Raw genomic sequence first — 56,707 nt, 5'->3', positions numbered from 1 at the left:
CGAGGACGTGCATCCCCTTCTCAAAGGCCAGGTACTCCGCGGCGGTGAGGGCCATACGGGGTGTGGCGATACGCTCGACGGCGGGGTCGTTGGCCAGGTTGGTGAAGAGAACGGTCCTGTCGATGGCGCCGGTACGGCGGAACTCCTGGATAAAGAAGTCCGACTCCTCAAAGGTAATGCCGATGGCGGCGAAAACCACGGCAAAGTTGGAGGCGTCGTCCCCCAGCACTTTGGCCTGACGGGCGATCTGGGCGGCCAGGGCCGCATGGGGCAGGCCGGAGCCGGAGAAGATGGGCAGCTTTTGTCCGCGGACCAGGGTGTTCAGCCCGTCGATGGTGGAGATACCCGTCTGGATAAACTCGTTGGGGTAGTCGCGGGCGGCGGGGTTCATGGCCAGGCCGTTGATGTCCCGGTGCTCCTCGGCCAGGATCTCCGGGCCGCCGTCGATGGGATGGCCCATGCCGTTGAAGACGCGCCCCAGCATGTCGCCAGAGACGGCCAGCTCCAGGGGGTGGCCCAGGAAGCGGATTTTGGAGTCCTTCAGGTTGATGCCGGCGGAGGCCTCGAAGAGCTGCACCACGGCGTTGTCGCCGTTGACCTCCAGCACCTTGCAGCGCCGGACGCTGCCGTCGGGCAGCTCGATTTCGCCCAGCTCGTCGTAGGTGACGCCGCTGACCTTCCGGACCATCATCAGGGGGCCGTTGACCTCCTGAATCGTCTTGTATTCACGGATCATGCGTCAGCCTCCCCTTTCTCGGCCAGAGTCTCGATCTCAGCCTCCATGCTCTTGGCGATGTCGGCGTAGACCTCCAGATACTCCTCGGCGCGGACGCTCTTGGCGCGGCCGATGCGCTCCCGGCTGGGAATCTCGAAGAGCTCCTGTACGCTGGCGCCCCGCTCGATGGCGGCGCGGCAGAGCTTGTCGTAGCTGAGAATGAGGTCCATCAGCTGGAGCTGTCGGTTATAGGAGGAGTAGCTGTCGATATCCACAAAGGCGTTCTGCTGGAGGAAGTCCTCGCGGATCATTTTGGCGGTCTCCAGGGTGAGCTGATCCGTGGGGCTGAGGGAGTCCTTGCCCACCAGCTGGACGATCTCGTTCAGGCTGGATTCCTCCTGTAGGATGCTCATGGCCTTGTCCCGGTCCACCAGGAAGCTCTTACCCAGGTTCTCGTCAAACCAGGGCTTGAGGGAGTCGAGATAGAGGGAGTAGGAGTTGAGCCAGTTGATGGCGGGGAAGTGGCGGCGGTAGGCCAGGGATGCGTCCAGCGCCCAGAAGACCTTGACAATGCGCATGGTGGCCTGGCTGACCGGCTCGGAGAGGTCGCCGCCCGGAGGGGAGACCGCCCCTACGGCGGTGAGGGAGCCCCGGCGGTCGCCGCCGGAGCAGAGGCACTCCACGCTGCCGGCCCGCTCGTAGAACTGGGCCAGACGGGAGGAGAGGTACGCGGGGTAGCCCTCCTCGCCGGGCATCTCCTCCAGACGGCCGGACATCTCACGCAGGGCCTCGGCCCAGCGGGAGGTGGAGTCGGCGATGACGGCCACATCGTAGCCCATGTCGCGGAAGTACTCGGCAATGGTGATGCCGGTGTAGATGGACGCCTCACGGGCGGCCACGGGCATGTCGGAGGTGTTGGCGATGAGGACGGTCCGCTTCATCAGGCTCTCGCCGGTGCGGGGGTCCTTCAGCTCGGGGAACTCCCGGAGCACGTCGGTCATCTCGTTGCCGCGCTCGCCGCAGCCGATGTAGACCACGATATCCACGTCCGACCACTTTGCGAGCTGGTGCTGGACCACCGTCTTGCCCGATCCGAAGGGGCCGGGAACGGCGGCGGTGCCGCCCTTGGCGATGGGGAACATGGTATCGATGACACGCTGGCCGGAGCAGAGGGGGGCCGTGGGGGGATACTTGTGCTTATAGGGCCGGCCTACACGGACGGGCCACTTCTGAGTCATGGTCAGCTCATGGCTGTCGCCGTTTCCGTCCTTCAGGACGGCCACGGTCTCCAGCACGTTGAAGCTGCCGGCCTCAATCTTTTCGATGGTGCCGCTCAGGCCCACGGGGACCATGATCTTGTGGAGCACCACGGGGGTCTCCTGGACGGTGCCGATCACGTCGCCGGTCTCCACCGTGTCCCCCGCCTTGACGGTGGGTACGAACTCCCACTTCTTCTCGTGGTTGAGGGCGGGGACCTGCATACCGCGCTGGATGGTGGCGCCGGCGATGCGCATGATCTCCTCCAGGGGGCGCTGAATTCCGTCGTAGATGTTCTCAATCAGGCCCGGCCCCAGCTCCACGGAGAGGGGGGAACCGGTGGTGGTCACCTCTGCGCCGGGCCCCAGGCCGGAGGTCTCCTCATAGACCTGGATGGACGCCGAGTCGCCGTTCATGGTTAGGATCTCGCCGATGAGCTTCTGCTCGCCCACGCGGACCACGTCGGCCATGTTGGCGTCGGCCAGGCCGGTGGCGACCACCAGCGGGCCGGAGACCTTTACGATCTTTCCGCTCAAAGTTTCAACCTTCTTTCAGGTAAATTCGCTCCATAAGCGTTCTTACCGCTTCAACCCCTTCGGAGTGCGGAGGGGGTTATCCGGGAGAACTGGTTCACCCGGAAGGCGCGGGCGCAATTCCCACATCCTGCGCAGAAAATGCCCGTGCCTTAAGGGGGCGTATCGGGCCCCAGGCCCGTTATTCACGGAGGATTTCATCCCCCATAATCGCTAGAGAATGTCCGCGCCCACGGCGCGTTCCACGGATTTGGTCACGTTCGCCATGCCGATGCCCAGGCTGCCCGCCTTGCCGGGGATAAGGATGACCGCGGGGGTCAGCTCGTCCTTATACCGGGCCACCTCGGCCTCCATCTGGGCGGCGTACTGCTCGGTGAGGTAGACCACGGCATAGTCCTCCTTGGCCAGGCGGTGCAGAACGGTCTTGGCCTCCTCCGCCGTCTCGGCGGGGAACACCGAGAGGCCCAGGGCCTTGAAGCCCAGGACGCTCTCCCGGTCGCCCAGGACCGCGATCTTCCAGTTAGACATATGATTCACGCAGCCTTTCCCGGATGGTGTCCGCGTCCAGACCGGCCAGCCGCCCGGAGATCAGCACCCGGACATTGGTCAGCTCGTTCTCCTTGGCGGCCAGATAGCCGATGAGGGGGGCCTCGCCGAAGGCCACATACTTGGCCCCTGCCAGATAGGTATTCACCGCGTCGTCGCAGAGCTTCTCAAACCGGGTGAGGGAGCCGCCCCGGGATGCGGCCGCACCGGCCTCCGCCGCCTCCTTCAGGGAGGAGGTGGAGAACATATCCTCCACCGATCCGCCGGAGGACACGGCGTTCATAATGCGGTTCACGTCCACATTGCCCCCGGCAAAGAGGACGCTCTTGAGGAAGTCGGCGCCTTTCCCCATGCGCAGGGTGCGCACCACGCTGCGCAGATTGGCGGCGTCGATGCTGGCGCGGACATAGCCCTCCAGGAATGCGCTGCCCGACTTGCGGGCCAGGTCCGCCATGTCGGCGAAGTAGGCCCGGTCCAGCACGAAGTCGGCCAGCTGCGGATCCCCTGTGGTACCCAGCACGTCCCGGGCCTCCAGTACGGCGCTCTGAAGGATGCCGGGCATCCCCCTCATATCGCTGGCGCGGACCTTCTCGCTCAGCTCGGCCACGCTGACCCTGCCCGCCTCCACCAGCAGGCGCTCCGGATCGGTCCCGGTGGCCTCGGCCTTGAGGAGGGTCTTGGCGTTGTGGTAGTCGTATTTAACCTTGAAGACGTCCAGGATGTTCTTGTCCGGCGCGGAGGAGGAGAGATCTGCGAAAACCCGCTCCCGCTCAACGGCCAGCGCTTCATCCAACTCGTCCAGACCCACGCGGGGCATCTCCGGCCAGCCGCACTCGGCGAGTACCTTCACCGCGTCCTCCACGGTGCGGGCCTCCAGCATCCGGTCCAGGCGGTCACGGGTCAGGAGGTTGCGCTCCATGGACTTGATGCGGGTGGACAGGAAGAGATATTGGGTATCATTTATTTGTGGCAAAACGGTTCCCCCTTTGAAAGGAGTGAAAAAGGAAAAGTGAAAAGTGAAAAAGCCAATTGGTCCCTGCCAAATACAGCTCTGCGCTGCCAGCAAACCATTCACCGGCACAAGCGGCTGCGGGTGTTCCCGCTTTCCGCCTCTTCATTTCTCATTTTTCACTTTTCATTTAGTCAAAAAGTGCCTTGGCGACCTCCCCGGACATGGCCTCCCGCTGGAGGCGGACCAAGGTCTCGAAGGTGCAGTTGACCTCCACGTCGCCATCGGAGAGGATGACGCCGCCCCTGATGGGCCGGGTCTCCTCGGCCAGCGTGAGCATCCCGGTGCCAGCCAGGATGGCGGAGGCGCCGGTGACCACTCTGTCCAGAATCGCGCCCGCCTTGGTGTCGGCCAGCTCATCGGGCAGCTTGGGGGCCACCTGCTTTGCCAGCATCTCGTTGGCCCTGGTCACCACGGCCTTGCCCACCCGGGAGCGGTCCTTCCGGGAGAAGATGACCTGCTCCTTGCCGGACTGGGCGGCCTTCACCGTCAGGGCGGCCAGCAGGTCGATATACTCCTCGTCGGGCAGGGTGCACAGCTTCTGCAGGGCCAGCTCAAAGGCCCGGTCCAGCATCTCCTGCTTGGCGGCGAGGGCCAGCTTGCGCGCCTCCAGCTGGGCGACGCTGCCCAGGCGCTCCACCCGCTCGGCGGCGGCCTTTTCGCCCCGGGCGACGAGATCCGCGCGCTCACGGCCGGCCTGGGCCTGGTAGCGCTGGGTGATGCCCTCCGCCTCGGCCCTGGCGGCGTTCAGGACGGCGTCAATCTCGCGCTGGGCGTCGCCCTCAATGCGCTCGGTAATTTTTTCGATTCCGTTCATATGTGTATCCTCAGGTCGCGGAGAAGAAGAAGATCATCAGGAAGGAGGCCAGCAGGCAGAGGATGGCGTAGAACTCGACCATCAGGGCCATCAGGATGCCCTTGGAGAACTCCTCGGGCCGCTTGGCCACGATGCCGATGCCGGCGGCGGCGCAGCGGCCCTGGGCGACGGCGGTCACGTAGCCGCCGATTGCCATGGGCAGGCACGCGCCGAACACGGCGATGCCGGAGCCGATGTCCAGGGTGGGAACGCCGTTTAAGAGACCCATGTTGAAGATGGCCCAGAACCAGATGACCAGGCCGTAGAGGCCCTGGGTGCCGGGGAGCAGCTGGAGAATCAGGGTCTTGGAGAATTTGCCGGGGTCCTCGGAGACCACGCCCGCGGCGGCCTCACCCGCGATGCCGACGCCCTTGCCGGACCCGGCACAGGCCATGCCGACCGCCAGGGTGGCGCCGATGAACGCGATACCGGTACCAATCAGATTTTCAAGCATTTCAATTTTCCTCCTCGATGATATCTACATATTTGGTCTTATAGGACAGAGGCTGGAACGGCGCGCCGCCCTCCTCGTAGAATTTGCCGAAGAACTCCAGGTAGTGCAGACGGGCCGCGTGGACGAAGGTGCCGATGACGTTGACGCCCACGTTAAACACATGCCCGATGATAAAGACCACGATGAACATGATGATGCCCATGACGGACAGTCCGCCCAGGGTGCCCAGGGTGTTCATGACGCTGGCGATGACCGAGGTTGCCAGCATCAGGGCCATGAGGCGCGAGTAGGACAGGATGTCGGAGAGCCAGCTCGTCACGTCGTAGAGGCTCGCCACGCCGCCCATGAGCTTCCCGAGGATGCCCCGCTTGGTGTGGCCCTGGGTGAGCACCAGGATGAGGCAGCCGATGAGGATGGTCCACCAGGGAAGCCCCGCCACCACCAGGCCGATGCTTGCGAAGAAGGCCCACCAGGGTACCACGTCCAGCAGCGCGTCCACGCTCGTTCCGTCCCGGAAGCCCATGTAGATATGGATGCACTGACCGAACAGCAAATGCACCACGCCGATGACGATGGCCAGAATCAGCGCGTTCATGGGCGAGTTAATGGGGTTGACGACGATGCCGTTGTTAAAGATCTGGAGCCAGCGGGGCAGCTCCGTGGGCGGGATGCCCAGCATCATCTCGGCAAACTTGGGAATTACGTCTCCGAAGAAGCCGCCTGTAAACACGCCGCAGATGGCGGTGGCGATACCCATGTACTGCCCCAGGCGGAACATATAGCCCATGGTGTACTTCGGATGGTACTTCCTGGTGATATAAAAGCACAGCGCCCAGATGATGATGCCGTAGGCCACGTCCGCAAACATAAAACCAAAGAAGAAGAGGAAGGTGAAGAAAATCAGCGGGTTGGGATCGATCCCCCGGTAGGCCGGCATGGAGTACATCTCGGTCACCATGTTGATGGGGTTCATCCAGTGGGGATTCTCCAGCAGGACCGGCGGCTCCTCCTCTTCCAGAGGCTCCGCAGTCTCCCAGGCACAGGCGTAGTTCATCATCTCCGCCTCAGCCTTGGGGAGGCCCGGCTCGGTGATCCACCCCTCCAGGAAGACGATAGTGCCGTTGGTGAGCAGCTTCTCCCGGGCGGCCTGCTTGGCCAGCTCCGCCACCAGCCGGTCGGCGCAGATCTGCAGATCCTGCCGAACGCCGCCCATGGCGGTAATTTCGGCGGCCACATGCTCCCGCTCCTTGGCGTTCTCGGCAAGCTCGGCGTCAATGCGGGTGATGTTCTCCGCGGCGGTGCCGCCGAACTCCTTAAAGCTCACCGTGGAGAAGGACCAGGGCTTCACCGTCTCGGCCACGGTCTCGGCCTCGTCCCGGTGGCAGACCAGAAGCAGATAGTGCAGCTCCTTGTCCACGCTGGCCTCGAAAAGCTCGGCGGAGGGCGCAGCCTGTAAAAGCGCCGCCCGGACCTCGGCGAGGTCCACCCCGGCGGGGCAGGTGTGGAAGGAGATCTGGGCGTGCTCGGTGGACTTGGTGTCCAGAGGCAGGTCCAGGGAGGCCCAGGGGACCAGAGCCGCGCGCTGGGCGGAGATGCGGTTGCCCTGGGTGTAAATCTGTGAGATGCGCTGGGTGCGCTGGTTGATTTCCGCCGCGCTGTTCAGGGCGGTCTCCAGTGCCTTGCCGTTGAGAAACTCGGACTCCTTGATGGCCTTGCGCGTGACGAAGAGCTTATCCAGCAGCTTCTTCTTCGTCTCCGGCGCGTATTTGCGCAGGGCCTCCAGGGCCGCGTTCACGGCGTTGGCGCTGGCCTTCACATCGCCCAGTGCGGAGGTATCCCGGTGGAGCAGGGCCATCCACTCGGGGTCGGAGAGGGCGCCCTCCGGCTCGGTCACCTCCACGCAGCCCACATGGAGCAGCCGCGCGAGCAGTTCGTCCCGCTCTTCCGCCAGGGCGATCACCCGCAGCCGCTTCATCTTGACGATGGCCATTAGATGTTCACAACCCTTCTGACGATAAGTGCCGCGGCCTCCTCCAGGCGCGCTTCCGCCGACCGGCGCAGTGCGTCGCAGGATGCTGCCGCCTGAGCCAGAACCGCTTCATTGTGCCCGGCAGCGCGCTGCTCGGCATCCTTCATAAAGCCCTTGACCAGCTCCTCGGCCTCGCGCCGGGCCGATTCCACCAGCTCACGGCCGGCCTTGTCCGCGTCCGTCACCAGCTTTTTCGCCGTTGCCGCAGCCTCCGCCTTGCGCGTCTGGGTGTCCTGCTCGGTCTCAGTCACTTTTTTGATCGCTTCGAGAGACATTTCTTCACCGCCTTCCGCATCTGTCTTCTATCGAGAAAAAATGATTGCTTTGCGCCTCTATGAGGAATTCTTTACTACATTAGCCCATGATCTACCATTATAGCTTAGCACCAAAACATCCTCAAGGCAACTGGAATAGGTGTAGCAAAATAGACAAACATCTGAAAAAAATTTTGTTAAAATAAAAATTTTTCAGCGTCATGGAGCCCCCGGTCCTTCGGCCCGGTGAGACTGACCGGCCCGTCCGGCCCCGGCGCACCGGGAGACATTAGGTTAACAATACCACAATTACATTACAATCGCAACTTACAATCATGGATTTTTGTATAAAATGCTTCCATTTCCGATACTTTTTCCATTTCAATTCCCGCCCCCTCACCGTTCGGGCGCGGACCGCCCGGCCTTATCCTCCGGGCCGGGAACGCCGCAAGCTCCTTTCCATTGGCAATTTGCAACTTTGTTAAGTGATTAACGAATAAAAGTATATCGCCCCAAGGCTTTCCGCGTCAAGAGCAAATTGTCATAAATATCCGGCGCAGCGCCCCGGATTTTCAGTCCGCGGCAAAATTTCCGCCGCCCGCGGCGTCCTGCGGATTATCTTTCTATTTTATATCAATTGGTGAAAATTATAATTCATATTTTTCGTTGTATGCGCCTTTATTCAATTAAAAACCGGGCGCACCGCAGGCGGGTTCCGCCTGCGGTGCGCCCGGACTGATAAACGGCAGATCAGCCGGCCAGGTATTGGACCATCTCTTTTGCCGCCCAGGTGCCGCTGGCCATGGCCAGGCCCAGGGCGGCGCCCTCGTTGGAGTAATAGGGCGCGGTGTACATGCTGCCCGCATCCACGCCGGCCACATAAAGGCCGGGAATAGCCTCGTTCCCCGCTGTGAGTGCCCGCAGACGGCTGTCCACTTTCACGCCGCCCAAGGTGCCCCACGCGCTGGGCTCGTACTCAAAGACATAGAACGGGCCCTCGCTGACGCTGGTGAGGAAGGTGGGATCCTTGTAGAACCGGGTGTCCTCCCCCGCCTCACACATGGCGTTGTACTCCGCCACGGTCTGGGGCAGGTTTTCAAGACCGAAGTACGCGGCGGCCTCCTCGATGGTATCCGCCTTGCAGGCCCATCCCTGGTCAATGGCCTCCTGGAGCTGGGCCTCGTTCTGGTCCAGCAGGGCGGCGGCCAGGGTCATCTTGCCCACATACCAGTTCTCAGGGCTGCCCAGGTAGCTGTAGATGCCCTCCTCACGGCAGGCGTCAAAGTACGCCTGATCGATGACGGAGTAGTACAGCCCCTCCCGCAGGGTGGCCTCGCCGCCCTCGGACAGGGCCATGGTGGCGATGACCTCCTCGTTGAAGAAGCGCTCGCCCTCCCGGTTGACCATCAGGCCGCCGTAGACCGCGTATTTAAAGTTCTGATTGGCGGAAAAGCTCCAGCCGCCGCCCTTCTGGTTGGCGCCGGCAAACTCGTTGGCAATGATGGACCAGTTCCTGTCCAGCACGCCGCCGGCCTCCACCACCATGTTGATGCCAGCACCGTCGGACAGGGTGTTGCCCAGGGGGTTGATTTTCACCTCGCCAAAGTGCTCGGCCATCATTGCCTCATTGCCCAGATAGCCGCCGGTGCAGATCAAAACCGCCTTGGCGCGCACCTCCACCGGGGTGCCGTCAGACCGCTCTGCCAGGACGCCCGCGGCGGCGCCGTTCTCCATGATGACGCTCTTGCCTGCGGTCTCCAGCAGGAACTGTCCGCCCAGGGACTCCACCTTCTCCTTCACCGGCTGGAAGCGGTCGTCTCCCCGCTCCTCAAAGCCGTGGCGGGCGCGGAAACCCGCACCGTAGTTGTCGGGCCGCAGGTACATGCCCACGCCGGCCTCCACCATGGAGTTGATGGTCTCGCCTGAGACGGAGAGCACATTGCGCAGGAGGCCCGCGTTGGCGAGGGAGTGGCTGTAGTCATACATGTAGCGGAAGAGGGTCTCCACGGTGACGGTCTGGTCCTCCTCCGCCTGGACCACGGTCTCGCAGGCGCTGGGCCCGCCGGCCTGGGCGGCGTTGGACACGCCGATGGTCGCGCCCTTCTCCAGCACCAATACCTTCAGTCCGGCCTGGGACGCCTCCAGCGCGGCGTTCATGCCCGCCGCGCCCGCGCCCACGATGACCGCGTCGGCCTCATAGCTCACAGTCTCCTTCTCCCCGCCGGCGGCGGGCGTCTTGAGGGCGGCGGCGTCCCCGCCGGCCTTCGCCACGCACGACTCCACGGCGGCGAGAATGGCATCCCGGGTAACGGTCGCGCCGGCCACCGCATCCACGGCCAGCGTCTGGCCGTCTACAACGGCCTTGGGCACCCGCTCCAGGGCGGGCTCGGCAATGCCCTCGGTCTCCTGGTGAGCGGTAACGGTGACGCTCTCAATGGCGGCCTCGGTAAAGACCACCTCGACGGTCACATCGCCGTTTTTACCGGCTGCGGAGGCGGTGTAGGTCCCGGCCCGATACGCCCCCGCGGGAGAGGCGCCGGGCGCCGTGCTCTCACTGGGTTGCACACTGGGGGAGGGGCTCGGCGCACCCTCATTGGTACACGCGGCAAGACTGAGCGCCATTGCCCCGGCCAGCAGGAGGCTGGCCCATCTCTTTCGGTTCATCATTCCAACTCCTTATTTCTCTTCGGACTTTGTGAAGTCCTTAACGAAAAGGAGTATAAAGCCGGGTGTTACACCCAAGTCAAGAGCAAATTTCTAAAACAGAGGCCTTTTTCGCCCTAATGCAGGTTTTCAACCCATTTCCCATCCGCCACAGGCAGATAGACGGCCCGGTGGGCGGTCCGCATACCGCCCTCCATGGTGGTGACGGGCACCCGGCAGACCACGTCCTCCTCCACGGCAAGGCCCTCAGCCGCCAGCCAGGTTATGACGCTTTGGAAGCCCTCCCGGCTCACCTTGACGGCTGCGTCATGATTCTCCATCAGGCGGACGCAGCGCCTGGGCGGAAGATAGCGCAGCTCCTCCACCGGCCAACCCTCCGCCCGGTCCTCCCGCAGGGCCAGGCCCCACTGGAAGTGGAACGGGCCGTCCCCCCGGAGCGCGCCGGCCCGGAGCACCAGCAGCCGCTCGCTCCAGGGCAGCTCGTCCAGGAGCCTGCGGGCCAGCAGCTTCTGTTCCCCGGTCTGGCGGAACTCTTCGCTGGAGGACTGGGCCAGAAAGTAGTAGCCCGGCCGGACGCAGACCAGGGGTTCCCGCTCCGGCGCGCTGAATTCCGCCAGAAAGGCGGCGTACTCCTCCACCGCCGGGATGAGCCGGTCCAGACGGGCCCGCTCCTCCTCCAGAGCCGCCCGCCGCCCCTCCAGCGCACGGGCAAGCGCCGAATGGTCCATGGTGCGCAGCGCGTCCGCCGTCTGCCGGACGGAGAAGCCCATATTCCGCAGTGTCAGGCAGCTCACCAGCTGGCCGCCGTCATAAATATTGTAGTAGCGGTACTGGGACCCGGGGTCCCGCCGGGGTGCGATAAGACCGTACTCCTCATAGAGCTTCAGAAGGTCCGGAGAGACCCCCATCTCCTTTGCCAGACCGCTCACCTTATACTGCTTCAAATTCTCCGCCCCCTTTGTCAAAAGCTTATCATGCCAACGGAGCAAAAACAAGGGCGCGGAAATGCTCCGCGCCCCTGCTGCATATTCCGTTATTCCGGCAGGACGGCCCAGCTGTATGCCACATCCCCGGCCGGGGGCGCGTCCAGAATCACGATCAGGTTCTCCTCCGGGTGCTCAAGCCCCGCTGCCTCCAGCTTGTCATAGTATCCCGCGATATCGGCCCCCTCCAGGTCCACGTAGATGCGCTCGGCGTATCGGCACAGGGCGTCCAGGGTCTGGCCGGTGAGGGGATTGACCCCGTCGTCCAGCGTGGTCTTGTCGGTGACAATGCCCAGGCGGAAAGGCGGATAATCCCGTTTTGGCGTATTGTCCAGCGTCTGGCGCAGGTCGCTGTAAAAACCGGTAATGGTATCCGTCAACGTGGCGGGATCGTAACGGTCCCCCTCCACAAGCAGATTCAGATTCCCCTCGGACGGGAATGCCGCGTTGTCCAGAATCAGGTCGGTGAATTGCAGCTTTCCAATCAGCTCCGCGCACAGGTCGATGACGTACTGCCTCGCCGCCTCCACCTGGGGGCTCATCCAGCGGATATCGCCGGGACCGCGCCAGTTGCCGATATTGGTCCGCAGGGCCAGGCTGTTGCGGTTGTAGGGCGCGGTGTTGTCACGGAAGCAGGAGAGATAGGCCGCGTTATAGAGCACGCCGCCGTTGATGTCGTTGGCCATGACGATGCCGTCCTGCCGCCCCGCGTCCGCGCCCGAGGCTTTGATCTCCCTGGCCAGGGGGACGTCGGAGATATAGCCCAGATTTCCGTCGTACCCTTTCATGTTAAAGATGAGCTGGGTGGCCGAGCCGAACCCCGGATAGGTTTCCTCCACCGCTGTATCGCCGGCCAGATACCTGTCGAAAAGGCCCTTCACGTTGTCGTCGTGGAGCGCGTCGCCCGGCAGGGAGATCATGCGTGTGTACTCCGGTTCCGGCTCCGGCGTGGGGGAGGGTGTGACGATGACGGGAGGCCTGGACTCCACAATCACCGGTGTGGACTGGGAGGGGGAGGGCTGCTGCTCCTGGAAGAAGGGAATTTCAAACCGGATGCCGTCGGCGGAGACCACCATATATTGCTGCAGGAAGAAGAACGCGGCCACCAGAAGCACCAGGACAATCAGGAGCACGGCGATGACAATTTTCAGGAATGTACGGAACTTGGATTTGCCCCGATAGGAACCGTATCCGTTGTTTCTTCTCATGTGATGGTTCCCATCCTTTCCTCACTGCCGCCGAGCCGCCCCATTATGAGCATTGACCGCCCGCCCCCGGCGGGCTATTAATCATACTACCCCATTATTGGGTTATCATAACACAGCCCAGGAAAAAAATCACAACAAATTTACAACAAAAGGTTACACCCTTCGGGGCGCGGTTATTCCCCGCCCTCCTGGCCCCGCTTCACCAGGGCCTCATCCAGCTTCTCCAGCGCGGAGAAGACCAGCTCCCGGTCCCCCGGCTCCATGGAGTCCATCAGGCTGGAGAAATAGCCGGAGACGTTGGTCTCCGCCTTTCGGCGCAGCTCCTTATACTTGTCGGTGGCGGTCACGTAGATGACCCGGCGGTCCGCCTCGCTCCGCTCCCGGCGGGCCAGGTCCAGCTTCTCCAGCCGGTCCACAATGCCCGACACCGTGGAGTTGGCGCTGCCCGTCCGCTCGGCCAGGGCGGAGATGGGCAGGGGGCCGTCCTCGCCCAGGACGGTAAGGACCAGGGCCTGGGGGAAGGTGAGGTTCAGCCGCCCGAAGTGGCTGCGGAACTGCTGGGACATATGCTGCGTCACCCGCAGATAGCACATCAGAATATCGCTGGATTGTTTCATAGGTATCCGCTCCTTTCAAAGGGCGGCGGGGGGCCGTCCATTGCTTCGTTTCGTGTACGAAGCAAGCATATCCCACCCCGGAGCGTCTGTCAATCAATGGCGAAAAACATTCATGGATTGTTTACACAACTGAAATAATTGAACCCGTCTCAGCCACAGACCGGACCTCCGGCGCTCCATCCCCATGAAAAAACGGGCGGGCATAATGCCCGCCCGTTCAGCCGCCCGGTTCCCGTCAGCCCTGCGCGGGGGTCATGAGCCGGTCCAGAATGACGGCCAGCTCGGCCCGCGTGGCGTAGCCCAGAGGGCTGAGGGTATTCTGACTGGTGCCGGTGATAAGCCCGGCGCCCACTGCGTGCTTCATGCCGTCCACCGCCCACTTGGAAACCTTGTCCCCGTCGGGGTAGAGGCTGAGTACCCCCTCGGCCAGCGCGCCCCCTTTATAGTAGGTATAGCGGCTGAGGAAGAGGGCGAGCTGTTCCCGGGTCACCTGATCGCCGGCGCCAAGGCGTCCGTCGTCGTAGCCGTCGGCGATGCGGACCTCCTTCGCCCAGCGGGCGGCCTTGTCGCACCAGGAGCCCTCCTTCACGTCGGGGAAGCCCTCAATGCCGGAAGGCTCGGGACTGCCCTCCATCCGCCACAGGACGGTGAGAACGGTGGCCCGGATCACGTAGGCGTCGGGGGCGAATGTCGTGGCGGTGGTGCCCGTCATGATTCCCTTTTCCGCCACGGCCTGCACCTGCTTCTCGTACCAGGCTCCGCTCCTCACGTCGGTAAATTCCACGGCGGAGGCGCCGGCGGCCAGGCTCAGGGTCAGTCCGCATGCGCAGACCAGAGTGAGTAATTTTCGCTTCATCCGTTCCATACACCTGCTTTACGTTTGAGTCCCAAACAGTGTATCGCAGGTTTTTTACGAATCTGTGAACAAACTGAAATTTCAGCAAATTGTAAGATGTTCTGCACGCTTTCAGCGCAAAACCCAGTGGAGCATGAGCAGCAGCCCGAAGCCGGGCGCGCCCAGCACGCCCATGACCAGGGCGTTCACAAGGTTGACTCCCAGGTGGACGCCCACGTAGCCCCCCACCTTGCTCAGCAGAAAGAGCACCGCCAGGCCCACCGCGGTCCGGGCCGCCAGCCGCCCCAGCCACTCCAGCGGCCTGCGCAGCGCGGCCAGGGCGATGACCAGAATCAGTCCGCCCACAATCCAGGGTAAAATTTGAATGACGCTCTCCAAGGACCCCGCACCTCCGCAAAAAATTTGCCAGGGCCTTGGCGTGGGATTATCTGCGTAAAGGTGTTCCGTCAATCTCCTTGACCCGCCGGAGCAGATAAGAGTACCGGGACTGGAGGGCGTTGATCTCGAAGACATAGGACTCGATGAGGTCCGGGTCGTGGGCGCTGTTGAAGCAGGAGTACGCCTGGGCAATCAGCGTACGGGTGCGGGAGAGGCCCTCCATGAGCGCGGTGCGCTCCTCCTCCTCGGGTGTGGCGCGCTTCTTGCGGAAAGCAAAGGTCCTGGCGGCTTCGGCCATGGGACCGCCCCCTTTCAAAAATAGTGTATTTTCATTTTGGACAAATATGACAAGCGCTATACCTCGTTTTTCCTGGCGTATTTTCGCCCTCGTATCACATACTATGCTCGGACAAGACATAGCATCCCTCCTTTCTTTTTAAGCCGGTGCCCGGCAAAGGCATGGCTCGCCCGAAGGGCAAGCCGGTCATACTTGCCCTTCGGCGAAAGGCGAAAAGACAAGGGGCCGCATTGGGAACTGTTTTTTTAGAGAGAACAAACCCCCCAAAGCATTCCACCGTCTTGTCCAAACCAGACCGACCGCGCGAGGATTGATTTCAAACCGGCGCACCGTTCGGCTGGAGCGGGGCTGCACTCAGAGATGAGGCGGCCCCGTTTTTTTATTTCTATAAGGCTTTTCGCCGCCAGGAGGGCGGCCGCTCTTTCCCAGCCGTTTTCTTGACACAAGCGCCAAATTTGGGATACAATAGTAAACTGAAAGATAATGTCCTGCGCATTTATATTTTTATGAAGTACAGCGAGGAGACGCCCATGGCCAAATCGACAAAATCCTACGGCAACGAATCCATCTCCGCCCTGAAGGGCGCGGACCGGGTCCGCAAGCGCCCGGCGGTTATTTTCGGCTCCGACGGGCTGGAGGGCTGCCAGCACGCGGTGTTTGAAATTCTCTCCAACGCCATTGACGAGGCCCGTGAGGGCCACGGCGACCTCATCACCGTCACCCGCTACGAGGACAAGTCCATCGAGGTGGAGGACTTCGGCCGGGGCTGCCCCGTGGACTGGAACGAGGCGGAGCAGAAGTTCAACTGGGAGCTGGTCTTCTGCGAGCTCTACGCCGGCGGCAAGTATAACAACAACGACGGCGACAACTACGAGTACTCCCTGGGGCTCAACGGCCTGGGTTCCTGCGCCACCCAGTACGCCAGCGCGTATTTCGACGCGGTGATCCGCCGGGACGGCTATAAGTACACCCTCCACTTCGAGCGGGGCGAGAACGTGGGCGGCCTCCAGAAGGAGCCCACCGACCGTGGCAGAAAGACCGGCTCCACCTTCCGCTGGAAGCCCGACCTGGACGTGTTCACCGATATCGACATCCCCGTGGACTTCTACCTGGACGTGATGAAGCGCCAGGCCGTGGTCAACGCCGGGGTCACCTTCCGCTTCCGCAACCAGGTGGGCGGCAAATTTGAAACCACCGACTTCAAGTATGAAAACGGCATCGTGGACTATGTGAAGGAGCTCGCCGGCGAGACCTCCCTCACCCAAAGCGTCTTCTGGCAGACCGAGCGCCGGGGCCGGGACCGCGCGGACAAGCCGGAGTATAAGGTGAAGCTCAGCGTCTCCTTCTGCTTCTCCAACACGGTACAGGTCATCGAGCACTACCACAACTCCTCCTGGCTGGAGCACGGCGGCAGCCCGGAGAAGGCCATGCGCTCCGCCTTCGTCTCCGCCATCGACGGCTACCTCAAGGCCCAGGGGAAATACCAGAAGAACGAGAGCAAGCTCACCTGGGTCGACGTGCAGGACTGCCTGGTGCTGGTGAGCAACAACTTCTCCACCCAGACCTCCTATGAGAACCAGACCAAAAAGGCCATCAACAACAAGTTCGTCCAGGAGGCCATGACCGAGTTCCTCAAGGCCCAGATGGAGGTCTACTTCATCGAAAACCCCTTCGACGCGGGAAAGATCGCCGAGCAGGTGCTCATCAACAAGCGGTCCCGCGAGTCCGCCGAGAAGGCCCGGCTCAATATCAAAAAGAAACTCACCGGCAGCATGGATATCTCCAACCGGGTGCAGAAGTTTGTGGACTGCCGCACCAGGGACACCGAGCGCCGGGAGCTCTACATCGTGGAGGGCGACTCCGCCATGGGCGCCGTCAAGCTCAGCCGGGACGCGGAGTTTCAGGGCATCATGCCCGTCCGCGGCAAGATTCTCAACTGCCTCAAGGCAGACTACGGAAAGATTTTCAAGAGCGAGATCATCACCGATCTTCTCAAGGTCCTGGGCTGCGGCGTGGAGGTTCACGACAAGCATGCCAAGGATATGGCGGAGTTCGACCTGATGAGCCTGAGATGGAACAAGGTGGTTATCTGCACTGATGCCGATTACGACGGCTACCAGATCCGCACCCTGATCCTCACCATGCTCTACCGCCTGGTGCCCACCCTGATCCAGCGGGGGTACGTCTATATCGCAGAGACGCCCCTCTACGAGATTAACTACAAGGAAAAGACCTGGTTCGCCTACACCGACAAGGAGAAGAACGATATCGTGGCCGAGCTCGGCGCCGACAAGAAGATCTCCGTCCAGCGCTCCAAGGGGCTGGGCGAGAACGAGCCGGACATGATGTGGCTGACCACCATGAACCCCGAGACCCGGCGGCTTATCAAGGTCATGCCCGAGGATGTGGAGCGCACCGCCCGGGTGTTCGACCTTCTCCTGGGCGACAACCTCCAGGGCCGCAAGGACCACATTGCGGAAAACGGGTATAAGTATCTGGAGCTGGCCGATATTTCTTGACGGGGCGATGGGCGAGGAGCCTCGTCAAGGCGCAGGAAGCTGCGCCCGCCCGATAAAGCTTACGGGATTCCCGGCTGTTCTTCCGCCGCCGCCTGCGCCGCCCCGTAGGCCCACACACCGCCATTCAAAATAAGGAGGTCCCTATGAGACGATTTCTCTCCGCCGCCCTGGCGCTGGTGCTGGCGTTTTCCCTGTCCCTGCCCGCCCTGGCCTGGGGGGAGCCGTCGGTCAAGTACGCCTCCTTTGACCAGTACCTGGACTTTTACCGCGCCCAGGATGACCCGGAGACCCAGTCCCTGGTCCGCTTCCTGGTCGCCTACCTGGACGCCCATCCGGACGAGGTCGCGTCCTTCGACCCCCACGCTTATTTTGAGGCCAATATCGCCAGCGGCGCCGGAATGAACATCGCCAATTGGTTTTTCGATCAACTTCCGGACTATACCGAGGACCACTTCCGCGCCGAGATGACGGACGCCTGGCTCACCGGGCTCTACCGCGACGAGCTGAACGCCCTGACGGATACCGACCCGCCCATGTGGCGGCTCTGCCTCTCCCCCTCCGCCGTCGCGGGGGAGGAGATCTCCCTGGAGCGCTGCCTCGCCTACACCGCCATGACGGAGGAGCAGTACGCCGCCATGGCCAAGTGGTGCGCCCGGTTTCAATTTGAGCGCCCCGGCGAGTGGGCCGCCTTTGACCCGGACGCCTATTACCTCTCCAACTCCCAGAACGCCGAGGTCCCCGATAAAATGGCCTGGAGCGGGGAGCAGGGTTTTGAGGACTACACGCGGTACGGCTGGATGCGAGCGATGTATCTCGCCTGGGAGAAAGACCGCGCCGCGCGGGAGATGGCCCGGCGGTACCCGGAGGACTACGCCGCCTTCGACCCGGACGCGTGGTTTTCCGCCCGTGCAGGAGAGCTGACCCGATTTCAGGGCGGCGGCAAGGAGGACTACATGGAGGCCCGGGGTCTCACCACCGGGGAGGAATTCCGCCTTGCCATGTTCGCCGACTGGCTGACGCTGAGCGTCAGTCAGCCCATGGATGTCACCGTCACCGTCAACGGCGTGCCCATCCTCGCCTGGCTCGATTTTAGCCCCGCATACCCCTATGCAGAGCAAGGGCGAATTATGGTCTCCACTCCGGCCCTGGCGGAATCCCTGGGCTTCTCTGTGGAGCGGGACGAGGAGAACCGCGTCCTCATCTGCACCAAGGGGGACTGCTCAGTCACCTTTACCGACGGCGAGAGCGCCTATCTCGTAACCAGGGATGGAAAGGCCGAAGTCCTCGCCCTGGACGTTCCGACCAAGTCCCACGGCCCCGGCGCGCCCTGCTACGTCCCCCTCCGCGCCCTGGTGGAGGCCCTGGGCTGCGACGTGGAGTGGAAGGGCCCCTTCCGCACCGCCGCCGTTACCACCCCACGGGAGGAACGCTGAGATGAAAAAGACGGACTTCCCCATATTTATTCTGGCTGGAGCCATCCTTATCTCCGCAGCCCTTGTGACCGCCGGACTCTTCCGTGGCGGCGGCCGGCCGGGCGCTGACGCCTCTGGCTCGCCGGCCGCCACAATAGACGCGGCCGAGGCCTACCGGCTGGAAAAGCTGAACGAGGTAAACGACATGGTGCTGGAACGGAAGGCGGTCCCGGAGGACTATCTGCGCTACCTGCCCGAGGACCTGCGAGATCCGGTGAAGCAGTACAACGCCGACACCATGGGAATGAAACTGTCCTACGAGCAGAGGGGGAGCAGCATCGCCGAGGGGCTCCTCTACGAGCACAGGGAGGACCCGGGGGATTATGAGCGGGGAGAGCTGTTCTACTCCATGGCGGACCGGATCTCCACTCTGTCCCTCTACGGCAATGTGAACCAGCTCTGCAACCTTGACCCCGTCCTCACCTACACCCTGGCCAAGGAGGGGGGCGGCTCCTGGGGAATGTGGGCCTACTACATTGAGCATGGCAATTACGACACGGAGACCAAGCAGCGCCGTGCGGAGTACCTGGACGGCGTGTACGCTCTGCTGGACCAATTTGACGCATACCGCGCCTCACTCACCTCAAATCCCGATAAGGACTGATACCGATGGCTAAGAAAAAAGCCCCCGAGGAGGGGGCCAAGCACAAGAACAATCCCAACGTCATCGGCCTGCGGGCCGAGGTGCTGGAGCAGCCCATCACCGAGACGCTGGAAGTCAACTATATGCCCTACGCCATGAGCGTGATCGTCTCCCGGGCCATTCCGGAGATTGACGGTTTCAAGCCCTCCCACCGGAAGCTGCTGTACACCATGTACAAGATGGGGCTTCTCACCGGCGCCCGCACCAAGAGCGCCAACATCGTGGGCCAGACCATGAAGCTCAACCCCCACGGCGACGCCGCCATATACGATACCATGGTCCGCCTCTCCCGGGGCTATGGGGCGCTGCTGCATCCCCTGGTGGACTCCAAGGGCAACTTCGGCAAGGTCTACTCCCGGGACATGGCCTGGGCCGCCAGCCGATATACCGAGGCCAGGCTGGATAATATCTGCTCCGAGTTCTTCCGGGACATCGACCAGGACACTGTGGACTTTGCGGACAACTACGACGGCTCCATGAAGGAGCCCACCCTCCTGCCCACCACCTTCCCCAACGTGCTGGTCTCCTCCAACATGGGCATCGCCGTGGGCATGGCCTCCAACATCTGCGGCTTCAACCTGGGGGAAGTCTGCGACGCCACCATCGAATTCCTCAAAAACCCGGAGTGCGACCTGCTGGGCATCCTCAAGGCGCCCGACTTCCCCACCGGGGGAGAACTGCTCTACGACGGTGGCGAGCTCTCCAACATCTACCGCACGGGCCGCGGCTCCTTCAAGGTCCGCTCCAAGTGGCGCTATCTCAAGGCGGAAAACCTCATTGAGATCTACGAGATCCCCTACTCCACCACGGTGGAGGCCATTATGGACAAGGTGGCCGAGCTCATCAAGTCGGGCAAAATCAAGGAGATCGCCGACATGCGGGACGAGACCGACCTGACCGGCCTCAAGCTCGCAATCGACCTCAAGCGGGGCACCGACCCGGATAAACTGATGCAGAAGCTCTTCCGCTCCACGCCCATGATGGATTCCTTCGGCTGCAATTTCAACATCCTCATCGCCGGCATGCCCAGGGTCATGGGCGTACGGGAGATTCTGGATGAGTGGACCGCCTGGCGGATGGATTCGGTCCGCCGCCGGACCTACTTCGTGATGAAGAAGAAGCAGGATAAGCTGCACCTGCTGAAGGGCCTGAAGAAAATCCTGCTGGACATCGACCGTGCCATTAAGATTATCCGTGAAACCGAGGAGGACTCAGAGGTCATCCCCAACCTGATGATTGGCTTCGGGATTGACGACATTCAGGCCGAGTACGTGGCCGATATCAAGCTGCGCAACATCAACAAGGAGTATATCCTCAGGCGCATTGAGGAAACCTCTGACTTGGAGGCGGAGATCGCCGACCTCCAGGACATTGTCAATAACCCGGGGCGCGTCAAGAAGCTCATCATCGCCGAGCTGCAGAACGTAAAGAAAAAATTTGCCGTCCCCCGGCGCACCGATATTATCTACGAGCACCAGATGGCCGCCGAGCCCGACCCGGAGGAGGAGATCCCGGACTACCCGGCCACCGCCTTCCTGTCCCGGGAGGGATATTTTAAAAAGATCACCGCCGCCTCCCTGCGGATGAACAGCGAGCAGAAGTATAAGGAGGGGGACGGCCCCTTTCTCCAGTGGGAGTGCACCAACCGGGACGAGCTGCTGGTCTTCACCGACGCCCAGCAGTGCTACAAGACCCGCCTGAGCGACTTTGATGACGCCAAGGCCAGTGTGCTGGGCGACTATCTGCCCACCAAGCTGGGCTTCGACGAGGGGGAGGGCTTCGTCTGGGCCTGCATCCCCGGCGACTACTCGGGGAATCTGCTCTTCTTCTTCAAGAACGGCAAGGCCGCCCGGGTGGAGCTGGCCGCCTACCAGACCCAAACCCGGCGGAAGAAGCTTACGGGGGCCTACTCGGATAAATCCCCCCTTGCCGCGGCGTTCCTTCTGCGGGAGGACCTGGAGCTGGCCGTGATTTCCACCGAGGGCCGCTGCATGGTCTTCCATACCGCCGCCCTAGCCCCCAAGGCCACCCGCTCCACCCAGGGTGTGAACGTGATGACCCTCAAGCCCAAATACTCTGTGGAGACCGTCAAGCCCCTCGGCGATACCCCCATCGTCAACATCTCCCGCTACCGCGCCCGCTCGCTGCCCATCGCCGGGGCCCTCCTCAGGGAGGAGGACCGGGGGGAGGAGCAGATGACGCTGCTGTAAAGAAAAGAGAAAATGGAAACGCAGCGGCCCCTGCCCTGCCCGTCCGCGGCGCAGCTTTTTGGATACAGCCCAATTTCTTTTTTCTCTCTTCACTTTACTTTTATCGAGGTGCCTATGAAGCCAAAATCCAAAGCGCTTAATTTAGTCTGGTCCTACTTCATCATCACCGTGGCGTCGGCCATCTATGCCCTGGGCTTCAACTGGTGCTACAAGCCCAACGACATCGCCTTCGGCGGCATCACCGGCGTGGGGCAGATTATCAACGCCATTCTGCCCTGGGCCCCCATCGGCACCATCGTCATCATTCTCAATATCCCCCTCTTCATCCTGGGGTGGAAGCTGCTGGGGGGCCATCTGCTGGTGTCCTCCCTCTTCGCCATGGCGGTCTCGTCGGTATTTATCGACGTCATCGACTATTTCTGGACCTTCCCGCCCATGGAGCCCCTGCTGGCATGTATTTTCGGCGGCCTCCTCATGGGCGTGTCCCTGGGCTTCGTGTTCCTCCGGGGGGCAACCACCGGCGGCACGGATCTCATCGCCCGGCTTCTCAAGCTCAAGCTGTCGTGGCTGCCCATGGGCAAGCTGCTCATGGCCATTGACCTCATCGTCATCGTTGCGGTGGCCCTGGCCTTTCAGAACCTCTACAGCGCGCTCTATGGCCTGGTGGCCCTCTATATCTCCACCATCGTCATGGACGGCGTGCTCTACGGTCTTGACAACGCCAAGGTGGCCTATATCATCAGCGACGAGTACAAGCGCATTGCCGACGCCATCGTCCACGATCTGGACCGTGGCGTCACCATCCTCCACGGTGAGGGCGCCTACTCCGGCGCGGAGAAGAAGGTCCTCATGTGCGCCTTCAAGCAGCGGCAAATCGTCACCATCAAGCACATGGTCAAGGAGATAGACCCCGACGCCTTCATCATCGTCTGCGAGGCCCACGAGGTCCTGGGCGACGGGTTCCGGGAGTATAAGCAAAATGACATTTAAGAGAACAGGGGGAAGGAATACTGCAGGCCGGATTTCTGCTGTTTTCGAGCGCTCCGCTTCTTCGGGGCATCAATCTTTTTTTGACCGGCCGGCAAGCGCATGGTAAAAATTTATTAAGCCAATTCTCTGTTTCTCTCCATATTTTTGACCTAAGAAGGGAGTTTTCGTTATGGCCGACATCAAGAAACTGCGCGGAAATCTGGAAATGCGGGGCTTTGCCACCTCCTGCTTCGCCACGGCGGAGGAGGCCGCCAGGTACCTGGACGGCAGGCTGGACGGTACGTCCATCGGCATAGGAGGCTCCATAACGGCCCAGCAGCTGGGACTGGACCAGCTGCTGCCCTCGCACAACAGCGTGTACTGGCACTGGCTGGGCGGCTCCTCCGGTCAGGCCGCGGCGGCCGACGTTTACATAAGCTCTGTCAACGGTATTGCCGAGACCGGCGAGCTGGTCAACATTGACGGCACCGGCAACCGCGTAGCCTCCACCATCTACGGCCATAAGTCCCTCTATCTTATCGTGGGCGTAAACAAAATTGCCCCCACCTTTGAGAAGGCCCTCTGGCGGGCCCGGAACATCGCCGCGCCCAAGAACGCCCAGCGCCTGGGCCGAAAGACCCCCTGCGCCGCCAAGGGCGACCGCTGCTACGACTGCGAGAGCCCCGACCGCATCTGCCGCGCCCTCACCGTCCTCTGGGCCAGGCCAACGGCCATCGAGTACGCCGAGGTGGTCATCGTGGAGCAGGAGCTGGGACTGTAAGAGAAGGCAAAACCACGAAGGAATCTTGTTTTCTGTTTTTTGTCCGCAGGCCGATTTGCTTTTTTATTTCTGACTGGTAAGGGGGGGCGCCGTTGAAACGCAAAATACTGTGCCTCATGCTGACGGGGCTTCTGGCACTGAGCGGCTGCACCTCCCTGCTCAACCACGATTATGTGGACGTCCAGCCCCACGCCGACCGCCCGGTCACCGAGGAGGACTCCTCCATCGTCCGGGTGGAGACCTATAAGCAGCTCATGGACGGCATCTACTCCTTTGTCCAGGACGGGCAGACCCGCGGGGTCATTCACATCGCCAATTACAAGGGACGCACCAACAGCACGCTGGAGGCCGACCTGGCCGCAGCCTGTGACGAGGTAAAGTACGAAGACGCCCTGGGGGCCTACTGCGTGGACTATATCCGCTACGAGACGTCCTACATTGTGTCCTACTACGAGGCGGATATCTACATCAGCTACCGCCGCACCCGGGACCAGGTCAAGAGCATCAAAACGGTCACCGGCAGCAGCGCCATTCGTGAGGAGCTGCAGGGCACCCTGTCCTCCTTCGGCTCCGAGGCGGTCCTCCAGGTGAGCTACTTCAACGAGGATGAGAGCTACATCCGGGGACTGATCCATCAGGCCTATTACGATACCCCCATGGCGGCTATGGGGATGCCTGAAATCGACATTTCCATCTACCCCAACTCCGACACCGTGCAGTACGGCGCGGGCTATCCCCGCATTGTGGAGATTCTCCTCACCTATCCCGAGGACCAGGAGACCCTGCGGAAGAAGAGCGTGGCCCTGGCCGACCACGCGGAGTCCCTGGCGCCCCAACTGGCCGCCCTGCACGGCGAGGAGGCCGCCCGGGAAGCCTTTGACCAGCTGCGCGCGCAGACGCTCTACATCCCCTCCGGCGGCGCAAAGTCACCGGAACGGCTGAATACCACCTACGCCGCAGCCGTCGAGGGCAGGGCGGACAGCGAGGGTATGGCTCTGGCCTTCCAGCTCTACTGTCAGCTGGCGGGCGTGGAGTGCACCGTGGTGTCCGGCGCGGTGGACGGCGCCGCCCACTTCTGGAACATCATCGCCCTTCCCGGCGGGGAGTACCGCCATGTGGACGCCACCCGTGAGGACGGCTTCGCCCTCCACGACGCGGATCTGGCGGCTCTGGCCTACGCCTGGGACCGAAAGGAATATCCCGCCTGCGGCAACCAGCCCATCCCCGATGGGGAGCAGGCCCCGGAGGACACCGCCGCGGCAAACCCGGACGGCAGCGGCCTCACCGTCCCCAGCGAGGACAGCGGCGACTTTAGCCCCGACGAACTCCCTGCGGACTCGCCCGTCCAGTCCGCCTCCCCCCAGCCCTCCGCAACTTTTTATGTCGGGAATAAAAATGCCCCTTGACAGATGGTCGTTTATTGCTTATAATATCATCTGTCGCTGCGGGTGTAGCTCATCTGGTAGAGCGCCACCTTGCCAAGGTGGAGGTAGCGAGTTCGAGCCTCGTCACCCGCTCCATAAAAATAAGACCAGCCTGTGGGCTGGTCTTATTTTTATGGAATCCTGCGGATACTTATACTGCATTCCCGAACCGAACTCGGGCGGCACACTCCGCCCGCCGACGTCGGGCACAAGTCAGGGACAGCCTTTCGGCTGTCCCTTTTCGCTGCCGGGAGCCGTTGCAACGGCACGACCTGGGACGCTTCAAGCGTCGCCCCTACTCCCTATGTTCCAGCTCTCCCAGGGTCTGCACGGCGGCATCCACAAACTTCTGGGATTTTGCCGAAAGCGCGCGCCGCTTACCAATCAGCGCCCGCTCCGCCTCGGTCAGATCCAGCGGCGTGACGGCCATGGGTTCGCCGTTCAGAAGGGTCCAGAGCGACACCCCAAGCGCGTCGGCAATCTTCTGCAGGTTTTCGATGCTGATTTTATTCACGCCGCGCATATAGGTACTGATTGTGCTTTTGGAGAGGCCGGTCAGCTCGGCCAGCTTCTTTTGTTCAATGCCGTTCCAGTCCATTACTTCCTGGATTTTTTCTATCATTGTCACACGGCCCACCTTCTTTTTGAAGTATTATATCGAACTGAAGAGAAGCTTCTTTTTCAGGACATCAAAAATAGTTTTAAATCAACAAACTATGGTTTGACATTTGCTGTAAATTGTATTAATATGGCATTACAGCAAAATATTAATTGAAAAGGGGAATATTATATGAAATCTACGGGCATCGTAAGAAAAGTAGACGAACTGGGCCGCATTGTCCTGCCGATTGAGCTGCGCCGCACGTTGGACATTGCCGAAAAGGACAATTTGGAGATTTACGTGGACGGCTCCTCCATTATTCTGAAGAAGTACCAGCCGTCCTGCATCTTCTGTGACGATGCGAGGGACGTCATTAACTTCAGGGGCAAGAATATCTGCCCCGCATGTCTGGCCGCCCTGTCCGAAATAAAATAGGCGGACTGCCCGCGGGCGCCTCCCCGTACTTCCTGCCCGGCTTGAATTGCACCCCCATTCGGTAAGAGCGCGCCGCAGCCAGCTGCGGCGCGCTCTTGTCACATCTGCTCCAGAATGCCCCGCAGGAGCCAGGTGTGCTCGGCCTCGTCACCCGCCAACTCCAAAAAGAGCTCCCGCAGGCAGGGGTCGACGGTCTGGGCCGCCGCCGCGCGGTAGGCCGCCTCGCCCCGCTGCTCCGCCGCGAAGCGGGCGCGGAGCACGCCCATCCAGGTCCCCGCCGGAGCCGTGGGCTGCCGGTCGGGCCAGAACTGCACGCCGGATATGAGGAAATAGGCGGTGGAGAGCCGCTTGGCGTGCCGCCGCTCATCCTCACCCATGGCACGCAGGGTCCGCCCGGCGTTGCCCGGCGCCCGCCGGGAGAGGCCCTGGTAGAGCCGCCAGTCCGCCACCTCGTCGGCGATAAATTCCTGAAGCATCTCCCCGTGTACCGCCGACGCACACCCCAGGCAGGGCACGTCGTTCTCCGCCGCGGGCATCTCCGCCGCAGCCGCCTCCATCCGCCGCGCCGGTGCTGCGGGCAGCATTGCGGCCGGCGCACAGACCGCGGGCGACGCCGGAGCCATCCTGGCAGGGGGTGCGCAAACCTCCCCCGCGGCCGCTGCCCGCGCCGGTGCGGGCGGGGTCAGCACCTCTTCCTCCAGGGTTTCGTCTGAGTAGAGCGTGAAGGGACAGTCGGGCCGGTCCTCGGGCATCACCCGGCGCCAAACCCGCTCAAACGCCTCCCGGTCCATCACCTTCTGGCCCGGCCCGGCGCAGGGCAATCTATCCTGTTCCATAGGTCTGCCTCCTATTATTTCAAAGATTCCAGCCCATACTATGATGAAACGTGAAAAAATGTCCGTACCCCTCCGTTTCTTCTCGACGGAAACACTTGTTTTCCTAGTTAAATAGTGGTATAACTAATAAGAAGCGCGGAGCGCCTGTGAGCAGGCGGATAAGGCGGAGCGCAGACAAAAAAACAGGGCGGGTCGTCTCCCGCAAGACCCGGCGGCATTTTTTGCGGAGCTGCGGATTATCCGCCGTCGCGGAGGGCGTGCAGCGTGACAACGAAGCGCGGAGCGCCTGTGAGCAGGCGGATAAGGCGGAGCGCAGACAAAAAAACAGGGCGGGTCGTCTCCCGCAAGACCCGGCGGCATTTTTTGCGGAGCTGCGGATTATCCGCCGTCGCGGAGGGCGTGCAGCGTGACAGCGAAGCGCGGAGCGCCCGTGAGCGGCCCGATATGGGCGTCGGGCCCAGCTTTCCCGCAGAAGAACCATACAAAAGGAGCAGCTGCGATGTTAAAAATCAAAGACCTGGTTTTTCAGGTGTCCGACGAGGACCGGACCCTCGGCATCCTCCAGGGCATTACCCTGACCATACCGGACAACAAGTTTGTGGTTATCACCGGCCCCAACGGCGGCGGCAAGACCACCCTGGCCAAGGCCATCATGGGCATTGTCCAGCCCACCGGCGGCCAGATCCTCTGGAACGGGACCGATGTCACCGGCATGAGCGTGACGGAGCGGGCCCGGCTGGGCATCAGCTATGGCTTCCAGCAGCCCCCCCGCTTCAAGGGCCTGCGGGTACGGGATCTGCTGGCGCTGGCCTCCGGCCGGGAGGATCTGACCCACGACGAGGGCTGCCAGTATCTGACCAAGGTGGGCCTGTGCGCCAACGACTATATTGAGCGCGAGGTGGACGCCTCCCTCTCCGGCGGCGAGGTCAAACGCATTGAGATCGCCACCATCCTTGCCCGGAAATCCGGCCTGATGATCTTTGACGAGCCCGAGGCCGGCATTGACCTGTGGTCCTTCGCCAAGCTCACCGAGACCTTCCGCGCCATCCACGACGCCCGGAACGCCACCCTGGTGGTCATCTCCCACCAGGAGCGAATCATCGATCTGGCGGACGAGATCGTCATGGTCTCCGGCGGCAAAATCACAAAGCAGGGGCCCAAGGACGAGATTTTCCCTCAAATCCTGGCCAACACCATCGCCGGGTGCAGTTATATGAGCGAGGGGGCGGCGCAGTAATGGAAAAGATAGATCTGAAGCTCCTCAAGGAGATTGCCGAGCTGGAGGGCACGCCTCAGGGCGCCTACAATATCCGCAAGAACGGCGGCGCGGGCGGGCGGGCCTGTACGGAGCACATCGTCATCGACACCAAGACGGACAAGCCCGGCATCGACATCCGCATCGCCCCCGGCACACAGCACGAGAGCGTCCATATCCCGGTAATCATCACCGAGACCGGCCTCACAGAGCTGGTTTACAACGATTTTTTCATCGGTGAGGACTGCGATGTGGACATCATCGCCGGCTGCGGCATCCACAACACCGGCTGCGAAACCAGCCAGCACGACGGCGTCCACACCTTCTATGTGGGTAAAAACTCCAGGGTCCGCTATGTGGAGCGGCATTACGGCGAGGGTGAGGGCTCCGGCGCGCGGATCATGAATCCCCAGACCATCGTCTACCTGGAGGAGGGCGCCTCCATCAACATGGAGACCACCCAGATCCGGGGCATCGATTCCACCAAGCGTGAGACCAAGGTGGTGGCCGGGGCGGGGGCCGAGGTGGTCATCACCGAGAAGCTCCTCACCCACGGCGCTCAGACCGCCGAGAGCGACATGGAGATCATCCTCCAGGGTGAGGACTCCAGCGGGCGGGTCATCTCCCGCAGTGTGGCCCAGGACACCTCCCAGCAGGTCTTCTACCCCAGGATGACCGGCGAGGCCCGCTGCTTCGGCCATGTCCAGTGCGACTCCATCATCATGGGCAACGCCAAAATCAAGTCCATCCCCGCCATCATCGCCGACAGCATGGAGGCCCAGCTCATCCACGAGGCCGCCATCGGACGCATCGCCGGGGACCAGATTACCAAGCTCATGACCCTGGGGCTGACCGAGGAAGAGGCTGAGGAGAAGATTCTTGAGGGGTTCTTGCAGTAAAATCTGTCTTTCGTAAAAAGAAGTAAAAATAGAGCGGAACCGGGTAACGGTTCCGCTCCATTTTTGTCCCAAGCTCTTCACCAGTCCGGATATCTCGCACCGCCGCGGAAGAGAGCCGCTTATGAAAAAGAGAGGCCGGAGCGATCGCTCCGGCCTCTCTTTTCAGTTTGCTTGTTACTCCTCGTCCCAGTCGGCGTAGTCGTCGTACTCGGAGGAGCGGCAGCAGCAGGCCCTTTTCTCGGCCAGCTTTTCCCGGGCGCAGCCGAAGAACGCCACAATCTTATCCCAATAGGCGATCACGCAGCAGGCCGCGGCAGCGGCAGCCAGGGAAAAAGCAACGATTTTCAGCACAAAACGGGCAACTTTCATCTCTGTCGCCTCCTATCATGAAAATGATAGTTATAGTGTACACGTTTTCTGTGCAAATTACAATCACCCCGGCAAACTTTTTCCCTTGTATTTTAGGCCGAAATAGAATAAAATATAGGAACGAATGAGAAGAAGTTCCCGTCTTTGGACGGATAAATCCCCCATAGAAAGGAAGGGTCCCTATGAAGCTGCAGACCGAAAAGGGCGAGATCCGCATCAGCAGCGATGTGTTTACCAACATCACCGGCGCAGCGGCCACCAACTGCTACGGCGTAAAGGGTATGGCCGTGCGCTCCAAGACCGACGGACTGGTCCACCTCCTGCGCCGCGAGTCTATGGCCAAGGGCGTGAAGGTCACCCATAACGACGACTCCACCGTCTCCATTGAGCTCCACATCATTGTGGACAACGGCGTGAATCTGACCGCCATCTCCCGCTCCATTATGGAGCGGGTCAAGTACGACGTAAGCCGCACCACCGGCGTGGAGGTCCGCAACGTGGACGTCTGCATTGATTCTATGGTCATTGGTTAAACCATCCAGAAAGGAACATCGACATGAGAGAGACCATTGACGGGGCGTCGTTCCAGCGGATGGTAATCCACGCGGCTGCCTCCATCAATATACAGAAGCAGCACATCAACGAGCTGAACGTCTTCCCCGTGCCCGACGGCGACACCGGCACCAATATGGGCCTCACCATTTCCACCGCCGCCGCCGAGATGAAAAAAGCCCCTCTGAACACCGTGGGCGAGGCAGCCGGCAAGACCGCTTCCGCCCTTCTCCGCGGCGCCCGGGGCAATTCCGGCGTCATTCTGTCCCTGCTGTTTCGCGGCTTTGCCAAGGCCGTGAAGGAGAAGGACACCATCGACGGCAGAGACCTGGCCGTGGCCCTGGACTTCGGCGTGGCCGCCGCCTACAAGGCGGTTATGAAGCCCGCCGAGGGCACCATCCTCACCGTCTCCCGTCTGGCCGCGGCCCAGGCCGCCGCCACCGCCCGGGAGAACAACAACGCCGAGGCGGTCCTGGAGGCCGCCATCCGGGAGGGCCGCGTGGCCCTGGACGACACCATCAACCAGAATCCCGTCCTCAAAAAGGCGGGCGTGGTGGATGCGGGCGGCAAGGGCTTTCTGGTGATTCTCCAGGGTATGCTGGACGAGCTGCGGGGTGAGCCCATCCCCGAGGGCGGCGACGAGGCCGCCGCGGCCCCCAAGGATCGGGCCGACTTTGAGCGCTTCTCCACCGAGGAAATTCAGTTTGGCTACTGCACCGAATTTATCTGCTCCAGGGACAACAAGAAGAAGGACCCGGAGGCTCTGCGCGGCTTCCTCAGCGCTTTGGGCGACAGCCTGGTGCTGGTGGACGACGACGAGATCATCAAGGTCCACGTCCACACCAACAACCCCGGCCGTGTTCTGGAGGAGGCCATCACCTACGGCGCCCTCCAGACCGTAAAGATCGAAAACATGCGCAACCAGCACAGCGAAATCCTGGAGGAGGCCCACGAGGCCCACCAGGAAGAGGCTGAGCGCAAAGTTGCCGCCCCGGAGAAGAAGTACGGCTTTGTATCCGTCTGCGCCGGTGACGGCCTGGCCGAGGTCTTCCGGGATCTGGGCGTGGACGGCGTGATTTCCGGCGGCCAGACCATGAACCCCTCCACCGAGGACATCCTGCGGGAGATCGACAGGACCCCCGCCGAGATCGTCTTCGTCCTGCCCAACAACAAAAACATCATCATGGCCGCGCAGCAGTGCGTGCCCCTGGCCGAGGGCAAAAAGGTCATCGTTCTGCCCAGCAAGACGGTTCCCCAGGGCATCTCCGCCATGCTCAGCGTGGACCCGGACGCAGGCGAGGAGGAGAACGTCTCCGCCATGACCGAGGCCCTGGGCCGTGTTTCCACCTCTGAGATTACCTACGCCGCCCGGGACTCCGATTTCGACGGCTTTGCCATCACCCAGGGGGACTACCTGGCCCTGGCCGAGCACCAGCTTTTCGGCACTGACCGGGATATCCATGTCCTGCTGGAGCGGCTGGCCCAGGCCGCTCCTCAGCAGGAGGCCGAGTTTATCACCATCTTTTACGGCGAGGACGTGCAGGAGGCCGAGGCCCAGAAGACCCTGGAGCTGTTCAGGACGGCCTGCCCCAAGGCGGAAATTACCCTTTTAGCAGGCGGCCAGCCGGTCTACTACTATATGATTTCCGCGGAATAATTTCTCCGCATAAAAGGGCGGCCTTTGGCCGCCCTTTTTCTCTATATTGGGGTGGGGATAGTAAGTAATTTTATAGCCGCTGAGCTTCCCCCATTCTTTCCCGACTTTAAACACAGAGGTGCAAAACCATGTACGACTTTACAACCTTCAAGCCCCGCAGGGGCATCGGCGCGGAGAAATGGTCCACATTTGAGCGGCAGGCTGTGGATAACCCCGACCTGGCCCCCTATTCCATCGCGGATATGGAGTTTCCCGCGGCTCCGGAGATCACCGCCGCGCTGAAGGAGGCCGCCGACTTCGGCATATACGGCTATACTGTGGCGGACAGCTCCTACAGAGACGCGGTGTGCGCCTGGATGGACCGCCGCCACGGCTGGGCGGTGGAGCCGACCTGGATATTCCAGACCTACGGCGTGGTCCCGGCCATGAACCTTGCCCTTCACGCCCTCACAGCGCCCGGTGACGCGGTGATCATCCAGCCCCCCGTCTACCCGCCCTTCCGGGCCGTTGTGACCTCTACGGGCCGCCGGGTGCTGGAGAATCCGCTCCGGGTGAAAGACGGCCGCTACGAGATGGATTTGGAGGGGCTTGAGGCGTTGGCCCGCCGGAGCGAGGCCAAGGTGTTCTTCCTCTGCTCCCCCCACAATCCGGTGGGCCGGGTGTGGACCCGGCGGGAGCTCCAGGCGGCGGCCGATATCTGTGCCGCCAACGGCGTCACCGTCTTCTCCGACGAGATCCACGCCGACTTTGTCCACCCCGGCAGCGTACATATCCCTTTCGCGGCCCTGGACGGCCCCGCCGCCCGGGAGTGCATCGTGGGAACCTCCGCCAGCAAGAGCTTCAATCTGGCCGGACTGGTGACCGCCAACATCATCGTATCCGACCCGGACCTCCGCGCCAGGCTAACGGGCAAGGTGGTGGGCTATACAGGGGAGTACACCAACTACTTCGGCCTGGCGGCTACCCGGGCCGCCTATGAGCAGGGGGAGCCCTGGCTGGAGGCGCTTCTGGAGGTCATCCGGGGCAATTATGATTACTGTAAAAATTTTATGGCCGAAAAATTCCCCTCCGTAACCGTCTATCCCCTGGAGGGCACCTATCTCCTATGGGCGGACTTCAACAGTCTGGGGCTGGAACCGGCGGAGCTGGAGCGCTTCATGGTGGAGCACCAGCTCTACCTGGACGAGGGGTATCTCTTCGGCACGGGCGGCGCGGGCTTCGAGCGCATCAACCTGGCCTGCCCCCGGCAGTGCCTTACTGCGGCTATGGAGCGGCTGGACGCCGCGGCAGCGGAATTTGGATTTAAGAGGTGAGCTGAGGAGATGAAGCGGGAACAGCTCTACAGGCTCGGCTTCTACCTGGGGGGCATCGTAACCCTGGCGGTGGGCAACGTCCTCAGCACCAAGGCGCTGCTGGGCGTCTCCCCCATTATCTCCCCGGCCTACGCTATTTCGTCCATCTGGAAGATCGACTTCGGACTCGCCACCTTCGGGGTATACCTGGTTTTCCTGGCCGTGGAGCTGCTCCTGCTGGGCAGGCGGCGGACCTGGACGGTGCTCCTGCAGATTCCCTTCTCTCTGGTGTTCAGCCTTCTGCTCAACGTCTTTATCGCCGGGTATGACGCCCTCGCCGCTCCGCTGGGGCTGGACGCCCCCACCCTGTGGCAGAAAATCCTTCTGCTGACAGGCTCTGTGGTCCTCACCGGGGTAGGCGCGGCCATGATTGTGAATATGCAGCTGGTCCCCAGCCCCCCCGACGGCATGGCAAAGGCGGCGGGGGAGGCCCTCCGCCGGGGCCTCGGCTTTGGGAAAAATGTGGTGGACCTGTGTTGTGTGGTGGCCTCCACAGCCCTTGGCCTGATTGCCGCCCGGACGGTTGTGGGCATCGGGCCGGGCACCCTGGTGGCCATGGTGGCAATCGGGCGGTGCATCGCCCTGTTCAATCATTTCTGCCGGGAGAGGATGCAGCGCGCCGCCGGGCTTCTGAGCGCTGAGGCGGCTGTGCAGGAATGAGACGGTCCAAAGAGTCCCCGAGTCAATGGAAATCGGGGCGCGGCAGGGCCTTACCCCAGGGCTGATGGTTCTGTCCCTCTGGTATCGTTTACCGCCGGCCCTTTGTGATCGAAAGAGTCCCCCGGCTCCCAAATTGGGAGCCGGGGGACTCTTTTCACATCTACAACACTTTGGAGAGAAAATCAATGGTGCGCTGTTCCCTGGGATTGGCGAAGAATTCCTGGGGGGTGTTCTGCTCCAGAATCTTGCCGCCGTCCATAAAGAGGACACGGGTGCCCACCTCGCGGGCAAATCCCATCTCGTGGGTGACCACCACCATGGTCATGCCCTCGTGGGCCAGTTCCTTCATGACCTCCAGCACCTCGCCCACCATCTCGGGATCCAGGGCGGAGGTGGGCTCGTCAAAAAGCATCAGCTTGGGCTTCATGGCCAGGGCGCGGACGATGGCAATGCGCTGCTTCTGGCCGCCGGAGAGTTGGGCGGGGTAGCTCTCCGCCCTATCCTTGAGACCCACCCGGTCCAGGAGGGCCATGGCGGTCTTGTCGGCCTCCTCCTGGCTCATCAGCTTGGTCTGTACGGGGGCCAGGGTGATGTTCCTGCGGATGGTCATGTTGGGAAAGAGGTTAAAGTGCTGGAAGACCATGCCCATCTGCCGCCGGACGGCGTTGATATCGGTCTTTCTGTCGTTGACGACGGTGCCCTCAAAAATGATTTTGCCCTTGGTGGGGTTCTCCAGCAGATTGAGGCAGCGCAGAAAGGTGGACTTGCCGGACCCGGACGGGCCGATAATAACCACCTTTTCTCCCTGATCGATGTGCTCGGTGATGTCGTCCAGGACTAGGTGGCTGCCGAAGGCTTTGCTCAGGTGTTCAACGTCGATCACTTGCCTGCAGCCTCCTTTCCATATGTGCGAAAATCAAGGCGAGGGTCTTGGTGATGATGAAGTATGCGACCGCAATGATCAGGAGCGGCGCCGTCGCATCATAGGTCAGGCTCTGAACGGAGGAGTAGACCTTGGTCAGATCCACCAGGGCAATATAGCCCACTACGGCAGTCTCCTTTACCAGAACAATGAATTCGCTGGTATAAGTGGGAAGGCAGTTTTTAATTGCCTGTGGAAAAATGATATGCCACATGGTCTGGGCGCGACTGAGGCCCAGTGATCGCCCTGCCTCCATCTGTCCCGAGTCCACCGCGTTGATTCCTGAGCGGTATATTTCCGCCATATACGCCGAGGAGTTCACTCCAAATGCAATGATGGCGACCACCATTTTGTTGTCGGTGACGTTCAGCAGGACCACGTTATACATAATAAGAAGCTGCACCACCACGGGGATACCCCGTATGATGTCTATGTACGCCTGGGCGGGCCAGCGGAGAACCTGGTGCTTGGAAAGGCGCATCAGACAGAGCACCATACCGAAGACGGTACTGATGCAGATCGCTCCCAGAGTAATGGCCAGGGTATTTCCCAGGCCGCCCAGATAGAGCTTCCAGCGATCCTCAAAGAGAAACGCCTGGTAGAGTTTTGTGCCGAAATCGGCAAGACCGTTGAACAGTGGAACCGCCACCTTTCTCTTTGTAAAGCGCGCGGAAGCCTGCGCCGCTTCAGCGGCGCAGGCTGACTGCGTGAATCGCTTCCAGGAAACGCTTACTTCTGCACAATGATGGACTGGACGGCGTCGTAGTAGCCGTCGGTAAAGTTGGCGTTCTGCTCACGCTCATCGTTCCGGGTCAGACCGGCGGCAATGAAATCGATCCGGCCGGACTGGAGGGCGGGGATGAGTGCGTCGAAGTCCATATTCTCCACAGTGACCTCATAGCCCATCTCAGCGCAGAGGTACTTGACGAAGTCCACGTCAAAACCGGTGGGCTCCCCCGCGCTGGTCAGGTACTCGAAGGGCTCAAACTCGCAGTTGGTGCCCATCACCAAGGTGCCCTTGGAGTTCTCAACCGGCTTGAGCTCGGGGAGGGTTGCATCCTCCTCCTTGGAGATGTATACGCTCACCAGGGCATCAAAGGTGCCGTTGTCCTTCAGGGTCTTCATAGCGGTGTTAAACTCAGCGGCCAGATCGGCGCCGGCATCGTTCTTCTGAGTGGCGATAGCGTAGGTCTCGCTCTCCTCGCTGGCGGGGAAATCAAGAAGCATCAGCTTGTCGGGATTGGCGGCCACCAGTGCCTTGGCGGGGTTGGTGTCGATAACCACACAGTCCACACGGCCATTCATCAGCTCAATGGCGCAGGCGGTGGCAGCCTTAAAGGCAGAGACGGTGGCACCATCGATGGCTGCAGCTACGTCATTGCCGGTGGTACCCTCCTGAACGGCTATTTTAGCGCCCTTCAGGTCGTCTACGGAGGTCCAGGCGGCGGGGCCGGTGGCGGCGGGCTCGGCGCCCTGGCTGGCGCTGGGGGAGACGGACGGGGCGCCCGCGTCGCCGCCGGAGGGCGTCTCACTGTTGGCACAGCCGGTCATCAGGGTAACGCTCAGGCCCAGGGCGAGGCCAAGCGCAAGGACTTTTTTCCAGGTTTTCATATTCATTCTCTCCTCAATATCGGTTTGGGATTTGTGATTGTCTGAATTATACACTCCATTCACGCATATTGCAAGTCTTTTTTGAATTTTTGTGGTAATATTCCAAAAACATCTGCATGAATATTCATTCTAGTGCATTTTGACAACACCCCGGCCGGGCGGAGAACGCCGGACGGAAAAAGGGCGCGGGAGGCATTGCCTCCCGCGCCCTTCAGCAGTGCGGAGTCTAGTCCGGCTCAGCCCTTCTGAGCGTAGCCAAAGATGAAGTAGCCCAGAGGCGTATAGAACACGCCGCTGATGCTGGGATCCATCATATACTTCTGGGTGTAGAAGTAGATGGGACCCAGCGCCCAGTCTTCACCGATGATCATATCCTCGGCCTCGTGCATGGCCTTCATACGCTCGGCGGGATCGGCGGTCGCCTTGGCGCGGTCGATAGCGGCGTCGTACTCAGCACGGCTGTACTGGGCGTCGTTGTTGCCGCCGTCGGTGTACCACATATCCAGGAAAGAGATGGGGTCGTTGTAGTCGGCGATCCAGCCGTTACGGGCGATGGAGTACTCGCCGCGCTTACGGGTCTCCAGGAAGGCGTTCCACTCCTGGTTCTGGAGATCGACGGTGACGCCCAGAGCGGTCTGCCACATCTGCTGCAGCGCCTCGCCGACGGCCTTATGAGCGTCGGAGGTGTTGTACAGATAGGTGACGACGGGGAAGCCCTCGCCATTGGGATAGCCGGCGTCGGCCAGGAGCTGACGGGCCTCCTCGCAGTTCTTCTCGTAGATCTCGTCGGTCAGGGGAGCCTCCCAGTAGTCGCCGCCGGTGGTGCGGAAGTCATCGCCGTTGGCGCCGGCAGCGTCATAGACGCCGGCGGGCACGAAGCCGGTGGCGGGGACCTGGCCGGTCTGGGTAACCTGCTCCACGATATACTTGGAGTCGATGGCCAGGGTAAAGGCCTTGCGGACTCTGGGATCGTCGAAGGGGGCCTTCTGGACCTGGTAGCAGACATAGTAGGTGCCGATATAGTCCACGATCTTCAGCTCGTCAGAGGCGAGGAGGGCGGGGATTTCGTCGACGGGCATATCCTCGATGAACTGCAGATCGCCGGAGCGGTAGTTGGCCAGCATGGCGTTCTGGTCCTCCATCAGCTGGAAGGTGATGACATCGGGACCCAGGTTGGCAGCGTCGTAGTAGTACTCGTTGGGCACGGCCTTGATATAGGAGTCGTGCACCCACTCGCTCATCTTCCACGCGCCGTTGGAGACGTAGGTGTTGATGTCGCGGGTCCAGTTGTCGGGGTCGGCGGTGACAATGTCCTCACGGACGGGATAGGTGGCAGGGAAAGCACAAATCTCCATGAAGTAGGGGCAGTCGTAGGTCAGCTCCACCACGAAGGTCTTGTCGTCGGGAGCGGAGACGCCCAGGGTGGAGGGATCGGCATAGTCCATGTCGGCCTTCACGCCCTCGGGAAGCTCACCCACAGGATTGCCGTCGGCGTCCAGCTCAACGGCTACCACGTTGCCGTCGGCATCCACATACTGCTGCTTGCCGTTGGCGTCCAGCACGGGAGTACCGCCGTTGATGGCGGCATAGCCCTTGACCATGTCGATCATATAGCAGTAGTCGGCGGCGGTGGCGGGAGTGGCGAGGCGCTGCCAGGTGTAGACGAAGTCGCCGGCGGTGACGGGCTTGCCGTCGGACCACATGGCGTCGTCACGGATCTTGAAGGTGTAGGTGACGGTGCCGTCGCCGTTGTCAGTCTTCTCGGGCTCGCCGGCGGCCTGGCCGGGAACCAGAGCGGCATAGTTCATGCCGGTGGTATCGGGCACAGCGTTGCCGCTGTCGCCCCACTTCATGAGGCCCTCAAAGAAATGGTTGAGCATGATGGCGCCGTCAACCGCGGAGTTGAGGGCGGGGTCGATGCTCTGGGGCTCGGAGGCCAGGCAGACGGCCATATTGAACTCGTCGCCGGCGGGGGTGGGCTCCACGCTGGGCTCGGCGCTGTCGACGGGCTCACTTGCGGTGGGTTCCACGCTGGGGGGAGTGCTCTCGCCGGTGGGCTTGGTGGCGCAGCCGGCCAGCAGGCCGACGCACATAACGCCGGCGAGAAGCAGAGACAACAGCTTCTTCCAATTCTTCATTGCTTTACTTACCTCCCAAATCATTTTGTATCGTTACGCTCTCGTGGCGTGATACACAAACGGATAATTACCCTTGTTCCCCTAGGGGAACATAAAAAATGCGCATGCGCATTTTTCGACAGACACCGACGGACTACACTTGTCCGTCGCAGAAGCAACACTGTGTGCGGTCATTATACCACGGCGCTTTTATAATGTAAAGCAAATTGTTTCCAAAGTATTACACAATTTACGCGCTGTGACTTTTTAAGCCTATGTAGGACCGCCCCCAGGGCGGCCCGGAAACGGTGTGCAGCGGGGGAGAATCGGTCAGGGAAAACAGCGCTCCGACGGCGGCACATTGCCCTTGTTCCAGGGACACACCCCGCCCGCCTGCGGGACCCCAGTTCTTTTTATCTGCCTGGGCGGACTGAATCCGCCCGGCATCAAGGTTTCGGCCCGGCGGGGGACGGTCCGAAACGCTTGGGAAAGAGCACTCCCCCGCCTCAGTCCAACAGGTGGCAGGCGGCCCAGTGGCCGGGGGCGCGCTTCCCCGCAAAGCTCAGGCTTTGCGGAGACCCCAATTTTTTAAATCTGCCTGGGCGGAATGAACCCGCCCGGCATCAAGGTTTCGGTCCGGCGGGGGACGGTCCGAAACACTTGGGAAAGAGCACACCCCCGCCTCAGTCCAACAGGTGGCAGGCAGCCCAGTGGCCGGGGGCGTGCTCTTTGAACTCGGGCACGGCCTCCTTGCACTTGTCGGTGGCATAGGGACAGCGGGTATGGAACCGGCAGCCCGTGGGGGGATTCATGGGGGAGGGGATATCTCCCTCCAGCACAATACGCTGGCGTGCCTTGGAGACCTCCGGGTCGGGTACGGGCACGGCGGAGAGGAGGGTCTTAGTGTAGGGGTGGAGGGGGTTCTTGTTCAGCTCATAGCTCTCGCCCAGCTCCACCAGGGAGCCCAGGTACATCACGCCAATACGGTCGGAGATGTGGCGCACGACGGACAGGTCGTGGGCGATGAAGAGATAGGTGAGCCCCAGCTCCTCCTGCATATCCTCCAGCATATTCACCACCTGGGACTGGATGGACACGTCCAGGGCGGAGATTGGCTCGTCGCAGACGATAAACTCAGGCTTTACCGCCAGTGCGCGGGCTATGCCCACGCGCTGCTGCTGGCCGCCGGAGAACTCGTGGGGGTAACGGTTGGCGTGCTCGGTGTTCAGGCCCACCCGCGCCAGCAGATCCTTGATGATCTCGGTGCGTTCGGCCTTGCTCTTGGCAAGCTTGTGGATGTCGATGGCCTCGCCGATAATCTCGCCCACGGTCATGCGGGGGTCCAGGGAGGCGGAGGGATCCTGGAAGATGATTTGCATCTTCCGGCGGTAGGGGAGCATATTGACGGCCGTCTTTTTGCCGGTGGGCACGCCCTTCTCGTCCAGCATCCCGCGCTCGTAGATCACCTCGTTGCCGTAGGTAATACGGCCGGAGGTGGGCTCGTGCAGGCGGAGGATGGTGCGGCCCAGGGTGGTCTTGCCGCAGCCGGACTCGCCCACCAGGCCCAGGGTCTCGCCCCGGCGGATGAAGAGGGATACGTCCTCAACCGCCTGGACACCGGGGCCCCTGGTCCCCTTGACCTTAAAGTATTTCTTCAGGTTTTCTACCCGAAGGAGGATATCGTCAGTCATTTGTGCCCGCCTCCTTCTTCGCGTTTACCTGCTCCTGCACCCGCAGCCAGCAGGCGGAGCGGTGCCCGTCGCCCAGCTCCACGTAGGGAGGCATCTTCTGCAGGCAGACCTTCATGGCGTGCTCGCACCGGGGTGCAAAGGGACAGCCCTCGGGGGGATTGAGCATGTCCACGGGGGTGCCCTCAATGGGGATCAGCCGCTCGTAGCTGTCGGCGTCCACCCGGGGCATGGAGCGCAGCAGTCCGACGGTATAGGGGTGGCCCGGGGTATAGAAAATGTCGTTGACAGGGCCCTGCTCCACAATTTTGCCCGCGTACATGACGCTGACCTTATCGCAGATTTCGGCCACAACGCCCAGGTTGTGGGTGATGAAGACGATGCCCATGTGGGTCTTCTTCTGCAGCTCCTTCATCAGCTCCAGGATCTGGGCCTGAATGGTCACGTCCAGGGCAGTGGTGGGCTCGTCCGCAATCAGCAGCTTGGGGTGGCAGATGAGGCCCATGGCGATCATGACGCGCTGGCGCATGCCGCCGGAGAACTCGTGGGGGTACTGCCGCATACGTCTGGCCACGTTGTTGATGCCGACCAGCTCCATCATCTCCATGGCGCGCTTCTTGGCATCCTCGGCGGAGATGGACTTATCGTGGGCGCGGAGGGCCTCCACAAGCTGATTTCCCACGGTGTAGACGGGGTTGAGGCAGGTCATGGGGTTCTGAAAGATCATCGCAACCTCCCTGCCGCGGAAGTCGGTCATCTCCTCCTTGCTCTTGGCCAGCACGTCCTGACCCTCAAAGGAGATGGAGCCGCCGATGACCTTGCCGGGGGACTGGAGCAGGCCGATGATGGAGTAGGCCTCCACGCTCTTGCCGGAGCCGGACTCGCCCACGATGCCCATGACCTCGCCGTAGTTCAGGTCGTAGGAGATGCCGCCCACGGCCTTGACCTCGCCGGCGGGGGTGAAGAAGGAGACGCGCAGATCCTTGACCTCCAGGAGCTTGCCGTCCTTGGGGGCCTCGACCACCAGGTCGTCGCGCAGGGTATTGGTATTCTGTTCCATAATATCTCCTCCTCCCTTATTTCTTCAGGCGCGGATCCAGCGCGTCCCGCAGGCCGTCGCCGAACAGGTTGAAGGAGAGGATCATCACGCTCAGGATAATGGCGGGGAACAGCAGGCGGTAGGGGTAGCTGTAGAGGCCCTGCAGCGCCTCGGAGGCCATGGAGCCCAGGCTGGTCATGGGGGCGTTGACGCCCACGCCCAGGAAGGAGAGGAAGGACTCCAGGAAGATGGCCGAGGGGATCTGCAGGCAGGTGGTGACCACGATCTGGCCGATGCAGTTGGGCAGCAGGTGACGGCGGATAATGCGGCCGCTGGACGCGCCCAGGGCGCGGGCGGCGGTGACGTACTCCTGCTGCTTAATCTGGAGGACCTGGCCGCGGATAATGCGGCTCATACCCACCCAGTAGAGAATGCCGAAGGCGATAAACATACTGATGAGGTTGGCGCCCAGCACGGTGGTGAGGCCGGACAGCAGCCCCCCCGAACTGGAGTATTCCTGAATCACCGGGCTGAGCATGGCCGCCAGGAGCAGAATGACCAGCACCTCGGGAATGGAGTAAATCACTTCCACGATGCGCTGCATCACGGTATCCACCATGCCGCCGGCATAGCCGGAGATGGACCCGTAGAGCGCGCCGATGACCAGCACCAGCAGAGCGGCGCAGACGCCCACGATCATGGAGACGCGGGTACCGATCATGACGCGGACCATGATGTCGCGGCCAAACTTGTCGGTGCCGAACAGGTGGGGGAAGACCTTCTCGCCATTGGCGATCCGCTGCAGCTCGTTATTGGAGTAGCCGCCCAGCTTGGCCTTGACGCCCAGCTCGGCCCTGACGTCCTCTTCCTTGGTGGAGAGGCCCTCGCTGCCCTCGGTGGCGGCCTTCTCCGCAGCCGCCTTGGCGTTGGCGCGGATCTTGGCCTGCTGCACGGCGCTGAGGGTCTCGCCCTTGGCCTCGGCCTCGGCGATGGCCTGGGCCACCGCCTCCTCCGGGTCCAGGGCGGCGGAGCCGGTGCGCTCCTCAATAACGGCGTTCACCCGTGCCTGGTCCTCCAGGGTATAGTGCCAGGGGTGCAGGTTCTCCGCGCCCTTGTTGAACTCCTCATATCCATAGGGCACCAGCACGGGGCCCAGGAAGCCGAACAGGACGATGACAATCAGCACGCACATGGCCACCATGGCCACGGTGTTCTTGCGCAGGCGCCGCCAGGCGTCGCGCCAGTAGGACACGCTCTTGCGCTGCTGGATGAAGTCCTCCTTCTCCTCCTTGGTGGCGGGGGTGAAGTCCAGGTTGTTCCACTCCAGGATGTCGTCGATTTTGGGCTGCAGTGAGCCGATGGGGCTGTGCTTCACTTTTTTATCCGCCACGGCTCAGTTCCCTCCCTTGGCCAGATTGATGCGGGGGTCGACCACCTTGTAGAGGAGATCCACCATCAGGTTCATGAACACGATAAAGGTGGCCAGGAAGATAACCGTGCCCATAATCAGAGGATAGTCCAATGCCTGAACGCTCTGGACAAAGAATTTACCAAGGCCCGGAATGCCGAACACCTTCTCCACCACGAAGCCGCCGCACAGAGTAAAGGCGGTCAGGGGGCCCAGGTAGGTGATAACCGGAATCAGGGCGTTGCGCAGGGCGTGCTTGAAGATAATCTTGCCGGTCTTCAGACCCTTGGCCCGGGCGGTCTTCACATACTCCTGGTTGATGGCGTCCAGCATGGACGACCGGGTCAGCCGGGCAATATAGCACATGGGGTACAGCCCCAGGCAGAAGCAGGGCAGAATATAGCCCCGTATGCCGTTTGCCGGCGAGAAGGTGCCCGGAAAGAAATTGAGTGATTCTATTCCTCCGCAGAACACCACCAACAGCACCGAGGCCACCACAAAGCCCGGCAGCGATACGCCCAGGGTGCAGACCACCCGCAGGATGCTGTCGATGAGCTTGCCGCGCTTATAGGCCGCCAGGCAGCCCAGCGGCACGCCCACCACCACGGCCCAGGCCACGGCCATAATACCAAGCTGTGCGGAGAGGGGGAATTTCTCCACAATGATATCCATGACAGGGCGGTTCTTCTGTGTCTTGATGGACACGCCGAAGTCGCCGTGGATCAGGTTGTTCATATACTTGGCAAACTGCTCGGGGAGCGGCTTGTCCAGGCCGTACTTCTCGTTCAGGGCGTCAATGACGGACTGGGGGGGCGTCTTCTCTGCCAGCCAGGGGTTGCCCGGCGCGGCGTTCATCAGAAAAAAGGTGATGCACGCCACGATGAACACCGTTAAAACCGCCATGAGGACGCGCTTTATGGTGTACTTTACCATCTCTTCACTTCCTAATCATTCAAATGCTCTGTATATCCCAGGGGGGCGGGTACGGCCCGTCCAACCCCATAAAACGGTTCGTTTATTTTATCGCAAAACAGTCACCCAGTCAAGGGTTAACGGCCACGGAATTGATGGAAGCGCCGTCATTTCTTGCATGTGTCCGCATCACAAGTACATATTTGCGCCATGCTGTCCTCAAAAAGCTTCGGCAACGGAAAACAACTGTCCACGTCATGCGTTGTTTCCATCTTTATTCGCCCGCGGCCCAGGGAATTCCGAAACAATATACATAAATTTTGAAACAATATTTGCTTTATCCCTTTTCTGCGCTACTTTGATAAAATGCATTTTGCGTCTTTGAAATATGCAAATTCAAAAGCGGCGGGACATCTGACATATGTCCCGCCGCTTGTTGCCCGGCTCGTATTTCCCCGAAGTCAGTCGAATGCCAGGCCCAGATATCCGTCCCCGGCCCCCCGCCATTTGAGGCCGAAAACGGCGTTGAGCCACTTGAGCATCCCGAAGCTCCGCGTCTCACCCAGCTCAGAGGCGCTGTAGGGTCCACGCGCCTGGTACGTCCCGGCGGGGAGCCGCTCCTTCACCAGGGCCAGACCCCGGCCCAGGAGTCCGGGCGGTAGAAGCAGCTCCTTGAGAATCAGGCGGCTGCCGTCGTACTCCGCCGCAGCGCAGCCCTCTCTGCCGTCCACCCGGAGCCGGTACAGTCCCGCGCCGCTCAGCCGGGACACCCCTGCCTGGAAGGCGAGCAGGCCGCCGCCGTACCTGACATGAAAGACGCCCTCCAGCAGCCGCTCCCGCAGGGCGTCATACGCCGCCGCATCCGCCGCCTCGATGGCGTCCCCCGGGGCGGGCGCTCCGATTTCACCGGCCGGCAGGTCCGTCCACGAGGCGGTAAAGCACTCGGCGAAGTCCACCGAGGCAAAAAATTTGTGGAGGCTCTTCTCCGCAGGAACCACGGTGACGCAGTCCACGCCCCGCTCCCGCAGATAGAAGTCCACATAGCGCAGGAGCATCCGCCCGTAACCCCGGCCCCGGGCCGCCGGGTCGGTGGCCAGCGCGTAGACATAGGCGGAGCTGGCCGTATCGCCGTCGGGCAGCGCCAGCTCCACTGCCGGCAGGGCCAGCATACTATAGACCACGCCGTCCTCCAGAAGGACCAGAACGTCCTCCGGGCCGGCGGCCGTTTGATAGAAGAGGTCGATATACCCGTCGCTGTCGCCGAAGGCCAGCTTCCACAGCTCCCGCTGCCGGCTCAGCTCCTCCGGCTTGGAGGGGCGCATTTCAATCATGGTCCTCACCGGGCCTTCCGTCTGAATGTTTGAGGCGCACCCGCTCTAATGCACCTATTATAAGGTAGGGGCGGCGTCCGGTTCCCTGTCGCGGGGCCTCAGTCCTCTCTCCATACGGCGCTGTGCTTCTCCACCATCAGGTCGGGATAGTAGGACTCCTTGGCCTTTCTCAGGCCCTCCACGCCCATATCATCCTCCCGGTTGAGGTACTTAATCCCCGGATGGCGCGCCCGGACCCACCTCGCAAATTCCCGGTTGATGAGGGCGTAGGCGCCCTGGAGCTCGCCGTAGGCCTTCTCAAAGTGGACGTCGAAGGTGTCGGAGGAGAGGACGTCCCCCATGGTGAAGGCCACCACCTCGCCGTACACCCGGATGAGACCGCCCTCCAGGCCCAGCTCGTGGTAGTGCGCCATGGCCAGGCGCAGTGCGCGGCCCTCGTCCCCCAGGTCCCGCTCCTCGGCGGCCCCTTCCCGGATCATGCTGCGGCGGTACCACTCCTTGTCCATCTCCAGGCACTCGGGCAGGCTCTCCGGCGTGATCTCCTCATAGACCCAGGATGGGTTATTATCCAAAAAGCGGCTGATGTGGTTGCGCTTGTTGTGCAGCTTTTTACCCGGCAGGTCGGCCAGCCGGTCGATCTCGTAAAGGTAGTCGTACCCGTCCCGGTCTGCCTCGTAAATAAATTTCCCGGGAAACAGGCGGTCCAGCTCCTCCATCTGGCGGGGGGTGAGACAGACCAGCCGCAGAGGCTGTCCCCGGCGGTCCGCCTCCTCCTTCAGGGCCAGGATGATCGGCCGCACATCCCCGCTGCCCGCGGGGTAGAGGTAGCTGCAGCCCAGCCCGCCGCACAGGTGGGCCAGCAGGAAGCTGTCTATCCGGGCCAGCTCGTGGCGGTAGGCATCCTTCCAGACGAAGAGATTGGTAAAATTATACTCGCAGCCGCGGTAGTCCGCCCGCCGGAGCAGGTCGTCCACCCAGGGTTTGTCGCTCAGTTCCGGCGCTATGAAATCTATCATGTGTATGAACGCTCCCTAATATTTGGTGATTTATGCAGTGGTATCTTATCATGTTCCCTACTAAAACGCAAGGAATTTACTCGCCAAGCCTTGCTTTACACCCCGGAAACTTCGTAGTATAATATGGATACATTTTGGCGGGAATGGGGCGAAAACCGTGAAGAATTGTAGAGAGCGCCGGGGCTTCACCCTGGCCGAGCTTCTGGTGGTCATCGCCATCATCGGAGTTCTGGCCGCCATCGCCATTCCCGTCTTCTCCGCCGCTACCCGCCGTGCGGAGGAGGCCGCCTGTCTCAGCAACCGCACGTCCCTGGCCCACCAGCTTATCTATGAGCAGATGGGCAGCGACGCCGTGCTCACCCGCAACGAGCTGCAGGAAATTGCCGATGAATCAGGTATCAAATGCCCCTCAGGCGAAGTCTATAAGATTACTGCCAGCGGGGAGGGCAATCTGCAGATTACCGTCAACTGCCGCCTCCACTCACAGACAATTCCCCAGCAAGTTACTGACGCCTACCAGGACTTACTGAATAAGAACCCCAAAGAGACCAACGACGACCTCCGGAAAACATTCTACGAGCAGAACGGCAACGCCTGGCCTATTCTCCGCGTCGACGGAACAGACTACTACATTCAGCCTTATTATAATACAGGTGATACGAACAGGCGCCCTCTGATCTATGCCACTTTGGCGGTTCCCGAGTGTGAGCTTAAAGGGAAATGGCAATGGGCGGCCCGATTTATTTACGAGCCGGATGAGCAGCGTTGGTATCAATGCATGAACTGGGCCGGCACAGGGCAGGACTCCTGGGCTGTTGGTGGAAGCACAGTTGAGCAGATTCTGGAACGTGTCCATGGCAATAATCCCAACACTGGCAGGCCGTACTTTACACCATATACCGGATCTTATGAGGAACTTCCAGCCACCCCGTCAGAGGGCAATTGAGCTTTCCCGCCTAGTATAACCATACGATACACAAAAACCCGCCCGGGCGATGCCGGGCGGGTTTTTCATATGCTGTTTCAAACGGGCAGGCCCTCTTCCGTCCATCAGGTCCCGTCCCACCGACTGACGGAAAAATCCACCCGCCCGTCCTCGGTAAATGCCACGCCCTCCGCCTCCAGCATGGCGCGCTGGACGCCGGGCCCGAAGGCGCAGGTGGTGGAGCCGTCCGCGCGAAGCACCCGGTGGCAGGGGAGCTCCGGGTCCCTGCAGGCCCGCAGGGCGTATCCCACCGCCCGGGACGCCCGGGGGCTGCCCGTCATCAGGGCCAGCTGCCCGTAGCTGGCCGCCTTGCCCCGGGGGATGCGGGCCACCAGGTCGTATACCTTATGATAATAGCTCATCCCATCACGCCCCTCTTTTAAAACCAATATGAGTATAACACAAAACCGGTGAGAAAAAACGATTGGACCTGCAAAATGCAGGTCCAATCGTTTTTTAGAAGGGGAATGAAGCGCGGTATTCACACTATATCAACGGATTTTTAGTATCCGGGATAGGCGTCGCTCTTTTTCGGCACTACAAAGGCGCAGACCAGATAGAGCCAGAAGCCGATTCCGCCGGCAAAGAAGAGGGCCGCCCAGATGATGCGGACGATGCTGGGATCAATATTGAAATACTCGGCGACGCCGCCGCAGACGCCGGCCAGGATTTTACCCTGCTCCACACGATACAGTCTTTTCGGTTCGTTCATGAAGAACGCCTCCTTGTTTTTCTTTGTGACTATATCTTAGCACGCAGCCCATAAAAAAATCCTTCCGGGAGTCTTAAAATTACATGAAAGGCAGATAAGAATTTCCTGGACCCGGCATGCCGCGTCTCTTTTCAGACTCAAAAAATAAGCGCATGGCTTTGGGTGGCCCGGCCTGCATAGATAAACAAGTCCGGAGGAAACGCATATTCGTTCCTCCGGACTTCCGTTTACTTTTTTATCAAATATACGTTTCCCGCTGCGCTGACGGAAACCTCTTTTTTATCTGTCCGGGGCAAGTAAATTGCCCCGGCATCAAGGTTTCGGCGCGCTTACACGCGCCGAAACGCTTGGCGCGTATGCGCGCGGCGTCGTGGGCACATGGGGCTCCGCGCCTGTTCTTACCGCTTTACAAAGTAGACAATTCCTGTCGCGCCGGGCCCCACATGAGTGCCCACGACGCTGCCGATATCCATGCCCAGAACGGCGGCCCCGGCGACCCTGTCGGCAAAATAGGCCTGGCACTCCGCCATCGCCTCGGGGGAGTTGGAGTGGCCGAAGGAGACAGGGAGGGAGAGATCGGGCTGCTCGCTCTCCATGCGCCGCTCAATCCACTGGAAGGCGGCCTTCCGGCCCCGGGCCTTTCCGATGGACTCCACCAGTCCGTTCTCAATGGTGATGATGGGGGAGATGCCCAGCAGTCCGCCCACCACGGCGGTGGCCGCCCGGATGCGCCCGCCCATCTTCAAGTATTTGAGGGTATCCACCACGGCCAGCAGCCGCGTCCGTCCGGAGAGCTCCTCAATTCGGGCGGCGATCTCCCGGGCGGAGAGTCCCTGGTCCCGCAGGAGGACGGCGGTCTCCACCAGCAGCCCCAGGGCAAAGGTTACGGTGTGGGAGTCCACGATAAAGATATGCGCCTCGCCGTCCACCATGTCCCTGGCGATGGCCGCGCTCTGGCAGGTGCCCGACATGGCCCCGGAGATGAAGATGCCGACCACCTCGTCCCCCTGGTCGAGGTACTTGCGGAAGAGGGCGGCGAACTCCTCGGGGTTCACCTGGGCGGTGGTGGGCAGGGTCTCCACCCGGGCCAGGCGCTCGTAAAACTCCCGGTTGGTGATGTCCACGCCGTCCCGGAAAGTCTCCTCCCCGAAGTGGACGGAGAGAGGCAGGGACTCGATGTTCAGCTCCTCCCGGCGCTCCCTGGACAGGTCGCTGGTGCTGTCAGTCACGATACGGATCATAAAGTACGGTCTCCTTATTCTACCTTATTATAATGGCTGTGGACCCGCCGGGGCCCCTACATGGTCTCCTTGTGCTTGGCCCGGAAGAAGGCGGACACACTGCCCAGGGCCCGGACGAAGATCACGGTCTCCTCCTCGGTGAGGGTCTCCAGGATATCCGCCACCATCTCCTCGTGGAATCTGGCATGGCGCGCGTCGGCCTCCCTGGCCCTGGCGGTGGGGAGGATGCGCACCACCCGTTTGTCCCGCTCGTCCCGCCGGCGCTCCAGGTAGCCCTTCCTCTCCAGCAGGGAGACGGCGGTGGTGAGGGTGCCCGCCGTGACCCGCTGGGCGGCGGCGATGGCGGTGGCCCGGTTGTCCCGGCCCTCGTCCGCCGCGCGGCAGACCTCCTCGATGAGGTGCAGCTCCCGCAGGGACAGGTCCTTGTACGCCTTGGCCAGGGCGTTTTCCTCCGTTTTCAGGATCTCGTTGAAGACCTCCACCAGGAAGCGGTTGAGCGCCTCTCCATGCTGATCCATGGCTGTCCCTCCGTTCTTTTGAGTGTCAAAGCATAGCTATTATATCGAAGAATCCTAAAATGTCAAGCATATTTTGAATTTCAAAATAAATTCCGGGCAGGACAGGCTCATACTCTGCCGCCCGGCCGCATATGTTTCTCTATGATAACACCCACAACTCACGACAGATAAGGACGGGAGAGCAATGAAAAAACGCAGCGACAAAATTCAGTGGGGCCGGGTTTTCCGCCGCAGCGCGGCCCTCTTCATGGCGACGGTGGCGGTGTGGGCCCTGCTGACTCTGGGGGGCGCGGGCGCGGCCACCGACGCGTTCCACGCCCTGGGGGAGGACCCCGACTTCATCTCCTCCCTCCTCCGCACGGAGCTGGGGGACGTGGCCCGGCCCATGGGCCCCCTTTCGGTGATGGACGGCTGGAGCCGCCTGGCTCTGGGCCAGTCCGCCCTGCTGCGCAGCAACGAAAAGGCCGTGGCCGCCCGGCTGGAGGGCGGGGGCGGCCAGGCCGAAATTCCGCCCGCGGGCAGCGACCCGGCCGGGGAGGACCCCCTGTCCTCCCAGAGCGCCCACGAGGACCCGGACGACCCCCAGAACCTCCCCCAGGTGACCACCGCCCCCGACGACATCGTGGCCCGGACCCTAATCCCCACCTCGGCCGACGGGTACGCCTATGCCGACGGCGTGTACATCTTCAACCGCACCAAGCTCCCCGTGGACGCGGCGGCCCTGGCCTCCGCGCCGGTGAACATCACCCTGGGAGACGCCCAGGAGCCCCAGGTCCTCATCATGCACACCCACGCCACCGAGGCCTACACCCCCGACGGCACCGACGTCTACGAGCAGACCGACAACAGCCGCACCCTGGACACCGACTGCAACATGGTCCGCATCGGCAACGAGATGAAGGCGGTCTTTGAGGAGATGGGCCTCTCGGTGGTCCACGACGAGACCACCTACGACTACCCCCACTACAACGGCTCCTACACCCGCTCCAAGGAGGGGATTGAGAAGTACCTGGAGCAGTACCCCTCCATCAAAATCGTCCTGGACGTCCACCGGGACGCCCTGATTGGGGAGGACGGCACGGTCTACAAGGCCCTGACCACCATCGACGGCAAGCCCACCTCCCAGGTCATGCTGGTGCTGGGAAGCCCCGAGGGGGGCGACCACCCCAACTGGTACGAGAACCTGACCCTGGCCATGAAGCTCCAGAAGAGCATGAACACCCTCTACCCCACCCTGGCCCGGCCCATCACCATCCGCAGCTCGGTCTACAACCAGGACCTCACCACCGGCTCCCTGCTGGTGGAGGTGGGCTGCCACGGCAATACCCTCCAGGAGGCCATTAACGGCGGCAGGCTCTTCGCCCGCGCCGCAGGCCAGGTGCTGCTGGGGCTGGAGGGGCAATAGGCGTCCCCGGTGGAGGCAACATGAAAAGGGGCGGCGGTCCAGACCGCCGTCCCTTCTCTGCCGCGCACCCGCCGCGGAGTCTTAATCCGGCCGCGCCAGGGCCCGCAGGGACATCACATACGCCGTCAGCTCTTCCGGGTTTTTGATGTGGTCGTGCCTGTCGTTGAACCCGTAAACGCCCGGATACTGTGAAAAGCCGCCCTCATTCAGGGCCAGATAAATGCTAAGGCGGGTAGCTCCGTCGGATACGTTGAGATAGACGTACTCGCCGCTGAAAAACCCGCTGCCCTTCTCTCCCACCTGACGGGTGTAAACCAGCTCGTTGCACAGGCGCGTCAGCTCCCGTACCTGCTCACCGCTCATCTCCGTAACCCTCGTTTCTCCGAAGTCCACGGTCGCCCAGGGCGGAAACTCCCCCGCCCCCTCCGTGTCCAGCGGCATATGGAAGGGGATGAAGTACCACACAGTGACGGCGGCGCAAACCAGCGCCAGCCCCCCGGCAAACCAGCGCTTTTTCGTGCTGTTGACGAGATAATAGAGCAGTCCTATGCCGCCCGCAATCATAATCAGCAAAATGTAGTTCTGGTAGAAGAACAGCTCATTATAATCCATGCCGCCACCTCCCGATTGAAATGTTGATTGGCTCCCTCTGTCCGGTTATCGATTTGGCGCGGGATAATGTTACAGTAAAACGGGTACTGCCGCAAGAAGAGGGCCGGCGGCCCTCTCCTTGCGGCAGTACCGAATTAAGCCGGTTGAATTTGATGATTCTTCTCCGCGTCCAAAACAAACCACGCGTTGCCGCTTCGCCTGAGGCCTTCACTGTCCGTCCAGGCATAGTGGAAAAGGATCTGTTCGCTGTCATCCGACCATTTGAGCGGGAAAAATACCGCCCGGGGCACGTCGGCCAGCGTATAGTCGAACTCCCAGTGGGACATATAAAAGGGAATGCGCAGGTCTTTTCGATTGTTCGGGAAAGGCACCTCGACCTGGAAACGCTCCAGCGGGAAATAAAACGTCGTCATGTCCAGCGATTCCACCGTAATCACCAGACGCTGGCCGTCAGGAGACCATATCGGGTCCCGGGCCGTCCCCGCGGACAGCCCGCCGAAGCCGGTGGAGACAACCTCCAGCAGCGTTATACCATCCTCATTTTCTTCCCACAGGTAGCACCAGGAGCTTCCGATATTGGGCTGATAGGTCCCCTCCCGGTTGCCGCCGGGCTGGTAGAGCGTGATAAACCGATTGCTGCTCGGTTGACGGGACCACTCCCCGCCCAGTACGATGGAGCTTTCAAACGTCTTAATTTCCTCCTCGGTAAAGGCGTCGCGGTACACCCAGAAGTCGAAGATCAGGCCGTTTCCCACCACAACAAACACGTGGTCAATGGCGGTCCCCCGCCCATCCGTCGTATCAAAGCCAAACGCGTTCAGGCCGCGCTCCATCGTGCGAAGGTCCCCGTCCATCGTCTCGCCCGCCGGGGCCAGGGCGGCAAGGTCTTCATACTCCGCCGTTACCCAGTTGATCTCATCCATCCCGGGCGTCAGCCCCTTTTCCAGCCGGTTCATACCGCCGACAGTGCGCTCGTCCACAAAGAAATAGCCGGAGCCGTCGTTTTGGATATAATCCCTGCTCAGCGGAAGCCGGAGGCTGTAGTGCGGGCAGGAGACAAGCCCGTCCCGCTCCCACGACGCGCCTTTCTCAGCCCCGGCATGAAGGGCTATGGCGGCTGCGATTCCCACAATTGCCGCAAAACAAGCCAGCATGATAAAAATATTGCGCTTTTTTGCCATCATGTTTGTCCCCTCCCGTCACTGTGTATCCGCAAAAGACTGAAGCGCCTTTACTTTACTATTGTTTATAACTGCTGATTTGTTACAAGCGGTAATATAGAGTTCATTCTTTTACGAAATTAATTTTCTCTGTCCGGCTATTCCTTTGGCAGGGAGTAATGCTACACCAGGGATTGCCCCTTGCGTACAAAACAGATGCGGCGGCCACATGGCCGCCGCATCTGTTTTCAGGAGGGGGAAAAAACCGTCCCCTTGTCTTTTTGTTCTTCTACTAAATCGTATAAGTAGTTTAAGACTGCTTCTGGATTTAATACACGGTCTACTTTGTCGGTAACTGCGTATAATAAGAAATTTCCATTAAATCCGTCTTTTTCCATGGAAAACAACACTGATAAGTGATTTCCTACCCCATTAATCACCACCTGCGCCATTTTTTCTCCGACATAGGTAAAGTTTTGTTGCCCAACTTGGCGCTGGAATTTCAATTCGTTACAAAGCTCCACCAATTCTTGTTTTTGCTCGGTGGTAAGGTCAACTCTGATTCCCTGAACGTAAACGGACACACCACCCAATTTCTCCGCTGATTCCATCGGCATTTGCACACTGAAGGGGAGGAAATAAACCACAATCACTACAGCGCAAGCCGATGCAATACCCCCTGAGACCCATCGGTATTTATTACCTTTGTGTAAGAGAAAATAAAGGAACGACACGCCTCCCCCAAATATGAAAAGGAAAATAAAGTTTTGATACATTAAATGCCTGACCATAGATTCTCCCTCTTACCGGGTGTATCGGTTATCATCTTCTTGCACCAAAACCAAAGATGTTTAATCAATTTTTTCTCCAAGACAAAGATTAACACTACCGGCTCCATCAATAAAATTCAACATATCTATGATTTCTTCGGCAGTAAGTGTCATACTAAGGAATTCTTTAATTGCAGAAATATTTTTATTAGAAAAATCTTTTAATTTAATGTCAATCTTATTCGTAATATCGTTAGCGTCTAATAAGGATATCCCATATTCTCTCATATGGGGCACTAATGTATCTACAATTTTTTCCAATGTAGAAAGGGGGTATTTTACTTGTACAAATTTAATGTTTTGCAAATCCGCTTTTAAACCAAATACATCCCGAGGAACACTACCTACAATATTTACCACTAAGTTTCCATCAGCATCACGATAATATCCCCCAAAATTTTTGTCAGGAAGGGTATTACCGATAAACAACACATCAGATGCAGTTTTTACGCCATAATACTCTTTAATAGATTCTCCTGCATAAATGGTTTCAGACTTAGCCTGTTGGTCTTCTTGAAATGCAGTGGCAGATACTGTAACTGTCATGCCTACACATAATATAACGGCAATTATAGCAGTTATAGTTTTTTTCATCCTCGTACCACCTTTCAAATTTATGACAAGACACAAGGCAAGGGCAAGACAAGGGGGACGGTTCTTTTGTCTTATTTGCATTCAAAACCGTCTCCCGGCCTCTCTGGTCGGTAAGGTCTCACGAGCTCCCAAAATGCCCTTCATTTCATTATCGTTTTTGACCGCCGATTTGTTACAAACAGCAGAAGAAAGTTCATTCTTGTACGCAATTAATTTCCTCTGTCCGGCTATTCCTTTGGCAGGGAGTAATGCTACACCAGGGATTACCCCTTGCGTACATAACAGATGCGGCGGCCATATGGCCGCCGCATCTGTTTTCAGGAGGACAAAAGAATCGTCTCCTTGTCATCTTCCTTTGTCTTATTTGATTTGTTTGTCTTTACATAATGCTTCCCACGCTATTGCAATAAAAGCGAACTGGGGTACTAAAATTTTTCACAGTTGTGCTATTAGCTACTTTCCGAAGACGCAATACAGCGGAACAGTCTTTAACTTTTACTTTCTTATTGTCATAGAAATAAGTGTGGGCCCAGATATATAGCCATCACACCACTTACAATAAGTGTAAGACCAGACTTGGTCATAAATATGACCATCAAATTCCATCTCATCAAGGTGCTTCACATCATAAGTAGATGACCCATGAATATGTCCTTGCGTATCACAGGTATTTGCGCGGGGAGTTACTGCTTCTCCAGTTGAAAGAAGCCGCTTGTGGCTTAGCGCAGTAGATAGTTCCTCCTGCTCAAGATAAATTGCAAACTCGCTTTCTTGAGCCGGAATTCGCGTAGCCGTAGCCATGATACCAGTCATCCCAATTACCAAGCAGATAGAAGCAAATAATGTAATTCCCTTTTTCATGCAAGAAACTCCTATACATGAATTGTGCACACAGGGTCAGTTTTGTGCAATAATTTTGACAAACCGTCTACTCGCTTCTTTATACTCATGATAATACTGTGTAAAACTAAACGGCCTTTACTCTACTATCACATATAAACATTGTGCTATAGATTAAGTAAATGACGTTTTTGCACTTAGCCCATTGGAATCACCTTTGCCCTTTTCTAGTGAGCTTTAAGCGCATCAGCATTTTGCAAATGTCTCGGCTGTCATACCTTCGCTATTGCCCTTGGAGTCATAGACCCTTGCACTTATATAAAGGCGGTAATTACCACTTGAACAATTTGCTACGCTCTGGTCCAACTCAAACTCAGCACCATGGACTTCCTCGTACCAGGTCTCTACATTCGTGTAACCGCCGCTTGCTTTCTCCTTTTGCAGATAAACCGTCACTCTCATCATGCTCGTGCCGACCTTACCAGTCATGGTTACATTACAGAGGGCGGTAGAGCCGGAAAAGACGAGCCACATATTGCAGTCATCAATTTGATCCCACCGGGCTGCGGCGGATGCGGACACGCTGAGGGAAAACACAAGTGCGAGGGCCAGGGTCAGGGATACGATTCTCTTTTTCATTGGAAATCTGTCCTCTCTATCTGTATTTGACACAATTATTTTTTGTGCCTCTGTTCATGTAACGTACCAGCACCCAAAATTAAGTCAGGATTTTAAAAATTTTTTATTTATATACAGTCAATGGGTTGGCGCTTTATCCCAATATTTAAGGAGCACCCTGCAATTTTTTTGCAGGGTGCTCCTTTTTATGATTCAATCTCTCGAATGCCTTCCGCAATCCGAATTAACTCACTGGTGTCAATACCGGACATCAATTTAAATGTTATATTATTATCTTTATCCACCCATAGCAAATTGTTCCTATCATCCTGTACATTTGCCCGGAATAAATAAGCCTTGTTTCCATTTATGCTTAGCTCTGCATAGTCTTTACGTTCGTTGTCAAAGCCGACCAAACCGCCCGACACCGCAGGACCATAGGTTAAAAATATTTTCGTCCCCTCGTCGTTAATATAGGTCACCTTTGTCATAATGCTCATGGGACGTTCACTTTCCAGCCGGAACCCCTCGGGCAGATACCCCGTCTTCCACTCACCCGTTTCCGTTCCGGCGTTGGGGTTTGCGGTAAATATAAACCAGGTATGGGTCTCCAGCCACTGTGTCAGCACCTCCTGCACCCAGGCGCGGGCGCTGGGACTGGCGGCCATGAGGGCGCCGAAGGCCAGGGAAGCCGTCAGCAGGACGCAGGCGGCGGCGCGCAGCAGCTTCCGCCATGCGCTGCGGGTGGTGCGTTTGTAATAGGCAAAGGGCTGGTTGAGCATTTTCAGCCTTCGGCGGCAGTACCGGGGCGAAAGCTCGGGCGGCGGCCCCGCTTCGGCCTCCTCCAGAACATCGGCCCAGTCCTCCCGGACGGCCTCGATCAGAGCGCGGCGGAGCAGCTCGTCACAGGACCCTTCCTTTATCGTTATATCCCATCGCCTCCAATCGCTCCCGCAGCATGATGCGGCCCCGCTGGAACCTGGTCCGGGCGGTGTTTTCCGCAATGTCCAGCTCCCGGCCTATCTCGTCGAAGCTCCACTCCAGCACCAGCCGCAGCTCCAGGACCCGCCGGTACTTCTCCGGCATGCCGCGGATCTCCCCCACCAGGGCCCGGAACTCCGACTCCGGGTGGACGTTGTCGGGCACGGGCATATCCCAGTCCTCCGCCATTTCCGTGGTGCGTCCCTCCTTGCGGAGGATATCCAGCGCTGTGTTCTTCGTTATAGTAACGATCCAGGGATCAAATTCGTCACAGGATTTTCGGAAAAGTTTTTTCGCATCGTCAAAATGCTTGATAACCTTAATCATGGTGTCGTGCACGGCGTCCTCCGCCTTTGGGGCCGAGGATGTAAGGTGCATCGCCACCGCATAGATTTTTCGCTCGTATTGCTCGTAGATCTCCGTAAATATCGCCTTGTCGCCGTCATCCTCCAGCATGGACAGGTATAGTGCCAGCATCCGTCCCGCCCCCTTCCATCACAACAGTATAACGGAAAAAACGGACAAGTAAAGCGTCAATAGATGTAAAAACCGGCCTTTCTCGTGTGAGAAAGGCCGGTTTTTGTATAATCTTACAGATTATAGTTTTGCAATGATCTGATCGCTCTCGGTGACGGTGCCGAAGTGGGTCTCAATGTCCCAGAGGGTGGACTCCTGCTCCCGGGGCCCGGTGGCGCGCACGCAGTCCCTGGGCACGATGACCTGATAGCCCAGGAAGAACGCGTCGTGGCAGGTGGAACGCACGCAGATATTGGTCACCACGCCGGTCACCACCACGCTCCTGCGCCCCAGCTCCCGCAGCACCAGGTCCAGGTCGGTCTGGTAGAACCCGCTGAACCGCCGCTTGGGAATCTGGTA

At 60.3% G+C, this 56,707-nt stretch carries 57 protein-coding genes and 1 tRNA gene (1 of these 58 cut by a window edge); 17 read left to right on the top strand and 41 right to left on the bottom strand.

Annotation, left to right across the window (positions count from 1 at the left end; genetic code table 11):
- The 15 genes from H8S62_RS13960 to H8S62_RS13890 all read right to left on the bottom strand — a co-directional run.
- Nucleotides 1-736, bottom strand: partial view of a V-type ATP synthase subunit B gene (locus tag H8S62_RS13960; protein ID WP_155148405.1) — the 5' portion only. 641 nt of this gene lie to the left of the window's left edge; the window shows 736 of its 1,377 coding nt (coding positions 1-736); the start codon lies at nt 734-736; its stop codon lies off the left edge, out of view.
- A complete protein-coding gene (locus H8S62_RS13955) occupies nt 733-2,508 on the bottom strand; it encodes a V-type ATP synthase subunit A (RefSeq protein WP_155148407.1) in 1,776 nt (591 codons plus the stop codon). The genes H8S62_RS13960 and H8S62_RS13955 overlap by 4 nt, the downstream gene beginning before the upstream one ends.
- 210 nt (nt 2,509-2,718) lie before the next feature.
- A complete protein-coding gene (locus H8S62_RS13950; protein ID WP_155148409.1) occupies nt 2,719-3,033 on the bottom strand; it encodes a V-type ATP synthase subunit F in 315 nt (104 codons plus the stop codon).
- Entirely contained in the window at nt 3,026-4,024 is a 999-nt protein-coding gene (locus tag H8S62_RS13945) for a V-type ATPase subunit (protein WP_155148411.1), read from the bottom strand. The genes H8S62_RS13950 and H8S62_RS13945 overlap by 8 nt, the downstream gene beginning before the upstream one ends.
- Nucleotides 4,025-4,190: 166 nt before the next feature.
- Complete coding sequence (locus H8S62_RS13940; RefSeq protein WP_186919893.1) at nt 4,191-4,877, bottom strand: V-type ATP synthase subunit E; 687 nt, start codon at nt 4,875-4,877, stop codon at nt 4,191-4,193.
- A gap of 10 nt (nt 4,878-4,887) precedes the next feature.
- Nucleotides 4,888-5,370 carry a V-type ATP synthase subunit K gene (locus H8S62_RS13935; protein WP_155148415.1) on the bottom strand — a complete coding sequence of 161 codons (483 nt, stop codon included), beginning with the start codon at nt 5,368-5,370 and terminating at the stop codon, nt 4,888-4,890.
- Between the two features lies 1 nt (nt 5,371).
- Nucleotides 5,372-7,360, bottom strand: coding sequence for a V-type ATP synthase subunit I (locus H8S62_RS13930; RefSeq protein WP_186919891.1), 1,989 nt, complete (start codon nt 7,358-7,360; stop codon nt 5,372-5,374).
- Nucleotides 7,360-7,674, bottom strand: a complete 315-nt coding sequence (locus H8S62_RS13925) for a hypothetical protein (protein ID WP_186919890.1) — start codon at nt 7,672-7,674, stop codon at nt 7,360-7,362. The genes H8S62_RS13930 and H8S62_RS13925 overlap by 1 nt, the downstream gene beginning before the upstream one ends.
- Nucleotides 7,675-8,403: 729 nt before the next feature.
- Nucleotides 8,404-10,317: an FAD-binding protein gene (locus tag H8S62_RS13920; protein ID WP_207723547.1), complete on the bottom strand. Its 1,914-nt coding sequence runs from the start codon at nt 10,315-10,317 to the stop codon at nt 8,404-8,406.
- Between the two features lie 116 nt (nt 10,318-10,433).
- The gene (locus tag H8S62_RS13915) at nt 10,434-11,261 is read right to left on the bottom strand and encodes a MerR family transcriptional regulator (protein ID WP_155148420.1); all 828 of its coding nucleotides are present in this window, start codon (nt 11,259-11,261) and stop codon (nt 10,434-10,436) included.
- 89 nt (nt 11,262-11,350) lie between these two features.
- Entirely contained in the window at nt 11,351-12,508 is a 1,158-nt protein-coding gene (locus tag H8S62_RS13910; protein WP_155148422.1) for a putative glycoside hydrolase, read from the bottom strand.
- Between the two features lie 173 nt (nt 12,509-12,681).
- On the bottom strand, nt 12,682-13,125 hold the full coding sequence (locus tag H8S62_RS13905; RefSeq protein WP_155148424.1) for a MarR family winged helix-turn-helix transcriptional regulator: 444 nt from the start codon (nt 13,123-13,125) through the stop codon (nt 12,682-12,684).
- 235 nt (nt 13,126-13,360) lie between these two features.
- Nucleotides 13,361-13,981 (bottom strand): S-layer homology domain-containing protein, encoded by a 621-nt coding sequence (locus H8S62_RS13900; protein ID WP_186919888.1) that lies wholly within the window; start codon nt 13,979-13,981, stop codon nt 13,361-13,363.
- Between the two features lie 111 nt (nt 13,982-14,092).
- Entirely contained in the window at nt 14,093-14,359 is a 267-nt protein-coding gene (locus H8S62_RS13895) for a pro-sigmaK processing inhibitor BofA family protein (RefSeq protein ID WP_243141816.1), read from the bottom strand.
- Between the two features lie 46 nt (nt 14,360-14,405).
- Nucleotides 14,406-14,657, bottom strand: coding sequence for a DUF2508 family protein (locus H8S62_RS13890; protein ID WP_155148430.1), 252 nt, complete (start codon nt 14,655-14,657; stop codon nt 14,406-14,408).
- Between the two features lie 530 nt (nt 14,658-15,187).
- Between H8S62_RS13890 and H8S62_RS13885 the strand changes: the two genes are divergently transcribed.
- From H8S62_RS13885 to H8S62_RS13850, 8 genes are all read left to right on the top strand, one after another.
- Nucleotides 15,188-17,176: a DNA gyrase/topoisomerase IV subunit B gene (locus tag H8S62_RS13885; protein WP_155148432.1), complete on the top strand. Its 1,989-nt coding sequence runs from the start codon at nt 15,188-15,190 to the stop codon at nt 17,174-17,176.
- A 143-nt stretch (nt 17,177-17,319) separates the two neighbouring features.
- The gene (locus H8S62_RS13880) at nt 17,320-18,609 is read left to right on the top strand and encodes a copper amine oxidase N-terminal domain-containing protein (protein ID WP_186919884.1); all 1,290 of its coding nucleotides are present in this window, start codon (nt 17,320-17,322) and stop codon (nt 18,607-18,609) included.
- A gap of 1 nt (nt 18,610) precedes the next feature.
- A complete protein-coding gene (locus tag H8S62_RS13875; protein ID WP_186919883.1) occupies nt 18,611-19,252 on the top strand; it encodes a hypothetical protein in 642 nt (213 codons plus the stop codon).
- Nucleotides 19,253-19,257: 5 nt separating this feature from the next.
- On the top strand, nt 19,258-21,501 hold the full coding sequence (locus H8S62_RS13870) for a DNA gyrase/topoisomerase IV subunit A (RefSeq protein WP_186919881.1): 2,244 nt from the start codon (nt 19,258-19,260) through the stop codon (nt 21,499-21,501).
- A gap of 114 nt (nt 21,502-21,615) precedes the next feature.
- Nucleotides 21,616-22,491, top strand: coding sequence for a YitT family protein (locus H8S62_RS13865; RefSeq protein WP_155148440.1), 876 nt, complete (start codon nt 21,616-21,618; stop codon nt 22,489-22,491).
- A gap of 169 nt (nt 22,492-22,660) precedes the next feature.
- Nucleotides 22,661-23,251: a lactate utilization protein gene (locus H8S62_RS13860; protein WP_155148442.1), complete on the top strand. Its 591-nt coding sequence runs from the start codon at nt 22,661-22,663 to the stop codon at nt 23,249-23,251.
- Between the two features lie 92 nt (nt 23,252-23,343).
- Nucleotides 23,344-24,657 carry a transglutaminase domain-containing protein gene (locus H8S62_RS13855; RefSeq protein ID WP_186919879.1) on the top strand — a complete coding sequence of 438 codons (1,314 nt, stop codon included), beginning with the start codon at nt 23,344-23,346 and terminating at the stop codon, nt 24,655-24,657.
- Nucleotides 24,658-24,695: 38 nt separating this feature from the next.
- Nucleotides 24,696-24,771, top strand: a tRNA-Gly gene (locus tag H8S62_RS13850).
- A 199-nt stretch (nt 24,772-24,970) separates the two neighbouring features.
- Here the strand turns inward: H8S62_RS13850 and H8S62_RS13845 are convergent.
- Nucleotides 24,971-25,297, bottom strand: coding sequence for a helix-turn-helix domain-containing protein (locus H8S62_RS13845; protein WP_155148446.1), 327 nt, complete (start codon nt 25,295-25,297; stop codon nt 24,971-24,973).
- A gap of 168 nt (nt 25,298-25,465) precedes the next feature.
- Here H8S62_RS13845 and H8S62_RS13840 point away from each other — a divergent pair, with 168 nt between their 5' ends.
- Nucleotides 25,466-25,711 (top strand): AbrB/MazE/SpoVT family DNA-binding domain-containing protein, encoded by a 246-nt coding sequence (locus H8S62_RS13840; RefSeq protein WP_155148448.1) that lies wholly within the window; start codon nt 25,466-25,468, stop codon nt 25,709-25,711.
- A 98-nt stretch (nt 25,712-25,809) separates the two neighbouring features.
- Here H8S62_RS13840 and H8S62_RS13835 read toward each other — a convergent pair whose 3' ends face one another.
- A complete protein-coding gene (locus tag H8S62_RS13835) occupies nt 25,810-26,547 on the bottom strand; it encodes a ferritin-like domain-containing protein (protein WP_155148449.1) in 738 nt (245 codons plus the stop codon).
- 499 nt (nt 26,548-27,046) lie between these two features.
- Between H8S62_RS13835 and H8S62_RS13830 the strand changes: the two genes are divergently transcribed.
- Together H8S62_RS13830 and H8S62_RS13825 are read left to right on the top strand one after the other, a co-directional pair.
- A complete protein-coding gene (locus H8S62_RS13830) occupies nt 27,047-27,784 on the top strand; it encodes an ABC transporter ATP-binding protein (protein ID WP_155148451.1) in 738 nt (245 codons plus the stop codon).
- Nucleotides 27,784-28,701: a SufB/SufD family protein gene (locus tag H8S62_RS13825; protein ID WP_155148453.1), complete on the top strand. Its 918-nt coding sequence runs from the start codon at nt 27,784-27,786 to the stop codon at nt 28,699-28,701. The genes H8S62_RS13830 and H8S62_RS13825 overlap by 1 nt, the downstream gene beginning before the upstream one ends.
- A 174-nt stretch (nt 28,702-28,875) precedes the next feature.
- On the opposite strand, the gene H8S62_RS13820 is transcribed toward H8S62_RS13825, so the two are convergent.
- Entirely contained in the window at nt 28,876-29,070 is a 195-nt protein-coding gene (locus tag H8S62_RS13820; RefSeq protein ID WP_155148455.1) for a hypothetical protein, read from the bottom strand.
- 182 nt (nt 29,071-29,252) lie between these two features.
- On the opposite strand from H8S62_RS13820, the gene H8S62_RS13815 reads away from it, so the two are divergent.
- The 4 genes from H8S62_RS13815 (at nt 29,253) to H8S62_RS13800 (ending at nt 33,291) form a co-directional block, all read left to right on the top strand.
- Nucleotides 29,253-29,603: an Asp23/Gls24 family envelope stress response protein gene (locus tag H8S62_RS13815; RefSeq protein ID WP_155148457.1), complete on the top strand. Its 351-nt coding sequence runs from the start codon at nt 29,253-29,255 to the stop codon at nt 29,601-29,603.
- Between the two features lie 23 nt (nt 29,604-29,626).
- Nucleotides 29,627-31,279, top strand: coding sequence for a DAK2 domain-containing protein (locus H8S62_RS13810; protein ID WP_186919877.1), 1,653 nt, complete (start codon nt 29,627-29,629; stop codon nt 31,277-31,279).
- Between the two features lie 128 nt (nt 31,280-31,407).
- Nucleotides 31,408-32,592, top strand: coding sequence for a MalY/PatB family protein (locus tag H8S62_RS13805; protein ID WP_155148462.1), 1,185 nt, complete (start codon nt 31,408-31,410; stop codon nt 32,590-32,592).
- Nucleotides 32,593-32,601: 9 nt separating this feature from the next.
- Nucleotides 32,602-33,291 carry a YczE/YyaS/YitT family protein gene (locus tag H8S62_RS13800; RefSeq protein WP_186919876.1) on the top strand — a complete coding sequence of 230 codons (690 nt, stop codon included), beginning with the start codon at nt 32,602-32,604 and terminating at the stop codon, nt 33,289-33,291.
- 160 nt (nt 33,292-33,451) lie between these two features.
- Here the strand turns inward: H8S62_RS13800 and H8S62_RS13795 are convergent, their stop codons facing one another.
- From H8S62_RS13795 to H8S62_RS13750, 10 genes are all read right to left on the bottom strand, one after another.
- Nucleotides 33,452-34,174, bottom strand: a complete 723-nt coding sequence (locus H8S62_RS13795) for an ATP-binding cassette domain-containing protein (RefSeq protein WP_173023848.1) — start codon at nt 34,172-34,174, stop codon at nt 33,452-33,454.
- Nucleotides 34,161-34,862 (bottom strand): amino acid ABC transporter permease, encoded by a 702-nt coding sequence (locus H8S62_RS13790; RefSeq protein ID WP_256286248.1) that lies wholly within the window; start codon nt 34,860-34,862, stop codon nt 34,161-34,163. Before H8S62_RS13790 ends, H8S62_RS13795 begins: the two co-directional genes overlap by 14 nt.
- 80 nt (nt 34,863-34,942) lie before the next feature.
- Complete coding sequence (locus tag H8S62_RS13785) at nt 34,943-35,824, bottom strand: transporter substrate-binding domain-containing protein (RefSeq protein ID WP_243141817.1); 882 nt, start codon at nt 35,822-35,824, stop codon at nt 34,943-34,945.
- Nucleotides 35,825-36,060: 236 nt separating this feature from the next.
- The gene (locus H8S62_RS13780) at nt 36,061-37,962 is read right to left on the bottom strand and encodes a peptide ABC transporter substrate-binding protein (RefSeq protein ID WP_155148468.1); all 1,902 of its coding nucleotides are present in this window, start codon (nt 37,960-37,962) and stop codon (nt 36,061-36,063) included.
- Nucleotides 37,963-38,624: 662 nt separating this feature from the next.
- Nucleotides 38,625-39,632 (bottom strand): ABC transporter ATP-binding protein, encoded by a 1,008-nt coding sequence (locus H8S62_RS13775; RefSeq protein ID WP_155148470.1) that lies wholly within the window; start codon nt 39,630-39,632, stop codon nt 38,625-38,627.
- Nucleotides 39,625-40,689: an ABC transporter ATP-binding protein gene (locus tag H8S62_RS13770; protein WP_186919874.1), complete on the bottom strand. Its 1,065-nt coding sequence runs from the start codon at nt 40,687-40,689 to the stop codon at nt 39,625-39,627. The genes H8S62_RS13775 and H8S62_RS13770 overlap by 8 nt, the downstream gene beginning before the upstream one ends.
- A gap of 16 nt (nt 40,690-40,705) precedes the next feature.
- Complete coding sequence (locus H8S62_RS13765; RefSeq protein ID WP_173023849.1) at nt 40,706-42,058, bottom strand: ABC transporter permease subunit; 1,353 nt, start codon at nt 42,056-42,058, stop codon at nt 40,706-40,708.
- Between the two features lie 3 nt (nt 42,059-42,061).
- Complete coding sequence (locus H8S62_RS13760) at nt 42,062-43,009, bottom strand: ABC transporter permease (protein ID WP_155148474.1); 948 nt, start codon at nt 43,007-43,009, stop codon at nt 42,062-42,064.
- 440 nt (nt 43,010-43,449) lie between these two features.
- The gene (locus tag H8S62_RS13755; protein ID WP_186919872.1) at nt 43,450-44,319 is read right to left on the bottom strand and encodes a GNAT family N-acetyltransferase; all 870 of its coding nucleotides are present in this window, start codon (nt 44,317-44,319) and stop codon (nt 43,450-43,452) included.
- Nucleotides 44,320-44,417: 98 nt separating this feature from the next.
- On the bottom strand, nt 44,418-45,335 hold the full coding sequence (locus tag H8S62_RS13750; protein ID WP_186919870.1) for a DUF2156 domain-containing protein: 918 nt from the start codon (nt 45,333-45,335) through the stop codon (nt 44,418-44,420).
- Between the two features lie 157 nt (nt 45,336-45,492).
- Here H8S62_RS13750 and H8S62_RS13745 point away from each other — a divergent pair, with 157 nt between their 5' ends.
- Nucleotides 45,493-46,281, top strand: a complete 789-nt coding sequence (locus H8S62_RS13745) for a prepilin-type N-terminal cleavage/methylation domain-containing protein (RefSeq protein WP_186919868.1) — start codon at nt 45,493-45,495, stop codon at nt 46,279-46,281.
- A 104-nt stretch (nt 46,282-46,385) separates the two neighbouring features.
- Here H8S62_RS13745 and H8S62_RS13740 read toward each other — a convergent pair whose 3' ends face one another.
- The 4 genes from H8S62_RS13740 to H8S62_RS13725 form a co-directional block, all read right to left on the bottom strand.
- Nucleotides 46,386-46,682 (bottom strand): MGMT family protein, encoded by a 297-nt coding sequence (locus H8S62_RS13740; protein WP_155148480.1) that lies wholly within the window; start codon nt 46,680-46,682, stop codon nt 46,386-46,388.
- Between the two features lie 140 nt (nt 46,683-46,822).
- Nucleotides 46,823-47,032 (bottom strand): PspC domain-containing protein, encoded by a 210-nt coding sequence (locus H8S62_RS13735; protein WP_155148482.1) that lies wholly within the window; start codon nt 47,030-47,032, stop codon nt 46,823-46,825.
- A 398-nt stretch (nt 47,033-47,430) separates the two neighbouring features.
- Nucleotides 47,431-48,273 carry a DegV family protein gene (locus H8S62_RS13730; RefSeq protein ID WP_186919866.1) on the bottom strand — a complete coding sequence of 281 codons (843 nt, stop codon included), beginning with the start codon at nt 48,271-48,273 and terminating at the stop codon, nt 47,431-47,433.
- Nucleotides 48,274-48,329: 56 nt separating this feature from the next.
- Entirely contained in the window at nt 48,330-48,791 is a 462-nt protein-coding gene (locus H8S62_RS13725; protein WP_186919864.1) for a MarR family winged helix-turn-helix transcriptional regulator, read from the bottom strand.
- 184 nt (nt 48,792-48,975) lie between these two features.
- Here H8S62_RS13725 and spoIIP point away from each other — a divergent pair, with 184 nt between their 5' ends.
- Complete coding sequence (spoIIP, locus tag H8S62_RS13720; RefSeq protein WP_186919862.1) at nt 48,976-50,196, top strand: stage II sporulation protein P; 1,221 nt, start codon at nt 48,976-48,978, stop codon at nt 50,194-50,196.
- A gap of 81 nt (nt 50,197-50,277) precedes the next feature.
- Here the strand turns inward: spoIIP and H8S62_RS13715 are convergent, their stop codons facing one another.
- The 9 genes from H8S62_RS13715 to H8S62_RS13675 form a co-directional block, all read right to left on the bottom strand.
- The gene (locus H8S62_RS13715) at nt 50,278-50,808 is read right to left on the bottom strand and encodes a hypothetical protein (RefSeq protein WP_155148490.1); all 531 of its coding nucleotides are present in this window, start codon (nt 50,806-50,808) and stop codon (nt 50,278-50,280) included.
- A gap of 134 nt (nt 50,809-50,942) precedes the next feature.
- Nucleotides 50,943-51,992: a hypothetical protein gene (locus tag H8S62_RS13710; RefSeq protein ID WP_186919860.1), complete on the bottom strand. Its 1,050-nt coding sequence runs from the start codon at nt 51,990-51,992 to the stop codon at nt 50,943-50,945.
- A gap of 224 nt (nt 51,993-52,216) precedes the next feature.
- Nucleotides 52,217-52,759, bottom strand: a complete 543-nt coding sequence (locus H8S62_RS13705; RefSeq protein WP_186919858.1) for a hypothetical protein — start codon at nt 52,757-52,759, stop codon at nt 52,217-52,219.
- A gap of 60 nt (nt 52,760-52,819) precedes the next feature.
- Complete coding sequence (locus H8S62_RS13700; RefSeq protein ID WP_186919856.1) at nt 52,820-53,392, bottom strand: hypothetical protein; 573 nt, start codon at nt 53,390-53,392, stop codon at nt 52,820-52,822.
- 495 nt (nt 53,393-53,887) lie between these two features.
- A complete protein-coding gene (locus H8S62_RS13695; protein ID WP_186919854.1) occupies nt 53,888-54,253 on the bottom strand; it encodes a hypothetical protein in 366 nt (121 codons plus the stop codon).
- A 225-nt stretch (nt 54,254-54,478) separates the two neighbouring features.
- Entirely contained in the window at nt 54,479-54,871 is a 393-nt protein-coding gene (locus tag H8S62_RS13690) for a hypothetical protein (protein WP_155148500.1), read from the bottom strand.
- A 185-nt stretch (nt 54,872-55,056) separates the two neighbouring features.
- Nucleotides 55,057-55,632 carry a DUF4367 domain-containing protein gene (locus H8S62_RS13685; protein ID WP_186919853.1) on the bottom strand — a complete coding sequence of 192 codons (576 nt, stop codon included), beginning with the start codon at nt 55,630-55,632 and terminating at the stop codon, nt 55,057-55,059.
- Between the two features lie 121 nt (nt 55,633-55,753).
- Complete coding sequence (locus H8S62_RS13680) at nt 55,754-56,308, bottom strand: RNA polymerase sigma factor (protein ID WP_186919851.1); 555 nt, start codon at nt 56,306-56,308, stop codon at nt 55,754-55,756.
- A gap of 120 nt (nt 56,309-56,428) precedes the next feature.
- Nucleotides 56,429-56,707 (bottom strand): cysteine hydrolase family protein (locus tag H8S62_RS13675; protein WP_186918755.1); only part of this gene is annotated, 279 nt, incomplete at its 5' end.

The sequence above is a fragment of the Lawsonibacter faecis genome, from assembly GCF_014287675.1.
GTDB classification, from domain to species: domain Bacteria; phylum Bacillota; class Clostridia; order Oscillospirales; family Oscillospiraceae; genus Pseudoflavonifractor; species Pseudoflavonifractor faecis.
Note: the sequence above shows the minus strand (reverse complement) of the source record. Positions and strands in the feature narration are given on the sequence as shown.

Excerpts from the sequence above, each read along its gene's own strand:
- H8S62_RS13950 (WP_155148409.1), bottom strand. The coding sequence starts at position 3,033 with ATGTCTAACTGGAAGATCGCGGTCCTGGGCGACCGGGAGAGCGTCCTG.
- H8S62_RS13940 (WP_186919893.1), bottom strand. The coding sequence starts at position 4,877 with ATGAACGGAATCGAAAAAATTACCGAGCGCATTGAGGGCGACGCCCAG.
- H8S62_RS13935 (WP_155148415.1), bottom strand. The coding sequence starts at position 5,370 with ATGCTTGAAAATCTGATTGGTACCGGTATCGCGTTCATCGGCGCCACC.
- H8S62_RS13930 (WP_186919891.1), bottom strand. The coding sequence starts at position 7,360 with ATGGCCATCGTCAAGATGAAGCGGCTGCGGGTGATCGCCCTGGCGGAA.
- H8S62_RS13925 (WP_186919890.1), bottom strand. The coding sequence starts at position 7,674 with ATGTCTCTCGAAGCGATCAAAAAAGTGACTGAGACCGAGCAGGACACC.
- H8S62_RS13920 (WP_207723547.1), bottom strand. The coding sequence starts at position 10,317 with ATGAACCGAAAGAGATGGGCCAGCCTCCTGCTGGCCGGGGCAATGGCG.
- H8S62_RS13910 (WP_155148422.1), bottom strand. The coding sequence starts at position 12,508 with ATGAGAAGAAACAACGGATACGGTTCCTATCGGGGCAAATCCAAGTTC.
- H8S62_RS13905 (WP_155148424.1), bottom strand. The coding sequence starts at position 13,125 with ATGAAACAATCCAGCGATATTCTGATGTGCTATCTGCGGGTGACGCAG.
- H8S62_RS13900 (WP_186919888.1), bottom strand. The coding sequence starts at position 13,981 with ATGAAGCGAAAATTACTCACTCTGGTCTGCGCATGCGGACTGACCCTG.
- H8S62_RS13890 (WP_155148430.1), bottom strand. The coding sequence starts at position 14,657 with ATGGCCGAAGCCGCCAGGACCTTTGCTTTCCGCAAGAAGCGCGCCACA.
- H8S62_RS13885 (WP_155148432.1), top strand. The coding sequence starts at position 15,188 with ATGGCCAAATCGACAAAATCCTACGGCAACGAATCCATCTCCGCCCTG.
- H8S62_RS13880 (WP_186919884.1), top strand. The coding sequence starts at position 17,320 with ATGAGACGATTTCTCTCCGCCGCCCTGGCGCTGGTGCTGGCGTTTTCC.
- H8S62_RS13875 (WP_186919883.1), top strand. The coding sequence starts at position 18,611 with ATGAAAAAGACGGACTTCCCCATATTTATTCTGGCTGGAGCCATCCTT.
- H8S62_RS13870 (WP_186919881.1), top strand. The coding sequence starts at position 19,258 with ATGGCTAAGAAAAAAGCCCCCGAGGAGGGGGCCAAGCACAAGAACAAT.
- H8S62_RS13865 (WP_155148440.1), top strand. The coding sequence starts at position 21,616 with ATGAAGCCAAAATCCAAAGCGCTTAATTTAGTCTGGTCCTACTTCATC.
- H8S62_RS13860 (WP_155148442.1), top strand. The coding sequence starts at position 22,661 with ATGGCCGACATCAAGAAACTGCGCGGAAATCTGGAAATGCGGGGCTTT.
- H8S62_RS13845 (WP_155148446.1), bottom strand. The coding sequence starts at position 25,297 with ATGATAGAAAAAATCCAGGAAGTAATGGACTGGAACGGCATTGAACAA.
- H8S62_RS13840 (WP_155148448.1), top strand. The coding sequence starts at position 25,466 with ATGAAATCTACGGGCATCGTAAGAAAAGTAGACGAACTGGGCCGCATT.
- H8S62_RS13835 (WP_155148449.1), bottom strand. The coding sequence starts at position 26,547 with ATGGAACAGGATAGATTGCCCTGCGCCGGGCCGGGCCAGAAGGTGATG.
- H8S62_RS13830 (WP_155148451.1), top strand. The coding sequence starts at position 27,047 with ATGTTAAAAATCAAAGACCTGGTTTTTCAGGTGTCCGACGAGGACCGG.
- H8S62_RS13825 (WP_155148453.1), top strand. The coding sequence starts at position 27,784 with ATGGAAAAGATAGATCTGAAGCTCCTCAAGGAGATTGCCGAGCTGGAG.
- H8S62_RS13820 (WP_155148455.1), bottom strand. The coding sequence starts at position 29,070 with ATGAAAGTTGCCCGTTTTGTGCTGAAAATCGTTGCTTTTTCCCTGGCT.
- H8S62_RS13815 (WP_155148457.1), top strand. The coding sequence starts at position 29,253 with ATGAAGCTGCAGACCGAAAAGGGCGAGATCCGCATCAGCAGCGATGTG.
- H8S62_RS13810 (WP_186919877.1), top strand. The coding sequence starts at position 29,627 with ATGAGAGAGACCATTGACGGGGCGTCGTTCCAGCGGATGGTAATCCAC.
- H8S62_RS13805 (WP_155148462.1), top strand. The coding sequence starts at position 31,408 with ATGTACGACTTTACAACCTTCAAGCCCCGCAGGGGCATCGGCGCGGAG.
- H8S62_RS13800 (WP_186919876.1), top strand. The coding sequence starts at position 32,602 with ATGAAGCGGGAACAGCTCTACAGGCTCGGCTTCTACCTGGGGGGCATC.
- H8S62_RS13785 (WP_243141817.1), bottom strand. The coding sequence starts at position 35,824 with ATGAAAACCTGGAAAAAAGTCCTTGCGCTTGGCCTCGCCCTGGGCCTG.
- H8S62_RS13780 (WP_155148468.1), bottom strand. The coding sequence starts at position 37,962 with ATGAAGAATTGGAAGAAGCTGTTGTCTCTGCTTCTCGCCGGCGTTATG.
- H8S62_RS13775 (WP_155148470.1), bottom strand. The coding sequence starts at position 39,632 with ATGACTGACGATATCCTCCTTCGGGTAGAAAACCTGAAGAAATACTTT.
- H8S62_RS13770 (WP_186919874.1), bottom strand. The coding sequence starts at position 40,689 with ATGGAACAGAATACCAATACCCTGCGCGACGACCTGGTGGTCGAGGCC.
- H8S62_RS13760 (WP_155148474.1), bottom strand. The coding sequence starts at position 43,009 with ATGGTAAAGTACACCATAAAGCGCGTCCTCATGGCGGTTTTAACGGTG.
- H8S62_RS13755 (WP_186919872.1), bottom strand. The coding sequence starts at position 44,319 with ATGATTGAAATGCGCCCCTCCAAGCCGGAGGAGCTGAGCCGGCAGCGG.
- H8S62_RS13750 (WP_186919870.1), bottom strand. The coding sequence starts at position 45,335 with ATGATAGATTTCATAGCGCCGGAACTGAGCGACAAACCCTGGGTGGAC.
- H8S62_RS13740 (WP_155148480.1), bottom strand. The coding sequence starts at position 46,682 with ATGAGCTATTATCATAAGGTATACGACCTGGTGGCCCGCATCCCCCGG.
- H8S62_RS13735 (WP_155148482.1), bottom strand. The coding sequence starts at position 47,032 with ATGAACGAACCGAAAAGACTGTATCGTGTGGAGCAGGGTAAAATCCTG.
- H8S62_RS13730 (WP_186919866.1), bottom strand. The coding sequence starts at position 48,273 with ATGATCCGTATCGTGACTGACAGCACCAGCGACCTGTCCAGGGAGCGC.
- H8S62_RS13725 (WP_186919864.1), bottom strand. The coding sequence starts at position 48,791 with ATGGATCAGCATGGAGAGGCGCTCAACCGCTTCCTGGTGGAGGTCTTC.
- spoIIP (WP_186919862.1), top strand. The coding sequence starts at position 48,976 with ATGAAAAAACGCAGCGACAAAATTCAGTGGGGCCGGGTTTTCCGCCGC.
- H8S62_RS13715 (WP_155148490.1), bottom strand. The coding sequence starts at position 50,808 with ATGGATTATAATGAGCTGTTCTTCTACCAGAACTACATTTTGCTGATT.
- H8S62_RS13710 (WP_186919860.1), bottom strand. The coding sequence starts at position 51,992 with ATGATGGCAAAAAAGCGCAATATTTTTATCATGCTGGCTTGTTTTGCG.
- H8S62_RS13705 (WP_186919858.1), bottom strand. The coding sequence starts at position 52,759 with ATGGTCAGGCATTTAATGTATCAAAACTTTATTTTCCTTTTCATATTT.
- H8S62_RS13700 (WP_186919856.1), bottom strand. The coding sequence starts at position 53,392 with ATGAAAAAAACTATAACTGCTATAATTGCCGTTATATTATGTGTAGGC.
- H8S62_RS13695 (WP_186919854.1), bottom strand. The coding sequence starts at position 54,253 with ATGAAAAAGGGAATTACATTATTTGCTTCTATCTGCTTGGTAATTGGG.
- H8S62_RS13690 (WP_155148500.1), bottom strand. The coding sequence starts at position 54,871 with ATGAAAAAGAGAATCGTATCCCTGACCCTGGCCCTCGCACTTGTGTTT.
- H8S62_RS13685 (WP_186919853.1), bottom strand. The coding sequence starts at position 55,632 with ATGCTCAACCAGCCCTTTGCCTATTACAAACGCACCACCCGCAGCGCA.
- H8S62_RS13680 (WP_186919851.1), bottom strand. The coding sequence starts at position 56,308 with ATGCTGGCACTATACCTGTCCATGCTGGAGGATGACGGCGACAAGGCG.